Origin of the sequence: Ancylobacter aquaticus (assembly GCF_004339465.1) — a bacterium.
In the GTDB taxonomy this organism is placed as follows: Bacteria; Pseudomonadota; Alphaproteobacteria; order Rhizobiales; family Xanthobacteraceae; genus Ancylobacter; species Ancylobacter aquaticus.
In genome coordinates, this window is record NZ_SMFY01000001.1 from 388,441 (window position 1) to 445,476 (window position 57,036).

At 68.1% G+C, this 57,036-nt stretch carries 49 protein-coding genes (1 of these 49 only partly in view); 21 read left to right on the forward strand and 28 right to left on the reverse strand.

All coding sequences use genetic code 11. The annotated features are described in order from the left end of the window. Positions 1-16 precede the first annotated feature (16 nt). Both EV667_RS01875 and EV667_RS01880 read right to left on the reverse strand, forming a co-directional pair. Positions 17-631, reverse strand: a complete 615-nt coding sequence (locus EV667_RS01875) for an ANTAR domain-containing response regulator (RefSeq protein WP_091439286.1) — start codon at positions 629-631, stop codon at positions 17-19. A 33-nt stretch (positions 632-664) separates the two neighbouring features. Continuing rightward, complete coding sequence (locus EV667_RS01880) at positions 665-1,822, reverse strand: transporter substrate-binding domain-containing protein (protein WP_131833641.1); 1,158 nt, start codon at positions 1,820-1,822, stop codon at positions 665-667. 411 nt (positions 1,823-2,233) lie between these two features. On the opposite strand from EV667_RS01880, the gene EV667_RS01885 reads away from it, so the two are divergent. From EV667_RS01885 to EV667_RS01900, 4 genes are read left to right on the forward strand one after another with little or no spacing between them, the layout of a single operon-like run. Further along, positions 2,234-3,256: an ABC transporter substrate-binding protein gene (locus EV667_RS01885; RefSeq protein WP_131833642.1), complete on the forward strand. Its 1,023-nt coding sequence runs from the start codon at positions 2,234-2,236 to the stop codon at positions 3,254-3,256. After that, positions 3,253-4,080 (forward strand): ABC transporter ATP-binding protein, encoded by an 828-nt coding sequence (locus EV667_RS01890; protein WP_131833643.1) that lies wholly within the window; start codon positions 3,253-3,255, stop codon positions 4,078-4,080. The genes EV667_RS01885 and EV667_RS01890 overlap by 4 nt, the downstream gene beginning before the upstream one ends. Before the next feature lie 10 nt (positions 4,081-4,090). After that, entirely contained in the window at positions 4,091-4,969 is an 879-nt protein-coding gene (locus tag EV667_RS01895; RefSeq protein ID WP_131833644.1) for an ABC transporter permease, read from the forward strand. Between the two features lie 42 nt (positions 4,970-5,011). Then, entirely contained in the window at positions 5,012-5,935 is a 924-nt protein-coding gene (locus tag EV667_RS01900; protein ID WP_131833645.1) for an acetamidase/formamidase family protein, read from the forward strand. Positions 5,936-6,050: 115 nt separating this feature from the next. On the opposite strand, the gene EV667_RS01905 is transcribed toward EV667_RS01900, so the two are convergent. The 9 genes from EV667_RS01905 to EV667_RS01945 all read right to left on the reverse strand — a co-directional run bounded on the left by EV667_RS01905 (position 6,051) and on the right by EV667_RS01945 (position 20,747). Next, positions 6,051-7,922 carry a response regulator gene (locus tag EV667_RS01905; protein WP_131833646.1) on the reverse strand — a complete coding sequence of 624 codons (1,872 nt, stop codon included), beginning with the start codon at positions 7,920-7,922 and terminating at the stop codon, positions 6,051-6,053. Continuing rightward, positions 7,909-8,775: a CheR family methyltransferase gene (locus tag EV667_RS01910; protein WP_131833647.1), complete on the reverse strand. Its 867-nt coding sequence runs from the start codon at positions 8,773-8,775 to the stop codon at positions 7,909-7,911. Before EV667_RS01910 ends, EV667_RS01905 begins: the two co-directional genes overlap by 14 nt. Further along, entirely contained in the window at positions 8,772-11,870 is a 3,099-nt protein-coding gene (locus EV667_RS01915) for a response regulator (protein WP_245515936.1), read from the reverse strand. Before EV667_RS01915 ends, EV667_RS01910 begins: the two co-directional genes overlap by 4 nt. Positions 11,871-12,068: 198 nt before the next feature. Then, a complete protein-coding gene (locus tag EV667_RS01920) occupies positions 12,069-13,808 on the reverse strand; it encodes an ABC transporter ATP-binding protein (protein WP_131833648.1) in 1,740 nt (579 codons plus the stop codon). Between the two features lie 21 nt (positions 13,809-13,829). Next, on the reverse strand, positions 13,830-14,906 hold the full coding sequence (locus EV667_RS01925; RefSeq protein ID WP_131833649.1) for a siderophore-interacting protein: 1,077 nt from the start codon (positions 14,904-14,906) through the stop codon (positions 13,830-13,832). Then, entirely contained in the window at positions 14,899-16,887 is a 1,989-nt protein-coding gene (gene fhuB / locus EV667_RS01930) for a Fe(3+)-hydroxamate ABC transporter permease FhuB (protein WP_131833650.1), read from the reverse strand. The genes EV667_RS01925 and fhuB overlap by 8 nt, the downstream gene beginning before the upstream one ends. Further along, on the reverse strand, positions 16,880-17,788 hold the full coding sequence (locus EV667_RS01935; RefSeq protein WP_131833651.1) for an ABC transporter substrate-binding protein: 909 nt from the start codon (positions 17,786-17,788) through the stop codon (positions 16,880-16,882). Before EV667_RS01935 ends, fhuB begins: the two co-directional genes overlap by 8 nt. Further along, the gene (locus EV667_RS01940) at positions 17,785-18,612 is read right to left on the reverse strand and encodes an ATP-binding cassette domain-containing protein (RefSeq protein ID WP_131833652.1); all 828 of its coding nucleotides are present in this window, start codon (positions 18,610-18,612) and stop codon (positions 17,785-17,787) included. The genes EV667_RS01935 and EV667_RS01940 overlap by 4 nt, the downstream gene beginning before the upstream one ends. Beyond that, on the reverse strand, positions 18,606-20,747 hold the full coding sequence (locus EV667_RS01945) for a TonB-dependent siderophore receptor (protein WP_131833653.1): 2,142 nt from the start codon (positions 20,745-20,747) through the stop codon (positions 18,606-18,608). Before EV667_RS01945 ends, EV667_RS01940 begins: the two co-directional genes overlap by 7 nt. 241 nt (positions 20,748-20,988) lie before the next feature. On the opposite strand from EV667_RS01945, the gene EV667_RS01950 reads away from it, so the two are divergent. The 6 genes from EV667_RS01950 to EV667_RS01975 all read left to right on the forward strand — a co-directional run bounded on the left by EV667_RS01950 (position 20,989) and on the right by EV667_RS01975 (position 27,110). Continuing rightward, on the forward strand, positions 20,989-21,879 hold the full coding sequence (locus EV667_RS01950; RefSeq protein WP_207907656.1) for a helix-turn-helix transcriptional regulator: 891 nt from the start codon (positions 20,989-20,991) through the stop codon (positions 21,877-21,879). A gap of 91 nt (positions 21,880-21,970) precedes the next feature. Beyond that, positions 21,971-23,203, forward strand: coding sequence for a lactonase family protein (locus EV667_RS01955; protein ID WP_131833654.1), 1,233 nt, complete (start codon positions 21,971-21,973; stop codon positions 23,201-23,203). 117 nt (positions 23,204-23,320) lie between these two features. Next, entirely contained in the window at positions 23,321-24,307 is a 987-nt protein-coding gene (locus tag EV667_RS01960; protein ID WP_131833655.1) for a tripartite tricarboxylate transporter substrate binding protein, read from the forward strand. A 10-nt stretch (positions 24,308-24,317) separates the two neighbouring features. Continuing rightward, positions 24,318-24,770 (forward strand): tripartite tricarboxylate transporter TctB family protein, encoded by a 453-nt coding sequence (locus EV667_RS01965; RefSeq protein ID WP_131833656.1) that lies wholly within the window; start codon positions 24,318-24,320, stop codon positions 24,768-24,770. Position 24,771: 1 nt separating this feature from the next. Beyond that, a complete protein-coding gene (locus EV667_RS01970; protein WP_245515937.1) occupies positions 24,772-26,277 on the forward strand; it encodes a tripartite tricarboxylate transporter permease in 1,506 nt (501 codons plus the stop codon). Continuing rightward, positions 26,274-27,110, forward strand: a complete 837-nt coding sequence (locus EV667_RS01975) for a sugar phosphate isomerase/epimerase family protein (RefSeq protein ID WP_131833657.1) — start codon at positions 26,274-26,276, stop codon at positions 27,108-27,110. The genes EV667_RS01970 and EV667_RS01975 overlap by 4 nt, the downstream gene beginning before the upstream one ends. A gap of 46 nt (positions 27,111-27,156) precedes the next feature. Here EV667_RS01975 and EV667_RS01980 read toward each other — a convergent pair whose 3' ends face one another. From EV667_RS01980 to EV667_RS02000, 5 genes are all read right to left on the reverse strand, one after another. Further along, positions 27,157-27,834, reverse strand: a complete 678-nt coding sequence (locus tag EV667_RS01980; RefSeq protein ID WP_131833658.1) for a TetR/AcrR family transcriptional regulator — start codon at positions 27,832-27,834, stop codon at positions 27,157-27,159. Further along, positions 27,831-29,066, reverse strand: a complete 1,236-nt coding sequence (locus EV667_RS01985; RefSeq protein ID WP_131833659.1) for an amidase — start codon at positions 29,064-29,066, stop codon at positions 27,831-27,833. Before EV667_RS01985 ends, EV667_RS01980 begins: the two co-directional genes overlap by 4 nt. A 9-nt stretch (positions 29,067-29,075) precedes the next feature. Continuing rightward, positions 29,076-30,308: an amidohydrolase family protein gene (locus EV667_RS01990; RefSeq protein WP_131833660.1), complete on the reverse strand. Its 1,233-nt coding sequence runs from the start codon at positions 30,306-30,308 to the stop codon at positions 29,076-29,078. A gap of 301 nt (positions 30,309-30,609) precedes the next feature. Next, complete coding sequence (locus EV667_RS01995) at positions 30,610-31,275, reverse strand: GntR family transcriptional regulator (RefSeq protein WP_131833661.1); 666 nt, start codon at positions 31,273-31,275, stop codon at positions 30,610-30,612. A 5-nt stretch (positions 31,276-31,280) separates the two neighbouring features. Beyond that, on the reverse strand, positions 31,281-32,054 hold the full coding sequence (locus tag EV667_RS02000; RefSeq protein ID WP_131833662.1) for a maleate cis-trans isomerase family protein: 774 nt from the start codon (positions 32,052-32,054) through the stop codon (positions 31,281-31,283). Positions 32,055-32,346: 292 nt separating this feature from the next. Here EV667_RS02000 and EV667_RS02005 point away from each other — a divergent pair, with 292 nt between their 5' ends. The 7 genes from EV667_RS02005 to EV667_RS02035 are packed head-to-tail and all read left to right on the forward strand — an operon-like array spanning position 32,347 to position 40,015. Further along, complete coding sequence (locus EV667_RS02005; protein ID WP_131833663.1) at positions 32,347-33,948, forward strand: ABC transporter substrate-binding protein; 1,602 nt, start codon at positions 32,347-32,349, stop codon at positions 33,946-33,948. Positions 33,949-33,972: 24 nt separating this feature from the next. Further along, complete coding sequence (locus EV667_RS02010) at positions 33,973-34,956, forward strand: ABC transporter permease (RefSeq protein ID WP_131833664.1); 984 nt, start codon at positions 33,973-33,975, stop codon at positions 34,954-34,956. Next, a complete protein-coding gene (locus tag EV667_RS02015) occupies positions 34,953-35,885 on the forward strand; it encodes an ABC transporter permease (RefSeq protein WP_131833665.1) in 933 nt (310 codons plus the stop codon). Before EV667_RS02010 ends, EV667_RS02015 begins: the two co-directional genes overlap by 4 nt. After that, positions 35,882-36,862, forward strand: coding sequence for an ABC transporter ATP-binding protein (locus EV667_RS02020; RefSeq protein ID WP_131833666.1), 981 nt, complete (start codon positions 35,882-35,884; stop codon positions 36,860-36,862). The genes EV667_RS02015 and EV667_RS02020 overlap by 4 nt, the downstream gene beginning before the upstream one ends. Then, the gene (locus tag EV667_RS02025; RefSeq protein ID WP_131833667.1) at positions 36,859-37,917 is read left to right on the forward strand and encodes an ABC transporter ATP-binding protein; all 1,059 of its coding nucleotides are present in this window, start codon (positions 36,859-36,861) and stop codon (positions 37,915-37,917) included. The genes EV667_RS02020 and EV667_RS02025 overlap by 4 nt, the downstream gene beginning before the upstream one ends. Next, positions 37,914-39,416: an amidohydrolase family protein gene (locus EV667_RS02030; RefSeq protein ID WP_131833668.1), complete on the forward strand. Its 1,503-nt coding sequence runs from the start codon at positions 37,914-37,916 to the stop codon at positions 39,414-39,416. The genes EV667_RS02025 and EV667_RS02030 overlap by 4 nt, the downstream gene beginning before the upstream one ends. Before the next feature lie 8 nt (positions 39,417-39,424). After that, entirely contained in the window at positions 39,425-40,015 is a 591-nt protein-coding gene (locus tag EV667_RS02035) for a GAF domain-containing protein (RefSeq protein WP_131833669.1), read from the forward strand. 41 nt (positions 40,016-40,056) lie between these two features. Here EV667_RS02035 and EV667_RS02040 read toward each other — a convergent pair whose 3' ends face one another. From EV667_RS02040 to EV667_RS02095, 12 genes are all read right to left on the reverse strand, one after another. Further along, positions 40,057-41,661 (reverse strand): gamma-glutamyltransferase family protein, encoded by a 1,605-nt coding sequence (locus EV667_RS02040; protein ID WP_131833670.1) that lies wholly within the window; start codon positions 41,659-41,661, stop codon positions 40,057-40,059. Next, complete coding sequence (locus EV667_RS02045; protein WP_245515938.1) at positions 41,658-42,530, reverse strand: amidohydrolase family protein; 873 nt, start codon at positions 42,528-42,530, stop codon at positions 41,658-41,660. Before EV667_RS02045 ends, EV667_RS02040 begins: the two co-directional genes overlap by 4 nt. An 8-nt stretch (positions 42,531-42,538) precedes the next feature. Beyond that, a complete protein-coding gene (locus EV667_RS02050) occupies positions 42,539-43,537 on the reverse strand; it encodes an NAD(P)-dependent oxidoreductase (RefSeq protein ID WP_131833672.1) in 999 nt (332 codons plus the stop codon). After that, on the reverse strand, positions 43,534-44,691 hold the full coding sequence (locus EV667_RS02055) for an aromatic ring-hydroxylating oxygenase subunit alpha (protein WP_131833673.1): 1,158 nt from the start codon (positions 44,689-44,691) through the stop codon (positions 43,534-43,536). Before EV667_RS02055 ends, EV667_RS02050 begins: the two co-directional genes overlap by 4 nt. A 12-nt stretch (positions 44,692-44,703) precedes the next feature. Then, positions 44,704-45,654, reverse strand: a complete 951-nt coding sequence (locus EV667_RS02060) for an arginase family protein (RefSeq protein WP_245515939.1) — start codon at positions 45,652-45,654, stop codon at positions 44,704-44,706. Further along, the gene (locus EV667_RS02065; protein WP_207907701.1) at positions 45,651-46,358 is read right to left on the reverse strand and encodes an ABC transporter ATP-binding protein; all 708 of its coding nucleotides are present in this window, start codon (positions 46,356-46,358) and stop codon (positions 45,651-45,653) included. Before EV667_RS02065 ends, EV667_RS02060 begins: the two co-directional genes overlap by 4 nt. Positions 46,359-46,408: 50 nt before the next feature. Further along, complete coding sequence (locus tag EV667_RS02070; RefSeq protein WP_131833674.1) at positions 46,409-47,191, reverse strand: ABC transporter ATP-binding protein; 783 nt, start codon at positions 47,189-47,191, stop codon at positions 46,409-46,411. After that, on the reverse strand, positions 47,188-49,245 hold the full coding sequence (locus tag EV667_RS02075) for an ABC transporter permease (RefSeq protein ID WP_131833675.1): 2,058 nt from the start codon (positions 49,243-49,245) through the stop codon (positions 47,188-47,190). Before EV667_RS02075 ends, EV667_RS02070 begins: the two co-directional genes overlap by 4 nt. 143 nt (positions 49,246-49,388) lie before the next feature. After that, a complete protein-coding gene (locus EV667_RS02080) occupies positions 49,389-50,510 on the reverse strand; it encodes an ABC transporter substrate-binding protein (RefSeq protein ID WP_131833676.1) in 1,122 nt (373 codons plus the stop codon). A gap of 92 nt (positions 50,511-50,602) precedes the next feature. Then, positions 50,603-51,097 carry a RidA family protein gene (locus tag EV667_RS02085; protein ID WP_131833677.1) on the reverse strand — a complete coding sequence of 165 codons (495 nt, stop codon included), beginning with the start codon at positions 51,095-51,097 and terminating at the stop codon, positions 50,603-50,605. A 166-nt stretch (positions 51,098-51,263) separates the two neighbouring features. Beyond that, a complete protein-coding gene (locus tag EV667_RS02090; RefSeq protein WP_131833678.1) occupies positions 51,264-52,160 on the reverse strand; it encodes a LysR family transcriptional regulator in 897 nt (298 codons plus the stop codon). Positions 52,161-52,256: 96 nt separating this feature from the next. After that, complete coding sequence (locus tag EV667_RS02095; protein ID WP_131833679.1) at positions 52,257-53,324, reverse strand: GlxA family transcriptional regulator; 1,068 nt, start codon at positions 53,322-53,324, stop codon at positions 52,257-52,259. Between the two features lie 87 nt (positions 53,325-53,411). Here EV667_RS02095 and EV667_RS02100 point away from each other — a divergent pair, with 87 nt between their 5' ends. From EV667_RS02100 to EV667_RS02115, 4 genes are all read left to right on the forward strand, one after another. Further along, positions 53,412-54,452 carry an ABC transporter substrate-binding protein gene (locus EV667_RS02100; protein ID WP_131833680.1) on the forward strand — a complete coding sequence of 347 codons (1,041 nt, stop codon included), beginning with the start codon at positions 53,412-53,414 and terminating at the stop codon, positions 54,450-54,452. Between the two features lie 202 nt (positions 54,453-54,654). After that, positions 54,655-55,698 (forward strand): ABC transporter ATP-binding protein, encoded by a 1,044-nt coding sequence (locus EV667_RS02105; RefSeq protein ID WP_131833681.1) that lies wholly within the window; start codon positions 54,655-54,657, stop codon positions 55,696-55,698. Positions 55,699-55,703: 5 nt separating this feature from the next. After that, a complete protein-coding gene (locus tag EV667_RS02110) occupies positions 55,704-56,543 on the forward strand; it encodes an ABC transporter permease (protein WP_165901535.1) in 840 nt (279 codons plus the stop codon). Further along, a protein-coding gene (locus tag EV667_RS02115) for an ABC transporter permease (protein ID WP_131833683.1) crosses the window boundary here: on the forward strand, positions 56,540-57,036 show its 5' portion. 298 nt of this gene lie beyond the right edge of the window; only the first 497 of its 795 coding nucleotides appear in the window; it begins with the start codon at positions 56,540-56,542; its stop codon lies beyond the right edge, outside the window. The genes EV667_RS02110 and EV667_RS02115 overlap by 4 nt, the downstream gene beginning before the upstream one ends.

Genomic DNA, 57,036 nt, shown 5'->3' on the forward strand with positions numbered 1-57,036 from the left:
ACTTAGGCAACAGGCCTTACTTGTCCGGCTCGCCGTCGCGGTCGAGTTCCGCCAGCATGGCGTGGGCGTTGATGATCGAGCCGGCGATGGTGCCGATCGGCACCCGCTTGGCGGTCGCCTGCTTGCGCAGGAACTGATAGGCGTCGTCCTCGGAGAGGTTGCGCAGGCCCATCAAGAGCCGCGTCGCCTTCTCGACATCGCGGCGGGTGCGCAGCGTGTCTTCCAGCTTGCCGATCTTGGCCAGCAGCCGCCCCTCATAACCGCGCTGCGACAGCGCCAGCACGAGGCTGGAGAGCACGCCGGAGGCACGGATCGGGCGCACCAGCACGCCATGCGCGCTGGAATCCAGCAGCGCCTTCAGCACGGTCGGGTTCTCATAGTCGACGATGGCGATATGGGCGATGGCAAGGTCCGCCATCCGCCATGGCATCGAACTGCGTGTGTCGCGGTCGAGCAGGAAGAACACCGCGTCGAGCGGCAGCGGCAGCTGCGAGGGCGGAGGCCAGACCACCTGCACCTGGCAGCCGATGCGCTGGAGCTGGCGCACCAGATCGTCGCCATCCTGGTCGCGCGGATGCACCACGGCGACGCGCGTGTTGCGCAGGTTCTGGATGAGCTGCGAGGCGCTCATGCCGGCCGCCCGCCGGCGTTCTCCGGCGCGTCCTCACGCATGGTCGTAGATGTGGTCGACGAGGTAGGGGTCGGGCTTCACCGGCGCCTTGGCCTCCCACACCACGTCAAAATCGCCATGCTCGTTCACCATGCCGATGCGCGGCAGCAGATAGGTGTGGTTGTTGTCGGGGTCGATGCGGATGCGGCCCTGCGGCGCGTCGTACTCGGTGCCGAGCGCGGCGTCGACCAGGCGCTGGGTGTCGAGCGACTTCGCCCGGGCCAGCGCATCGGCAAAGAGATGGATCTGGAAATAGGCCGCCTCCGCATACATCGTCACCGCCGCGTCGCGGCCGAAGCGGGCCCGGTAGGCGGCGACGAAGCGGCGATTGGCCGGGGTGTCGACGGTGGAGAAATAGGGCGCCGAGGTGATGTGGCCAACGCACAGTTCCGGCCCGATGGCGCGGATCTCGCCTTCCGCCATGGTGAGGCTGGCGATGGGCATGGTGCGCGGGTCGAGCCCTGCCTCGCGGAAGATGCGGTAGAGCAGGTGCGCGCCCTGGCCGACAACGGTGGAGAACACGACGGAGGGCGCGCGGCGGCGGATATCCTCCACCACGCGGCGGATCTGGTCTTCGTGCGGCTGCTCCGGCACATAGGCTTCCGCCACCACCTCGCCGCCCTCGCGCGAGACGAGGTCGCGCATGATGCGGTTGGATTCGCGAGGGTAGATGTAGTCCGAGCCGACAAGGTAGAAGCGCGGCCCGAAGCGGGACAGCAGATGCCGCGCGAGCTGCAGGCTGTTCTGGTTCGGCGCCGCCCCGGTGTAGATCACGTTCGGCGAGTACTCGAAGCCCTCATAGAGCGAGGGGTACCAGAGTAGAGCGTTGCGGCGCTCCACCGTGGCGAGGATCGCCTTGCGGCAGGAGGAGGTGCAGCAGCCGAAGATGGTGCTGATGCCGTCCTCGGTCAGCAGCCGCTCGGCGGAGCGGCGATAAAGCTCGGGGCTCGATTCCGGGTCGTAGCACACCGGCTCGATCGGCCGGCCGAGAACGCCGCCAGCGAGGTTGATCTCCTCGATGGCGAGGGCCGTGCCGCGAAAATGCTCGGTCTCCGGCTCGCGCATGTGCCCCTTGCGGGAGAACAGCACGCCGACCCGCCAGGGCGTGCCCGAGGCACCGGAACCGTTCTCTGCGCTGCCGAATGTCGTCACCGGCCTGCCCTTGCCCTGTTGCCGCCCGCGCGTCCCGCACCCGGCGCCCGGTCCGGGATTTCCGCGACGCCGGGCCGGCCCGTTTTGGCGCGCGGGCACGCGGCAGGTCAAGTGCGCGCGTCCGGCAAGGCCCATCGGGGAGGCAGGATGCTGATTTATCGGGCGGCCATTCTGGCAAAAATGACATTAAGCCGGAAGCTGAGCCAAGAACATCATCGTCACGCGGCTGATGTGGGCACGGCAACGGCAAGAAGTGATCAGATGACGTGTCAAAAGCGTCATTATAAGCGTTGCGTTCGCCCCGCCGCATGGGCAGGCTGTAAACCTGCGCCCTATTTCGCCTTGTCTCGCAGCACGGGGCAATTTCTCATGGCGCCAATATCTCGAATATTCGGGAACCGGAGAGCGCACATGCCCACATTCTTCCGCAACGGCGTCGATCGTCGCAACTTCCTCAAGACCACGGCGGTGGCGGCCGGCGGCCTTGTCGCCATGCCCTATGTCGCCACCCGCGCCATTGCGGCGCCGCTGAAGACGGTGAATTTCAGCGAGGCAGTGCACAATCTCGGTTACATCAACCTTTATGTCGGCATGCATGACGGCATCTTCGAGAAGCACGGGCTCGACATGAAGGTTTCCGCCGCCGGCGGCGACACCCAGACCTTTGCCGCCGTGCTCGGCGGTTCGGCCGATTTCGCCATCGGCGACGCCACCATGGCGCAGATTTCGCGCGAGAATGGCGGGCCCGGCGTCGTCGTCGGCACGGTGGTGCAGCGCGCGCATTATTTCGGCGTGTCGAAGACCATGGAGCCCTTCACCGATCCGAAGGACCTGAAGGGCAAGAAGGTCGTCACCTCGCCTGAGCCCAACACCAATTATTCCGTGACCAAGCGCATGGTCGAGCAGGCCGGCCTCAAGCTCGGCACCGATGTCACCATCGTCCCGGTCAGCCCCGGCACCGAGATCGGCGCCATGCTGGCGGGCCAGGCCGACATGGCGGTCGCCTACCAGCCGAGCGTCGCCGCCGCCGAGGCGCAGGGCTCCAAGGTGGTGTTCGACTTCTCGAACTATATCGGCCCGTTCTGCAATACCGGCATCATGGTGCTGCCCACCACCATCGCCAAGGACCCGGAAATGGTGCAGGCGCTGGTCACGGCGTTCGAGGAAGCCTCGCGCAAGACCTATGCCGACCCGGCCTTCGCCAAGAAAGTGGCGCGGCTCGAATTCCCCGACCTGCCGGGTGAGGTCGTCGACAAGGCGATCGACGCCCAGCTGAAATATCTCATCCCGGCGCAGTCGGTCGTCACCAAGCCTGACCAGTGGAAGAACCTGATGGACATGCAGATCTACCTCGGCAACATCAAGGGCACGGTAAGCTTCGACCAGATCATCGACAATTCCTTCGCCGACAAGGCCGTCAAGCAGCTCGGGTGAGCACGGTGGCCTCTCCCGCCCTCGCGGCGAAGGCGGGTGCGCCGGCGGCAGCCGGCGTCCCCCCGCTCAAGGTCGAGCACGTGGCCAAGAGCTTCGATGCCGACGGGCGGGTCGTCCCTGTTATCGGCGACCTGTCCCTGACGCTGAACGAGGGCGAGATCGTCGCTATCGTCGGCCCCTCCGGCTGCGGCAAGACCACGCTGCTCAACACGCTGTGCGGCCTCATCGCCCCCGATTCCGGCCGGGTGAGCTGGTTCGGCGAGGCGATGTCCGGCCAGCCCGCCGGCGTCGGCTACATGTTGCAGAAGGACCTGCTGCTGCCCTGGCGGACGGCGCTGCGCAACGTGATGCTCGGGCTGGAGATACGCGGCGTGCCGGCCTCCGAAGCCGAGGAGCGCAGCCATGTGATGCTCGACAAGCTCGGCCTGCATGGTTTCGCCGACCATTACCCCACCACGCTGTCGGGCGGCATGCGCCAGCGCGTGGCGCTGGCCCGCACGCTGGTGAACGAGCCCGACGTGCTGCTGCTCGACGAGCCTTTCGCCGCGCTCGACTTCCAGACCAAGCTGCTGATCGAGAGCGACACTGCCAAGCTGGTGCGCGAGAGCCGGCGCTCGGTGCTGCTCATCACCCATGACATCGAGGAGGCGGTCTCCATCGCCGACCGGGTGATCGTGCTGAGCAAGCGCCCGACGCGGGTGAAGGCGGTCTACGACATCGCACTCGGCACCGAGCGCACCGACATGATCGCCGCCCGCGAGAGCGCGGGCTTCGTGGATTATGTCCGGCGCATCTGGTCCGATCTCGACGTGACGCGGAACTAGGAGGAACGCCATGAACGGTTCCCCCCCTCCGCCGCGCGCCGGCGCCCCTGCTGGTGTCGACGCCGCGGCGCACGCCGCCGCCGAAGACGCTGCCAGCATGCGCCTGGCGGCGCACCGGCGCTCGCGCCTGCGCGCCAGCCTGCTGGTGCTGGCGAGCCAGATTGCGCTGCTGGCGGCCTTCATCGCCTTCTGGGAATACATGACCGCCTTCGACAAGCAGGCGGCCTTCATGTTCGGCTCGCCCTCCGCCATCGGCGGCTTTCTGCTGACCATGGCGCGCGACGGCAGCCTGTGGCGCGACACCTATGTGACCGGGGTGGAGACGCTGCTCGGCTTTCTGGTGGGGAACGTCATCGGCACGCTGGTCGGGCTGTCGCTGTGGTATTCGCGCTTCGTCTCGCGGGTCATCGAGCCCTTCGTCATCGCGCTCGGCTCGATCCCGATCATCGCGCTGGCGCCGATCATCATCATCTGGTTCGGCACCGGGCTGACCTCCAAGATCGCCATGTCGACGCTCTCCGTGGTCATCGTGGCGCTGGTGACGTCCTACAAGGGCGCGGTCGGGGTCGATGACGACCAGATCAACCTGATGCGGACGCTCGGCGCCTCGAAGTTCCAGATCTTCCGCAAGCTGGTGGTGCCGGCCTCGTTGAGCGATATCTTCGCCGGCTTCCGGCTCACCGTCGGCTTCGCCCTCATCGGCGCCATCGTCGGCGAGTTCATGTCGTCCTCGGAAGGGCTCGGCCACGCCATCTTCAAGGCCGGCTCGCTCTACATCATCCCCAAGGTGTTCGCCGCGCTGGTCGCCACCATCGCGCTCGCGCTTGTCCTAACCTTCATCGTCGGAAAGGTCGAAAAGCTGCTCATGCCCTGGCGCCGCCTGGGCTGAGAGGTGTTTCGACCGTCCGCGTCAGTGCCCAGAGGAGTGACCATGAACCAGCGTGTCAGCAAGGCCGGCAACATCAAATACGCCCTGTCGGCGAACGATGCCTTTGTCGCGGCTGTCTCGCCCGGCGAGACCTTCGTCGTCGAATGCGCCATCAACGCCAATGACGGCACCATCCGCCATCTCGGCCAGCAGCTCACCGAAGCGGATGTCGACCTGCCCTTCGTCAACGGCGCCACCGGGCCGATCGAGGTGAAGGGTGCCAAGCGCGGCGACATGCTGAAGCTGGAGATCATCGGCATGGAGCTCGACACGCTCGGCTTCACCGCGTTGTGGCCGGGCATCGGCATGTTCCCGGACTGGGTGCGGCAGAAGGAGTTCGGCCATCTCACCCGCGTCGTCGAGGTGAAGGACGGGATCGTCCACTGGAGCGACAAGGTGAAGCTGCCGGTGCGCCCGATGATCGGCGTCGCCGGTGTCGCGCCTGTCCATGGCGGCGTGCTCACCGTCGACAACGGCACCCATGGCGGAAATCTCGACGTGCAGGAGATCACCCCCGGCAACAGTGTGATGTTCCGCGTCAACCATGACGGTGCCCATCTCTTCCTCGGCGATTGCCACGCGCTGCAGGGCGATGGCGAGGCCAATGGCATGGGCGCCATCGAGATCGGCGCCACGCTCACCGTGCGGGTGATGCTGGAGGAGGCGCCGAAGCGGCTCAATCACCCCCGCATCGAAACCCCGACGCATATCTGCACGCTCGGCTGCGCCCGCCCGCTTGAGGACGCCATGCGGATCGCCTTCCAGGAGATGATCTACTGGCTGGAGGACGACTACGGCATCCCGGCGGCGGAAGGCTACATGCTGCTCGGCCAGATCGCCGAGGCCCGCTGCACGCAGGTGGTGAATCCCAAATACACCTATATCTGCAAGGTCGACAAAAGCGTGCTCGCCCAGTTCGCCGGCTAGCGTGCGATCCGATCAGATCGGATCAATCTGATCGGTCAGTCGCCCTCTAACTCCATGATAGAGAACGCGTTATCCGCTCAACTTGCGTTGCAAGCTGATCGGCGCGTGCTCCAGGTCAGCGCGGGGAGGCGGCGGCGGGGAAGGCGACCACGTTTTCCTCCCGCCGCGCCAGCTCGCCGGCGATCTCCACCAGCTGGTGCGGGGTGAAGGGCTTGCCGATGACAGGGGCGTGGCCGAAGGCGGCGGGCAGGCTCTCGCGGCCATAGCCGCTGACGAAGGCGAAGCGAATGCCGCGCCGGGTCAGCGCGGCGGCCAGCGCATCCACCGGCTTGCCGTGGAGATTGCCATCGAGCAGGGCGGCGTGGAAGTTCTCGCCCTCGATCATCGCCAGCGCCTCCTCGACCGTGCGCGCCGGGCCGCACACCGTGGCGCCGGCATCTTCGAGAACCGCGATGAGTTCGAGTGCCACGAGTGCCTCGTCCTCGACCACCAGAATGCGGCAGCCATCGAGCGCCTGCGCCCCGCGCGACGGGACGGCCCCGCCGGTGGCCGGCGCCCGTGCCGTCCGCTCCGCGCTCGGGGTGGCAGGGCCGTCGAGCTTCATCGCGAGGTCCCAGACCACGCCGTCGCTGCGGAAGGAGACCGACGAGGTGCCGCCGTCCGATTTCATGCTGCTGTCGATGAGGGTCGAACCGAAGCCGCGCTTGAGCGGCGCCTGCACCGGCGGGCCGCCGCTTTCCTGCCAGCGCAGCTGAAGCTGCTCGCCCTCCACAGACCATTCCAGCACGACCCGGCCGGTGGGCCGGGAGAAGGCGCCGTATTTGAGCGCATTGGTCGCCAGCTCGTGCAGGATCAGCGCCAGCCGCAGCGCCGGCTGCGGCAGCAGCTGCACCCGGGGGCCGCTGGCGTGGAGCCGCGCGGGATCGACCGCGCCGAGACGAAGCTGGTCATGGACGAGGTCCATGAGGTCGGCCCCCTGCCAGGTGCGGTCGCTCAGCATGCCATGGGCGCGCGCCAGCGCCTGGATGCGGCCGGAGAAGGTGTCGGAGAACTGGTCGGGATTGCGGGTATGGCGCAGGGTCTGGGTCGCGATGGCCTGCACGCTGGCCAGCGTGTTCTTCACCCGGTGGTTCAGTTCCCCAATGAGCAGAAGCTGGGTCTCTTCGGCGCGGCGGCGGTCGGTGATGTCGAGAATCTGCACGCTCAGCGAGACCGGCGTGCCGTCCGGGCGGCGCAGCACCGAGCTGTACCATTCGCAGTCGAGCATGCTGCCGTCGCGGGCGCGGCAGCGCACCGTGTCGTGCCCGCGCTGGTGCGAGGTGTCCGCCATCGAGGCGGAGAACAGCGTGACCAGATCGGCGATGCAGCTGTCCGGCATCCAGCCGAGTTCGGCGAGCGGATGGCCGATCATCTCCGGCGCGGTCCAGCCGAACATGCGCTCGGCGCCCTTGGACCAGCCGAGCAGCCGCATGTCCGGGTCGAACTCGACAATGGCGAGCGGCGAATTGTCGGTGTGCGCCTGAAGCCGGTCGAGCGCGCCCTTCAGCTCCGCCGCGGCGGTGGCCAGCGCGTTCTTTTGCAAGGCCAGCTGCTCATGCTGGCGGGCAATGGAGAAGAACACATCGGCCTTGCTCTTGAGGATCAGCGGGTCGATCGGCTTGTAGATGAAATCGACCGCACCGGCCTCGTAGCCCTTGAAGCGGCGGCCCTCATCGGTAGCGGCGGCGGTGACGAAGATGATCGGCACGCGCCGCGTGCGCCCGGTGCCGCGCATCATCTCGGCCAGCTCGAAGCCGTCCATGTCCGGCATCTGCACGTCGAGCAAGGCGAGGGCGAAATCGTGCTCCAGCAGAAGCTCCAGCGCCTCGATCCCGGAGCGAGCCTTGTAGAGGGCCAGCCCGTCGCGCTTGAGCAGAGCCTCCAGCGCGCGCAGATTTTCCGGGATATCGTCGACAAGGAGGAATTTAACCGGCTCAGGCGACGCCATGGCGGGCCTCCATCGGCGCCACCATCGCCAGCCGGCGATAGATGCGCTCATCGGGTGCGAAGAACGCGAAGGCGTCGGCATGCTCGGAGAAGCGCAGGCTCTCATTCATGCCGAGCCCCAGGAAACCGCCGCGCGTGAGCGACTCCCTGAACAGCCCCAGGGCCCTGTCCTGCAGGCTTGAGTCGAAATAGATGAGCACGTTGCGGCAGGAGATCAGGTGCATCTCGGAAAACACCTGATCGGAGGCGAGGCTGTGCTCGGCGAACACGGTGCGCGCGCGCAGCGACTTGTCGAACACCGCCCCGCCATAGGCAGCGGTGTAATAGTCCGACAGCGAGGAGCGCCCGCCGGCCTTGCGGTGGTTCTCGGTGAAGAGGGGGATGCGGTCGAGTTCGTAGATGCCCAGTTCGGCCCGGGCCAGCGCCACCGGGTTGATCTCGGTGGCGTAGAACATGGTGCGCGCTTCCAGCCCCTCCTCGCGGAAGAGGATCGCCAGCGAGTAGAGTTCCTCCCCGGCGCTGCACCCCGCTACCCAGACCTTGAGCGAGGGGAAGGTGCGCAGATGCGGGATCACCTCCTCGCGCAGGGTGCGGAAATAGGTCGGGTCGCGGAACATCTCGCTCACCTGCACGGTGAGGCAGTCGATCATGATCGGCAGCAGCTCGGGTTCGCGCAGCAGCCGCGCCTGCACATGAGAAAGCGTGTCGCAGTGCAGCCGCTGGCGCAGTAATTCGGCCCGCCGGCTCAGCGAGGAGCGCGAATAGGAGCGGAAATCATAGTGGTAGCGGCGATGGATCGCCTCGACCAGCAGGTCGAGCTCGATCTTCTCGCTCACGCTGGAGAGGCCGGTCATCGCGACATCCACACCCGGGCGAGGGACAGCAGCTTGTCCACGTCCAGCGGCTTGGCGAGGTAGTCGTTGGCGCCGGCCGCCAGGCACTGCTCCTGGTCGTCCGCCATCGCCTTGGCGGTGAGCATGATGACCGGCAGTGTCTCCCAGCCCGGCCGCCGACGGATCTCGCGTGTGGCGGTGAGGCCGTCCATCTCCGGCATCATCACGTCCATCAGCACGAGGTCGATCGGCTCGCCTCCCTCTGCCTTCTCCAAAAGTTCGAGTGCTTCCCGGCCATTGCGGGCGATCTGCACCCGGGCGCCGTGCGGTTCGAAAATGCTGGTCAGGGCGAAGACGTTGCGCACATCGTCCTCCACCACGAGGATGTGGCGGCCTTCGAGGCGGGCGTCGCGGTTGAGCGAGGTGGCGAGCAGCTTCTGCTGCTGCACCGGCAGGTCGGACACCACCTGATGCAGGAACAGCGTCACTTCGTCGATCAGCCGCTCCGGCGATTTCGCGCCCTTGATGATGATCGACTTGGAGTAGCGGCGCAGCCGAAGCTCCTCGGCATCGGTAAGTTCGCGCGCGGTGTAGACGATGACCGGCGGGAACGCCGCCGCCTCGTTGTCGGCGAGCCGGCTCAGCAGATCGAAGCCGGTGGCGTCCGGCAGCGTCATGTCGAGCACCATGCAATCGAAGGTCTCGCTTTCCAGCCGGGCCAGCGCTTCGGCGGCGGTGGCGGCGCCAAGCGTCTCGACCTCCTTGGCGGAGAGAAGCTCGCTCAGGCCCCGCAGCTGGGCGGGGTCGTCCTCGACGATCAGGATGCGGCGCAGCTGGCGCGCCATGCGGAATTCGAGGCGCTCCAGCGCCTGCACCAACTCGTCGCGCTTGACCGGCTTCATCATGTAGCTGACCGCGCCATAGGCCATGGCGGTCTGCTCGTAGTCGCTGGCGGAGACCACATGCACCGCGATGTGGCGGGTGCGGGCGTCGTGCTTCAGCCGGTCGAGAACCGTGAGGCCGGAATGGTCGGGCAGCCCCATGTCGAGCACCACCGCGTGCGGCAGATATTGCCGCGCGGCGATCACCCCGTCATCGGCGGTCGCGGTGACGATGCACTGGAAGCCGAGCTCATGGGCGAGATCGAGCAGGATACGGGCGAAGGCGAGGTCGTCCTCCACCACCAGGATGAGCCGCGAGCCGGCGGTCAGGCGCGTCCGGTCGTCGTCGATGCCGGCCGGCGGCCGGGCGGAGAGGCCGGTCGTCTCGTCGGTCGGCGCCGGCTGTGGCGCCTCACGGCGGACGGCAGGGCTGCGGCGGCCCGAGCGGGCGGGGGGCGCCGGGCTGGCGCTGTCGACGACGATACCGCGGAAGCGGGTCGGCACCACCAGGCTGAAGGTGCTGCCTTCGCCCAGCCGGCTTTCCAGCTGGATTTCGCCGCCGAGCAGAATGGTGAGCTCGCGGGAAATGGACAGGCCGAGCCCGGTGCCGCCATAGCGGCGATCAATGGTCCCGTCGGCCTGCTGGAAGGCCTCGAAGATCGCCTCCTGCTGTTCCTCGGCGATGCCGATGCCGGAATCGCGGACCGAGAAGACGAGGAGGTCGCCGGGCGCCGCCTGAACGGAAAGAACCACCTCGCCCTGCGCGGTGAACTTGACCGCGTTGGAAAGGAAGTTCTTGAGTACCTGTTCGAGGCGCTGGGGGTCGCTTTCCAGCAACTGCGGCACCTGCGGCCCGATCTCGGCCCGCAGGGCGACGCTCTTCTGCGCCGCCTGCGGCTCGAAGCTGCGGATGAGCTTCTCGGCGAGGCCCGCGATCTCCACCTGCTGGGGCCTCAGCTCCAGCTTGCCGGCTTCGATCTTCGACAGGTCGAGAATGTCGTTGATGAGGGTGAGAAGGTCATTGCCCGAGGTTTCGATCATCTGGGCGAAGCCCACCTGATCCTCGGTCAGATTGCCGTGCCGGTTCTCGCCCAGCAACCGCGCCATGATGAGCAGCGCGTTCAGCGGCGTGCGCAGCTCATGCGACATGTTGGCGAGGAATTCGGACTTGTAGCGGCTGGCGGTGGCGAGGTCGTTCGCCCGCTCCTTCAGCGCGCCCTGGGTGCGGGCGAGATCGTCGCGCTGGGCTTCCAGCAGCTGGGTCTGCTCCTCCAGCTGGGCGTTGGATTCCTCCAGCTCCGCCTGCTGCCGCTCCAGCCGGCGCTGCGAATCCTGCAGGGCCTGGCTCTGCTCGTTCAGTTCCTCGTTCGCGGCGGTCAGCTCCTCGCCATGGGCGCGCAGCTCTTCCGCCTGCCGACGGGTTTCCTCCAGCAGTTCCTCCAGCCGGGTGCGGTACTGCGCCGAGCGCAGCGCGACGCCGACCACGCCGGCGGTGCGCTCCAGAAACTCCAGCGCCTCGATGCCCGGCTTGCGGCGGAAGCCGAGTTCGAGCACGCCATTGACCTCGTCATCCTCGCGGGTCGGGGTTAGCAGCAGCCAGTCCGGCTTGGCCTTGCCCAGCGACGAGCCGAAATAGAGATAGCCCTCGGGCACGGTATCAACGGTGAAGCTGCGCTTGTCGGCGATGACCTGGCCGACAAGGCCGTCGCCCCGGCGAATGCGGGCCGGAACGGGCGCTTCGGCCGGCACGCCATAGCTCGCGGCACGGGCGAAGGCGTCGCTGTCGCGGATATAAAAGAGAGCGGCCTGCGCGCCCAGGCGCTCGGCGAGGAAAGTGAGGACGCGCTCCCCCAGCTCCCGGCTGGACAGGTCGCCCATCATCCGGCGCGAGAGATCGACCTGCGCCGTGCGGATCCATTCCTCGCGGCGAACGGCGAGCTTGTTGCGGATGAAGAAAAAGCCCGTCGCCGCCAGTATCCACACCGTGGTGATGCCCATGGAGCGGTTGAGAAGGGCGATGCTGGGGTCGATGCCGGCTCTGTCGACCAGAAAGCCCGTTACGATGACGCCGGTGACGGCGGCGGCGGTGACGAGCGGCACAAAGGTGCGCAAGGCGAGATAGGCCAACACCACCGGAATGAAGTAGATGACCCACACGGCCACGCCGAGCGGAAACGAAAGATCCGCCAGAAACACCAGCGCGGTGAGCGCCGCGAGAATGGCATAGAGAAGCATCGGCTTCTCCCCGAGCGCCCTGAACTGCACGCCGCCATCACTCCCCTGAAAAGACGACACGAAGCGGGCCACGCCATCGCTGGCGCCACGGTTGCCACGCGCCGGCGCATTCGCCCGGCGCCCATAAACTGCCCTGCGCCCCAAAGGTTCCGGGCGTGGCAAAACTTTTTTGCTGGCCGGGAATGCGGCCGGCGCCGCTTACGCCGGAATGCGGTCGGCTTCGGTGAACTGGGTCCGTACCATGCGTGCGTAGAGCCCACCCCGGTCCAGCAATTCGGCATGCTTGCCCTGCTCGGCGACGCCCTCGCGGGTGACGACGACGATGCGGTCGGCGGTGCGGATGGTCGACAGGCGGTGGGCGATGATCAGCGTGGTGCGGCCCACCGAGAGCGCCGCCAGCGCGCGCTGGATTTCCCACTCGGTTTCGCTGTCGAGCGCCGAGGTCGCCTCGTCCAGGATGAGGATGGGCGGGTCCTTGAGGAACATGCGGGCGATGGCGAGCCGCTGCTTCTGCCCGCCCGAGAGCTTAACCCCGCGTTCGCCGATCACCGTGTCGAGACCGAGCGGCAGCTCGGCGAGCAGGCCGTCGAGCTGCGCCCGGCGCGCCGCCTCGCGGATCGCGGCTTCGCTGGCGTCCAGCCGGCCATAGGCTATGTTCTCGCGGATCGTGCCGCCGAACAGGAACACGTCCTGCTGGACGATGCCGATGTTCCGCCGCAGCGAATCGAGGCTCACATCGCGTATGTCGTTGCCGTCTATGGTGATGCGGCCGCCGGTGACGTCGTAGAAGCGGGGCAGCAACGAGCACAGCGTGGTCTTGCCGGCGCCGGAGGGGCCGACGAAGGCGACGCTCTCGCCGGCGCGGATGTCGAGGTCGATCCCCTTCAGCACCGGCGCCGCCGGGCCATAGGCAAAGCGCACGCCCTCATAGCGGATGGCGCCCTTCACATTGGCCAGCCCGACCGCGCCGGGACGGTCGGCCACATCAGGCCGTGTGGCGAGGAAGTCGAGATAGGAGCGCAGCCCGGCAATGCCCTTGGGGTACACCTCCATGACGGCGGCGATCTTCTCCAGCGGCCGGAAGAACACCCCGACCAGCAGGAGAAAACCGACGAAGCCGCCATTCGTCAGCTCGCCGCGCAGCACGAACCAGGTGCCGGCCAGCATGATGACGACCTGGGTCAGCCGCATGCCGAGATAGGAGAGCGAGGCATTGGCCGCCAGCAGCCGGTAGGCCTCCAGCTTGGTGCTGCGGTAGCTGGCGTTCTCCACCGCGAACAGCCGGCTCTCATGTTCCTCGTTGGCGAAGGACTGCACCACGCGGATGCCGCCGATATTCTCCTCGATCCGGGCATTGAAGGCGCCGACGCGGCCGAACAAGGCGCGGAAATTCTCCGTCATCCGTCGCCCGTAGCGGGTGGTGATCAGCGCGCTGGCGGGAACGATGATGGCGGTGAGAATGGCAAGCTCGACATTGACGCTCAGCATCACCGCGAAGGCGCCGATGAAGGTCATCACCGCGATGAACACGTCCTCGGGGCCGTGATGGGCGACCTCGCCGATCTCTTCGAGGTCCTTGGTGAGCTTGGCCACGAGATGCCCGGTCTTGTGGTTGTCGAAGAAGGAGAAGGACAGCTTCTGCACATGGTCGAAGGCGCGGCGGCGCATCTCGGTCTCGATGTTGATGCCGAGCATGTGTCCCCAATAGGTGACGATGGCCATCAGCGCCGCATTGAGCAAATAGATCACCAGCAGGCCCACCGCCGCCCACACAATGAGGTGCCAGTCCTGCCCCGGTAGCAGGTGGTCGATGAACAGCTTCACCGCCAGCGGGAAGCCGAGCTCCATCAGGCCGGACACCACCGCGCAGGAAAAATCGAGCATGAACAGCCCCTTATAGGGGGCGTAATAGGTCAGGAAAGGCCGGATGAGCTGCATGATGGATCGCTTATAGCGGCCTCAGTCGGCCAGATCGATACCCGGATGGCCAAGCCGCCAATAGGCGGCGATGGCGCACCGGCGCTTGGCGAGGCCGCGCTCGCCGGTGACAAGGCGTCGAAGCGCCCGCGCTGTCTTCTGCTCGCAGCCCGCCCATACGTGCACCTCGTCCCCGTCTGGCGGAAAGCGGACGGCACGCACCGCCTGTTCCAGCCGATCGCCGGTGCCGGGGGCGGCACCGTCGCGGTGCAGCCATTGCACGTCGAGCCGGGCGGGGGAAGGCAACGGCTGGTGCTCGCGCGCATCCGCCACTTCCAGCCGGATCACCGCCTCGGCATCGGCGGGAAGGGCGGCCGCCATGCGGGCAATGGCCGGCAGCGCGGTCTCATCGCCGGCCAGCAGGTACCAGCGGGCAGGCGGCAGGCCGGCGCCGCCGGGGCCGAGCAGGCCGACCCGGTCGCCGGCATGGACCCGGCGGGCCCAGTCCGCCCCCGGCGTGGCAAGGCCGGGATGCTGCATCACGTCGAGCGCGATTTCGCCGCGCGCGTTGTCGACCTCCCGCACCGTGTAGACGCGCGGTGTCAGCGCGTCCGCGTCGGTAGGCCAGATCGTGCGCCCGTCCGGCGCCGTGTGCGGCCAGACCGGATCGCGGCCGGCAGGGGGAATGAGCACCCGCACATGCAGCCCGCCGGCGGCGAAATGCGCGGCGTCGCCTTCCAGCACCACGCGACGCATCAGGGGCGTCAACTGCCGGGTCGAGGCGACGCGCATCTCGCGGAAATAGGGCAGGGACGGGTTGCCCGCGCCATGGCCTTCCCAGGCGAAGGCGGCAACGGTGCCGGCCGCCGCCGCATGGATGTGCTCGGCCAGCTGCATCTTGAGCACCGCCAGCCGGTCCTCGCTGGCGCTGCGGGCGCGCAGGCCGAGACGGCCGGCCTCGATGGCGAGATCGACCTCGCCGCACCAGTTCTCCAGCCGGGCGGTGCCGGGCGCGCGGTGTCGGGTCGCCTCCGGTTCGAGCCGGTCGCACAGAAGGGCAAGCAGGTCGGCCGGCGCCGTGCAGGGTATGTGGGCATAAGCGGTGAAACGGTCAGCCATGCCGGCGTCCTCCTCTTTGCAGCAGCCAGATCAGGTAGGGGCCGCCGACCAGCGCCGCGAGCAGGCCGGTGGGCAGCTGATAGGGAAAGGCCAGCATGCGGGCCAGCCAGTCGGCAAGAAGCAGCACTCCCGCGCCGATCAGTGCCGAGGCGAAGACGAAGGCGCGGCCGGAGACAAATCCGGAGAGGCGGGCCAGATGCGGGCCGATCAAGCCGACGAGGCTCAGCGGGCCGACGAAGAACGCGGCCACCCCGGTCATCAGCGCCGCCAGCAAAGTGAGAATGAGCTGGCTGGCGCCGACCGGCACGCCGAGCGAGGCGCTGACCCCCGCGCCGAGCGGCAGGATGTCCAGCCAGCGGCCGAGAACGGCGACCGGCAACAGCAGCACCAGCGCGCAGGCCGCGAGCATCCAGGCCTCATTGGCCCCGACCTTGTCGGTGGAACCGGACATCCAGGCCAGCAGCCGGAAGCTGCCGGGCCCGCCGGCGGCAAAGACGGCGGAGAGGATGGCGAGCCCGGTGCAGCCCAGCGCGATGCCGCACAGAAGCAGCCTTTCCGCCGCGAATCCGGTCCACGCCGCCATCAGCAGCACCAGCGCGAGTGCCCCGAGCGCCCCGCCGGCGCTGGCGGCGAGCAGCAGGGCGGCGCTCGGCGCGGGCGAGAGGGTGAGCGCTATGGCGAGCCCGACACCGGCGCCGGCGCTCACCCCCAGCACTTCCGGGCCGGCCAGCGGGTTGCCGGTCAGCCGCTGCATAATCGCGCCTGCCGCCCCGAGCAGCCCGCCCGCCGCCGCCGCCGCGACGATGCGGGGAATGCGGAAGGCCGCCAGCTCCGCCAGCAGCGGGCCGGTGGCGAGCGCCCAGCCCTCGAGATCGCGCCCGGCCAGCAGCGCGAGGGCGGCCATCAGCAGTGCCCCGGCCGCCAGCAGGACCAGGGCGCGCCCGGGTCGGCGAAGGCGGCGGGTGTGGCCCGTGGCCATGGGCTGGCGCGGCGCGGAGACCGGCAGGCGCGGCAGCAGCCAAAGCAGAAGCGGCCCGCCGAGCAGGCCAACCGCCGCGCCGGTGGGGATCAGGTCGCCACCGTCGCTGGCCGTCAGCTGCACGAGGCTGTCGGTGATCCACAGCATCAGCGCGCCGATCAGCGGCGAGGCGAGCAGCAGGGCGCCCGGTCGCCGCGCGCCGCCGAGGCGGGCGAAGGCGGGGGCGGCGAGGCCGACAAAGCCGATCACGCCCACCTGCGAGACGACGCTTGCCGCCAGCCAGACGGCCAGCGCGATGATGCCGAGCCGCATCCCCTGCACCGCCGCGCCGAGGCTGCGGGCGGCGGCATCGTCCAGCGTCATCAGGTCGAGCGGGCGCAGCAGCAGCAGGGCGGCCGCGGCGCCGAGCGCCAGCCTTGTACCGACCAGCAGCGCCGGCTGCCAGTTCTGCTGGTGCAGCGCACCGGCGCCCCAGATGAAGAGCGAGAATACATAGTCGCCGCGCGCCAGGATCAGCGCCGCGCTCATCGCCCCCGCCATCAGCGACAGCGTCATGCCGGCGACGACGACCGTGACCGGCTCGAAGCCGCGCCGCCAGCTCATCGCCAGGACCAGCGCCACGGCGACGATGCCGCCCGCAAACGCGGTGCCTTCGCGGGAGAAGGCGAGCAGCGCCGGCGCGAAGGCCATGGCGAGCGTCAGCGCCAGCTGGGCGCCGGCGGCGATGCCCAGTGTCGAGGGATCGGCGATCGGGTTGCGCAGCACACGCTGGAGCAGCGCGCCGGAAAGCCCCAGAGCCGCCCCCGCCAGCAGCGCCGTCGCCGCACGCGGCAGCAGGCTGTGCCAGAGCAGCAGTTGCTGCAGCGCTGGTGCGTCCGGGCCGGCCAGCGTCGGCTGGCGGGCCAGCACCAGCGCGAACAGCAGCGTACCGAGCAGGCCGAGCGCCAGCCCGATATGGAGCGGGCGCCGTCTGGCGGGTCGGGGAAGCGTCAGCTCAGCCAAGATCGCCCCCTCGGCCCGCCGCGTCGCCCTCGGCTCGCAGCGCTGCGCTCAGCAGCCGGGCGAAGCGGGCCGCCGCCGGCAGCCCGCCGAACGGGTCGACGCTGTCGAGAACGGCGAGGCGCCGGTCGCGGATATTGGGAAGGGCGTTCCACAGCACGCTCTGCCCGAGCACCCGCGCGGCGTCCGGCGGCACCGGGCGCAGGACGATGAGGAACGCTTCGGGAAAGCGCGCCAGCGCTTCCAGCCCGATGGGGGCGGAGGCGGCATAGGAGGTGCGCTCGCCCCAGGCATTGGCGAGGCCGAGACGCCCCAGCACTTCGCCGAACAGGCTGTCGGCGCCGAAGACGCGGAAATGGCGGGCATCGCCGAGATTGAGCACCAGCACGGGCCGGCCGGCGTGTCCGGCGAGGTTCGCGCGGTCCCGGACGAGCTGAGCGGTGACGTCGGCGATCAGCGCGCGGGCGGCATCCTCCCGCCCTGTCACTGCCCCGATCCGCACCGCTGCCGCCTCGGCACGCGCGAAAGGAGGATCGCCGGTACGGTAGATGGAAATGGTCTCCACCGGCGCGACAAGGCGCAGCTTCGGCTCCATCTCGGCGTAGTAGTTCGAGCTGAAGATGAGGCTGGGGCGGGCGAGCCTCAAAGCCTCGAAATTCGGCGCGCCGCGCAGGCCGATGTCGATCACGGAAGGCGGAACCGGCGGCTCCACCGCCACCGTGCGGAACAGCACCAGCTCGGCCGCGGCCACCGGCGTGATCCCCATGCCGAGCAGCGTCTCCAGCAGCGCCCAGTCGATTGTGGCCACCCGCAGCGCCGCTCCCTGCGCGCGGGCGCCCGGCGCCGCGAGCGTTGCTGCGGCCGCGAGCAGGGCGCGGCGGCTGAGCCCCGGCCCGGATCTCACAGCACGTAGCTCATCGGCGTGCCGCTGACGGGGTGCGCCATGACGCCCATGTCGAGCCCGTAGATCGCGCGCAGCCGTTCCGGCTCCATGATCTCATCACAGGGCCCATGGGCAAGGAGCCGGCCGCCGCGCAGCGCCAGCAGCGCGTCGCAGGTGCGGGCGGCGAGGTTGATGTCGTGCAGGATGACGATGACGGTCATGGCGCCGGCCTGCCCCGGCCCGCCGGCGGCCTCGCCGCCCAGCTCGCGCAATATGGCGAGCACCTCCATCTGGTGGGCGATGTCGAGCGCCGAGGTCGGCTCGTCGAGCAACAGGCAGCGCGCTCCTTGCGCCAGCATCAGCGCCAGCCAGGCGCGCTGGCGCTCGCCGCCGGACAGGCTGTCTACCGCGCGCTCGCGAAACGGGGCGAGCCCCGCCCGCTGGATCGCCGCTTCCACCCGCGCCTCGTCCTCGGGGCTGAAGCGGCCGAGCGCGCCGTGCCAGGGGTAGCGGCCGAGGCTGACCAGCTCGCGCACATTCATGCCGTCGGACGCGGGCATGAACTGCGGCATGTAGGCGACTTCGCGGGCGAAGGCGCGCCCGGACCACGCACCGAGCGGCCGATCGTCGAAGCGCAGTTCCCCGCTGCTGGGGGCGAGCTGGCGCGCCATCATCTTCAAAAGCGTGCTCTTGCCGGAGCCGTTCGGGCCGATCAGCCCGTAGACGCGCCCGGCCGGAAGGTCGAGCGTCAGGGGGCTGAGGATCGCCCGCTCGCCGAGCGTGAAGGCCACCTCGCACAGGGACCAGAGCGCGCCGGCCGGCGCTGGGCGGGCAGGGTCTACCATTTGTAGGAGAGAGTCCCGACCACGGTGCGGCCATCACCATAGTAGCAGCCGAAGAAGCCGCAACTGGCGACATAGGTCTCGTCGGCGATGTTGTTCACGTTGAGCTGGGCCTTGAAGGGGCCCTTCTCATAGTGGATGGCGGCATCGAACAGGGTATTGGAGCTGAGGAAGATGCTGTTGTCGTCCAGCGCGTAGCGATCCCCCACGAAGCGCACGCCGCCGCCGAAGCCGAAGCCGGCGAGCGTGCCCGAGGGAATGGTGTAGTCGAGCCAGACATTGGCCATGTTCTCCGGGACATTGGCCGGGCGGTTGCCGGCATACTGGCCCTCGGTGATCTCGGCGTTCATGTAGGTGTAATTGGCGATCAGGTTGAGCCCGTCCGCCAGTCCCGCCACGGCGGTGAACTCGAAGCCCCTGACGCTGACCTCGCCAAGCTGGGTCTCATAGCTGACGCCGTCGATCAGCTCCGTGGACACCACGTTGGACTGGGTGATGTCATAGCCGGCAATCGTGAAGAAGCCATTCCAGCCCACCGGCTGGTACTTCACGCCGGCCTCGAACTGCTCGCCCTGCATCGGCTGGAACGCGGCGCCGCCGAGCTGGGTCGGCATGTTGCCGATGACCGGCTCGAAGGAGGTGGAGTAGTTGAAATAGGGGGCGATGCCGTTGTCGAACAGATAGGTCAGGCCGACGCGGCCGGTGAAGGCGCTGTCGTCCTGGTTCTGCGCGGTGTCGCCGAAATTGGTCAGGCTGGTGGAATCGGTGGTCGCCCAGTCATGGCGCAGGCCGAGGGTGAGCAGCCAGTTCTGCAGCCGGATCTGGTCCTGCGCATAGATGCCGGTCTGGGAAATGGTGCCGTCCACATCGGCCGTGTACCAGGGCGCGGCCGAGCCGACCGGCTGGTTGTAGATCGGGAACAGGATGTTGATCGGCGACGCCGTGCCGAAATCGGTGGAGTTGGATTCGCTGTAGCGGCGATAGTCGACGCCGATCAGCACCCGATGGCTCAGCGCGCCGGTCTCGAACTTGCCGTGAAGCTGGCTGTCGAGATTGAAGGTCTGCTGGTCTTCGGAGTTGTCCGAGGAGCCACGGTCCGCCACGAAGGGGTTCGTGGTGCTCAGCGCGCTGTAATAGAGGCTATTATAGTCCCAATCGAGCACCGCATAACGGGCGTTCTGGCGGAACTCCCAGGTCTCGTTGAAGCGGTGCTTGAACTCGTAGCCGACGCTGCCGAAGGTGCGGTTGGAGTTGTCGTAGTCGGGATCGCCGAGGAAGAGGTTGCGCGGCAGCCGCAGGCCGCCATCGGCATCCACCGTGTACTGCACCGGCAGCCCGACCGGCGTGCCAGACTGGTCGTACTGGATGTTGGCCAGCACGGTGAGCGAGGTGTCGGTGGAGGGCTGCCAGGTCAGCGCCGGGGCGAAGAACAGGCGGTTATCGTCGACATGATCGGTCTGGGTGCCGCCGTCCCGCGCGAGGCCGGTGAAACGGTAGGCGAAATCGGAATGGTCCGGGATCACGCCGCCAATGTCGAAGCGGCCGGTGTAGCGGTCGAAGCTGCCTATTTCCGCCTGCACCTCGCCGAAATTGGTGAAGGTCGGGCGCTTGGAGATGAAGTCGATCAGGCCGCCGGGATTGCCCTGGCCGTAGAGCACGGAGGCGGGGCCGCGCAGCACGTCGATCCGCTCCATGCCGTAGGGGTCGATGGCCGTGGTCCCGGCCTCGCGCATCAGCTTCAGCCCGTTGAGATACATGCTGTTATCGGCGGCGAAGCCGCGGATGATCGGGTAGTCGAAGCGCGGGTCGGTGCCGAAGGGCTGGGAGACGACGCCCGCCGTGTAGTCGAGCGCTTGCCCGACATTCTGCACGGCGCGGGCGTCCATCTGGTCGCGCGTCACCACGGAGATCGACTGCGGAACCTCGATGAGCGGCGTGTCGGTCTTGGTGCCGGCGGTGCTGGTGCGGGCGACATAGCCGTCGACATCGGCGTTGGCCCGTTGACCTTCGATGTCCACCTGTTCGAGTTCGATCGCCACCGCGCCGTCCTGCGCCCGCGCCATGCTGGCCGGAACAAAAACCGCCGCGCTGCCCATCAGCAGCGACACCATCGAGAGGCCCAGCCGTTCGCGCATCATGGTACCCGCCTTAAAACAGTTGAGATGAATTATAAGAAGCGTTTCCCTCCGGCCTCAGGAAACACCGCTTCATATCAATGAACATCCAGCCGTTCTTGTCGCATCCTCTTGTATTTTGGACGATCGTGTTTTCTATTGCGCTTTGATCGAATGGATTTGGCGCCAGAATAAGGCGATTTGCTAGTTCATATCGATTCTAATCTATTAACCCCCGTATTGATCTTGGGGAATGGCGCGCAGGATGACATTCCAACCCCGCATGACCTCGTCGGTGGAAGGCATAACCCTTCTCGATGACCTGCACTGGCGGCGCTGGAACGGGATCATCGCCGATGTCTGGCATGTCGCCTGCGCGGCGGGGGCGCGCGGCCATTATGTCTCGCGCGACGCCCGGCTTTTCGTGGTGCTGGAGCGCGAGGGGGCGCGCTCGGATGTGCAGCTTTCCGCCGATGGCAGCACCCGCACGGTGCAGCGCGCCCCGCACCGGATGAGCTTCGTTCCCGCCGACATGCCGGTCTGGTCGCATATCGACGAGCCAGTGCGGGTGCGCCATCTCGACCTGCACTTCCATGCGCCCACGCTCAGCGAGCGGCTGGGCGAGGATCTCGCCGATGACCGGCTGACGACGCCGCGCCTCGACTTCATCGATCCCCGCCTCTTCTCCCTGGCGCAGCTCATCGCCGATGAATGCACCGGCCCGGACCGCCATCACGACCTCTATGGCGACGGCCTGACGCTGGCGCTGTTCATCGACCTGCTGCGGCTCGGCCGCGCCGCGCCGGGCGCGCAGGTTGCGCGTGCAACCTTGTCGCCGCGCCAGCTCCGGCGGGTGACCGATTTCATCGAGGCCAATTGCTCGCGCAACATCCGGCTGCATGAGCTGGCGGAACTGACCGGCCTGTCGCAATCCTATTTCAGCCACGCCTTCAAGGCGGCGACCGGGGTGCCGCCCTATCAGTGGCACATGAAGGCGAGGCTGCGGAACGTGCAGGCCTTGCTCGCCGATTCCGACCTGCCGATCACCGAGATCGCCTCGACCTCCGGGTTCACCGATCAGGCGCACCTGACCCGCAGCTTCCGCCGCCTGACCGGCGCCACCCCCGCCGCCTGGCGGCGCGCCCATGGCCGCTGACGCGACCTCGACCTAGCCACACCCGGTTGCCCGCCCGTGGGGGAGGCGGCATGGTGCGCGCCGGCGCTGGGGCCGCAGGACGGGTGTGACCATGGATGTGCGCGCGCGACGCTTCGCCCTCGTGAGCGGCCGCTGGGATGCGAGCGTCGCCGTGGTCGACATCGACACGGCGCTCGACCTCGCCCATCACGACAGCGACCGGGCCGTGGTCTCGCGGCCCCGCGTCACCCCCGATCTGGTGGGGGAGGACGGCGCGCGCTTTGCCGCCGTCGGCCTGCCGGTGAGCCTTTCGGCGGTGCCGGCGCTGAACAGGCTTCTCGTCGTCAATCATGCCGGGGCCACCGCGCCGCAGGCGATGCAGGGCTGCCCGCACGGCCATGCCGGCGCGGTGGCGCTGTTCGACCTGCGGGCGGCACTGGCGGGACAGGCCAGCGCGCCCGACATCCTGCTGCCGACGCGCACCTTCGGCCCGGTGGGCTGCGTCGTCACCCCGGATGGGCGCCATGTGCTGGTGGCGGCCGGCGAGGGCGAGGGGCTTGAGGATGGCGGCTTCGAGGTCAGCGTGATCGACATGGCCGCCCCGGCTGTGCTGCACAATTTCGTTCTGCCGCATGCGGGCCGGCCCTGCCCGCGCCCCTCGCCGGATGAAGGCTTCGGCGGCTTCCCCAACCCCGCCGGCATCGCCATTGCGCGCGGCGTGCCGGATCTGGTGCTGACCGCCGATGGCGGCAGCGGGACGGTGAGCGTCTTCGCTCTCGCCGATGTGCTCTCGGGCGGGCCGCATCCTCCGCTGGTGCGCTTCTCCCTGCCGACCGGCCCGTTCGGCATCGCCGCCAGCCCCGACGGCACGCAGGCGGTTGTGGCCAACCGGGAATGCCCGCGCACCGGGGAGGAGGGCAACAGCGTCAGCTTCCTCGACCTCGCCGCGCTGCGGCGCGGGGAGGGCGCAGCGCCGGTCGCGGTCGTAATCGGCAGCGATGACGGGCGGCCGAGCCGGCCCATGGGCGTAGCCTTCGCGCCCGACGGACGGAGCGCTTTTGCCGCCTGCTTCCGCACCGGCACGCTTTCGCGGCTGGAGCGCGGCGCGGACGGCCAGTGGCGCGAGGCGCGGCGGACCACGCTGGAGGGGCCGGCCGGCTCGCCTTCCTGTCCGCGCGGCGTCGCGGTGACGGCGGACGGCGCCCTCGTGCTCGTGGCCGGAGGCCCGCGCGGCGCGCCCGCCAGCAGCGTTCTCTGGCTTGTCGACGCGCAGAGCCTGACTCCCCTCAGTCGCGTGACAGGGGTCGGAAACGAGTCCTATTTCCTTGAAATAGTTGAGCTTTAGCCCTCCCGGCGATGTTGGAGAATTCAGTTGCTTTCCCCCGGGAAAGTGCCAAACTGAATTCATAATTCAAATGCGTCCAAAGCGACGCAACGCCAAAACCATCCCTGGGAGGGGACCATGACGCTTTCACGCCGGGACTTTGCGCTCGGGGCTGCCGCTTCGGCAGGCCTCATGACGGGCGGTGCGGGATTTCTCACCTCGGCTTTCGCCCAGAGCGGCTGGGTGCCGACCCGCGACGTCGAGCTGGTGATTCCGTTTGCCGCCGGCGGCGGCTCGGACCTGCTAGCCCGCATCGTGGGCAAGATCATCGTCGAGGAAAAACTGATCCCGCAGCCGCTGGTGCTCAACAACCGTCCCGGCGGCGGCGGTGCTGTCGGCATCGGCTATGTCGCGGCGAGCCGGCGCAAGGACCCGAACACCATCATCCTGATCAACGGCACGACGCAGATCACGCCGATCCTCAACCCGGCGGCGCGCACGCTGACGGAGGTTCAGCCGATCATGAACTTCATGCTCGACGACTTCCTGCTCTTCGTCAGCGGCGATTCCAAATACAAGACCGCCCAGGAACTGATCGACGACATCAAGGCCAAGCCGACCAAGACCTTCAATTTCTCCACCGGCGGCACCACCGACATCATGGCGATCACGGTTTTCTCCCGTGCGCTGGGCAAGGACATCAACCCGGTCAACTTCAATAGCGGCGGTGAATCGATGACCGCGCTGCTGGGCGGCCATGTCGACGGCACCATCGGCAACCCGCTGGAGTTCATGGGCCAGCTCGCCTCCGGCAAGGTGCGCGCGCTCGGCGTGTTCCGCGACACGCGCTTTTCCGCCATGCCCGATGTACCGACGCTGAAGGAGATCGGGCTCGACGTGCCGAACTTCCAGATGTGGCGCGGCATCGCGGTGCCCAAGGACGTCGACCCCGCCGCGCAGCTCTACTGGCAGGGGGTGATGGAGAAGGTTTCGGCCTCGCCGACGATGAAGAAATACATCGCCGACAATGTCGCCACCGAGGCCCCCATCGTTGGTGCCGAATTCGTTGCCTTCCTCGCGGCGCAGGAAAAGCTCTATCGCGGTCTGCTGGCCAAGCCGGCCTGAGGAGCGGGCCATGAAGGATAAAGTCCTCACCGGCGACATGGGCTTCGCCGTGGGCTGGGCGTTGCTCGGCCTGTATTGGATGGTCGGCGCGTTCGACTATCCCCTGTGGTCCGGCTTCGCGCCGGACTCAGGTTTTCTGCCACTGGTCTACGGCACGCTGCTCTTCCTGCTGTCGGCGGCGGTGGCGCTCTCTCTCGTGTTCGGCGAGGCCGAGCCGGAAGAGCGCGAGCCGTTGACCAAATCGCTGCTGGTCCTCGGCGCGCTGGTCGTGGTGGTGGCGAGCCTCGGCTTCATCGGCTTCCTGCTGCCGGTCTTCGGCCTGATGATGTTCATCTATCTCTATGTCGAGCGGCTTCCGCTCCTGCGCTCGGCCGTGGTGGCGGGGCTGGTGACGGCCAGCCTGGCGCTGATCTTCGTGCACTGGCTCAGCATTCCCCTTCCGCTCGTGACCTGGGATTTCTGACATGGAAGCCTTGATGGATCTCGGCGGCGGGTTCAGCACCGCGCTGACCCCGAACAACCTGATGATGTGCTTCATCGGCGTGTTCCTCGGCCAATTGGTTGGGGTGCTGCCGGGCATCGGCCCCTCGGCGGCGATCGCGCTTCTTCTGCCGCTGACCTTCGGCAGCGACCCGACGGCGTCGCTGATCATGTTCGCCGGCATCTATTACGGCGCGCAATATGGTGGCACCATCACTTCGGTGCTGATCAGCGTTCCCGGCGAATCCTCGACGGTGATGACCAGCATTGACGGCTACCAGATGGCCATCAAGGGCCGGGCCGGCGCCGCGCTCGGCATTGCCGCCATCGGCTCGTTCATCGCCGGCACCATCTCGACGCTGGGCCTCACCTTGCTGGCACCGCCGCTGGCGCAGGCAGCGCTCGCCTTCGGCCCGCCGGAATATTTCGCCCTCGTGGTCCTTGGCCTCGTCGCGCTGGCAGCGGTCAGCGGCCGCTCGGTGCTCAAGGGGGTGGCGGCGGGCGTCGCCGGGCTGTTGCTGGCGACCATCGGCATCGATCCGCAGAGTGGCGTCTCGCGCTTCGATTTCGGCATGATCTGGCTGCTCGACGGCATCGAGTTCATCGTCCTCACCGTCGCCCTGTTCGGCGTCGGCGAGGTGCTGGCGAGTTGCACCACCGCCTCCGCCCGTCCGGTGGCGGAGGTGAAGAACGTGCTGCCGACGCGGGAGGACTGGCGGCGCAGCCGCATGCCGATCCTGCGCGGTTCCTTCGTCGGCTTTCTGGTCGGCGTGCTGCCGGGCACCGGGGCGACCATTGCCAGCTTCATCGCCTACATCATGGAGAAGAAGCTCTCCCGCCATCCCGAGGAATTCGGCAAGGGCGCCATCGAGGGCGTGGCCGGGCCCGAATCCTCCAACAACGCTGCGGCCGCCGGCGCGCTGGTGCCGATGCTGGCGCTCGGCGTTCCCGGCTCCGGCACCACGGCGATCATTCTCGGGGCGCTGATCATGTTCGGGCTGCGGCCGGGGCCGGAGCTGTTCACCCAGAACTCCGACCTGGTCTGGGCGGTGATCGCCAGCATGTATATCGGCAATCTCCTGCTGCTGATCATGAACCTGCCGCTCGCCGGCTTCTTCGCCAAGCTGTTGAAAGTGCCGTATAAATGGCTCTACCCGCCGATCCTCGCGATTTGCTTGGTCGGCGTGTTCTCGCAGGCCAACAGCCTGGAGGATTGCTGGCTGGTGGTGGGCTTCGGCGCCATTGGCTGGGCCATGAAGCGGTTCGACTGGCCGGCGGCGCCCATGGTCCTCGGCCTCGTGCTCGGCCCGATGTTCGAGAGCTCGCTGCGCCAGTCCCTGACCATGTCGCACGGCACCGCCTTGATCTTCATCGACCGGCCGATCGCGGCGGCGCTCATGCTCGCGGCGGTCCTGTTCATCGCCATCCCGGTTATCGCCGGGATGCTCACGTCCCGTCCGCGCCCGGCGAGCGCAGGAGAATCCCCATGAACAACGATTTCCGCTCCCGCATCGGCATCGATCTCAACCGGCGGATCGGGCTGGAGCCCGGCCTCGACTGGGCGATCGCCAATGGCGTGCGCTTCCTCAATATCTGCCTCGACCCCGACCCTGCCCTGCTCGACCCCGCCAATCCCCGCCTCGCCCGCGCCCGGGAGAGGATCGCGGAAGCCGGCATCACGCTCGGCCTGCACACGCTGTCGGCGGTGAATGTGGCGGAGGATTCGCCCTTTCTCAGCGAGGCAACGGATGCCTATCTGACGGCCTATCTGCGCGCCGCCAAGGCCATCGGCGCCGGCTGGGTCATCATGCATGGCGGCTATCACTTCACCGCCGACAAGCGCGAGCGGATGGACATCGCCGTCGCCCGCCTCGCCCGCATGAGCACCATTGCCGAAGACGAGGGCATGACGATCCTGCTGGAGAACATGAACCCCGAGCCGGCCGGCGCCGAGGTGAAATATCTCGTCCACGACCCGGAGGAGGCGCTGTATTATTTCGAGCGGCTGACCTCGCCGGCGCTGCGCTGGGCCTTCACCACCAACCACGCCCACATGCTGGAATGCGGCATTGGCGGCTTTCTCGACGTGATGGATCTCAGCCGCTGCGGCGAGGTTCGGCTGGCCGATAATCGCGGCGAGATCGAGGAGCATCTCTATCCCGGCACCGGCAATGTGGACTTTGCCGACATCTTCCGCGAGCTGGAGCGGCGCGGCTATCGCGGCCACTACATGCAGGACTATCTCGGCATCGAAGACATGCTGCGCGGGCGCGAGATCATCGCCGATATTGCGGAAAAGGCCGTGCTGCGCGACGCCGTGTGACGGGCGGAGGGGGCCCGCAGCCGGCTTGGCGGTTCTCTTCTCGTCGTCACTTGGCCGGCGTGGCGACGATGGAGCGCGTGACCACGTCCACCACGATCGCCTTGCGCCGGGCCAGCCAGTCCGGTTCGGCGAAATCATGCTGGAACATGCTGCCGAGCGTGTAGCGGTTCGATACGTGGACGAAGCACAGGCCGAGGATCGAGATATAGAGATTCTCGGCGTCCATCTCCCGGTGGAAGATCTTCTCCTTCTGGCCCCGCGCCAGAAGCGTGCGCAACTGCTCCAGCAGCGGGCGTGTCATGTGCGGGATGGTGGCGGAGCGGCCGGCGGTGCGGCCCATCATCAGGTTCTCGTTCATGATCAGCCGCACGAAATGCGGATCGGTGGCGAGGAAATCGAAGGTCAGCTCGATCAGGGCCCGCAGCGCCTGGCGGGGATCGCAATGCGCGATGTCGAGCGTCTGCTCGCGGTCGCGGATGATCTTGTAGGAGGCCTCCAGCGCCGCGAGGTAGAGATCATCCTTGTTGCCGAAATAATGGTAGATCATGCCGACATTAGCGCTGGCGCCGGCGGCGATGCGCTCGATGCGGCTGCCGCTGAAACCGTGCGCGGAAAATTCCGCCATCGCCACGTCGAGAATGCGCTGGCGGGTCGCGGCAGCGTTGCGCTTGCCCGGGGTGCGGACGGGGGCCGGCGCGGCATCCTGGGGCGGTACGGAACTCATCTTTTCTCCGGCGGGGTGGGCAGATCGGCGAACGCCTGCGCTGCAACCTCCAGCAATGCCATGTCCCGACCGCGTCGCGCCAGGATCGACAACCCTACCGGCGCGCCATCCACTGTTCCCACCGGCAGGGTGATCTGCGGCAGGCCGCCGAGCCCGGCCGGGCACAGCAACTGCATGGCGCGCGTTCGGTAGGCGTTCTCGATCTCGGCCGAGGCGGTGGCGCGAAACGGGGGCAGGCCCGGCGTCGTCGGCAGGCAGATGAGCGCGTCACCGATGGTCGCCTCTAACTCCTCGGCGATGGCGTCCGCCTGCTGCCGGGCGGCCTCCGCCTCCGGCCGGCCGACCTTGGCGGCTGCGGCAAGGCGCTGGCCGACACCCTCGCCAAAGCCCGGACGCTCGCGCTCGATCCAGCCGCCAAGCGACTGCCAGATTTCCCACGCCTGCACGGTGCGGAAAATGTCGAGCCAGCGGTCGAGGCCGGGCGGGCTGAGGGGCGCCTCGCTGCGGGCGGGCAGGACCCGGACGAGCCGCTGCACACCTTCATCGAGCACGGCGCGGACATTGGCGTCGCACCGCTCGAACGCATCGGTGGCGACCACGAGCCGGGAGAAGCCGGGGCCTGGCGTGCCCCCGAGCAGCACGTCTCCCAGGCGTCCCAGCAGGGCGGCGTCGCGGGCGAACCAGCCGACCGTGTCGAAGCGCGGCGCGAAGGGCGCGACGCCCGACAGCGCGATGGCGCCATGGGTCGGCCGCATGCCGAACAGCCCGCAATAGGCCGCCGGCACGCGCACCGAGCCACCGCAATCCGTGCCGATGGCGAAATCGACCAGCCCGGCCGCCACCGCCACCGCCGAACCGCTGGACGAGCCGCCGGGCAGCCGGTCGCGGGCGGCGGGGTTGATCGGCATGCCGTAATGGAAATTCTCGCCCGAGATCGAGTAGCACAGCTCGTCGCTCACCGTGCGCGCGCGCAGCCCGGCGCCGGCGGCAAGCAGGCGCGTCACCGCCTCCGCTGTCTCGGTCGCGGGCGGATGGCTGGCGAGCCATGCGGGATGGCCGAAGCCGGTTCGGCTGCCGGCGACGTCGAACACGTCCTTCAGCCCGAACCCAAGCCCGGAAAGGGGCCCGTCGCCCGTGGCGGGGCAGGCCACGTGGTTCTCCTGGCAGAACGCACCGAAGGGCTCATCCGGCGGGCGGCCGTCGGTGCGGTGATGGGGGTCGGCAGGCGGCATGCGTTTCACTCAACTGGCCGGCGGGCGATGCAGCAGTGCTGCGGGCCGCGTCAGGGTGCGCCGGCCGCGCTTGTAAGCGAACAGGACGGGGGCGAGCTCGGCCACCGCTTCTTCGGTCCGCTCGCAGTCCAGCACGACGAAATCGGCCGATTTGCCGGGCGCGAGGCCGTAGTCGCGGGCGTTGATCAGCCGGGCGGAGCGCGCGGTGATCATGTTGAAGCACTCGCGAATGTCGGCGGCGGCGCCGATATGGCAGATATTGGCGTTGAGGTTCGCCATGCGCACCAGCGAGCAGTCGCCGAACGGCGTGAACGGGTTCAGCACATTGTTGGTGGACAGCGAGCAGTTCACGCCATGCTGGATCAGCTTGTGGGTGTGGGTGACGCCGCGCGGCTGGTTGCAGTCGCAATCGCGGCCCATGAGGAACAGGTCGGTGGACGGCAGCACGGTCAACGCCACCCCGGCGTCGCGCATCCGCCGCGCCGCCGCGTCGAAGCGGGTCGGGCTCGCCCCTGCCAGCTTGGTGACATGGCCGATGGCGGTGCGCCCGCCCCAGCGGTAGCGGTCCGCCAGCGTGCAGACATAATCGAGGTCGAGCGTCTCGGCGCTCGGGCCGAAGTCGAGATGCATGTCGATATCGGCGTCGAATTCGCGTGCCAGCTCGAACACGCGGTCGATCTGGCCGTGCGGGTCACTGTCGGTGTAGGGCGCGGCGCCGACAACGCGGGCGCCCTTGTTCAGCGCCGCCACCATCAGCTCATCCGTGCCCGGATTGTTGAGCAGCCCCTCCTGCGGGAAGACGCAGATCTCGATGTCGATGGCCCAGCGATATTCCTCGATCAGCGGCAGCACCCCCTCCAGCCCGCGCAGGCCGATGCCGGGATCGACCTCCAATTGGGTCCGCATATGGGTGGTGCCCTGCATCAGGCATTTTTCCAATGTGCGCTTGCCCCGCGCATAGACATCCTCCGGCGTGAAGCCGGCCTTGGCTTTCGCGACTTCGTCGATCGCCTCGGGCAGGTCGCCGCGCACCGACTGGCAGCGGTCGAGGATGCAGGATTTGTCGAGATGGATATGGCTCTCGACGAAGCCCGGCGAGACGAGCCGCCCGCCGACATCCAGTTCCTCGCCCTCGGCGGCAAGGCCAGCCTCGATCACCACGATGCGCCCGGCCTCGACGCCGATATCGACGGTGCGGTCGGGAGCATCGGGAAGGCGGGCATTCCTTACGATCAGGTCCATCGACGGGCCTCCTCCGGTGGCGTTGCGGGCGGCTTGCGATTCACGTTGCCCTCGGGGGGAGCCGTCGGCGACGCATTTGTCGCCGCGCTTGGGGGCGTGGGGGGTGGACAGGGCAGGGGCGAGACGCAATTAAGTGTTTACTTAGTTTGCAGCGGGCCGGTCGCGCCGTAAAGCCGATTGATTGGCCAGGGCCTGCCCACTCAACACGCTGTTCCCGAACGAACTTCCGGGACTTCGACACGCCCCTGCGCGCCGGGCGGGCAGGGAGTGCCTCGAATCCGCCCCGGGTGCGGCCGCGGGCTCAGGCGCCCTCGCCCTTGAGCGCCCGCCTTACCGCCTCGCCGGTGAGCCGGTTGTGCTCTTCCAGCCGCTCGGCGAGATCGAGACGCGCACGGGCGCGGAAGGCGACCATGATGCCCTCATGCTCGCCGAAGGACTGGGCAACGCGGGTCGGGTTCTCGTTCACGACAAAGCGCAGCCGCAGCACCCGTTTTTGCAGATTGTCATAGGTCTGCACCAGCACGGGATTGTGCGTGGCCACTGCCAGCGCGCGGTGGAAGTCCTGGTTGAGCGCCGTATAGACGGCCGGGTCGGGATGGCCGCCGAGCTCGGCATGGGCGCGCTCGATCCGGGCGGCATCCACGTCCGTCGCCCGCACAGCGGCGAGCCGGCCGATCATATGCTCCACCGAGCCCTTCATCTCGAACAGATGGCCCACCTCGACTGGGTCGATGGGCGCGACGATGGAGCCGCGATTGGGCCGCAGCTCGATGAAGCCCTCGGCGGCGAGCACCTTCAGCGCTTCGCGCAGCGGCGTGCGGGAAATGCCGAAGCGCAGGCACAGCTGCGCCTCGGGAATACGCGCGCCATCGGCCAACTCGCCATTGAGCAGCACGGCGCGCAGCTTGGCAACGATCTGCTCGTGCAGCGTACCGGTTTCCGTCTCTTCCGGCGCCGGCGCGGCCATCGCCCTCACTCCCCGGCCATCGCCAGCCCGGCCCCGGAAGGCGTGGCGAAAAGCGCGCCGAACGGGGCGAGCGGGGCGGTGGGGATGCCCATTGCCCGCAGGCACCCCCACAGGGTGGTGCTGACGGAATCGAAAACCGGAATGCCGAGGGCGCGCTCCACCTGCGCACCCACCAGTGCGCCGCGCATATTGGTGCAGACGATGGCGATGGCGTCCGGCGCCGCGCCGGCGACCTCGGCGCACATCTGCCCGATGCGCTCCTCGCCGATTTCCGCGAAGGAGAAATTGTCGGACATGCCGCAATGGGCGCCGGCTACCACCTCGACGCCGATGGAGGCATAGTTGGCGACGATGCGCGCCCCGACATCGTCGGTATAGGGCGTGACAAGGCCGAGCCGCTTCACGCCGCGCGCCGTGATCAGCCGGTTGAGGCTGAGGATGGCGCTGGTGGCCTTCACGCCGGTACGGGCGTGAATTTCCGCGCAGAGCCGCTCGTCGGTATCGAAGCCGAGCCAGCTTGCCGACGTGCCGTTCCAGGCGATGACATCGGTGCGCGCATCCGCCAGCAGTTCGGCGGCGGCGAGAATGGGCTCCTGTCGGAACTGGTCCGAGGCGCTGTCGTCAAGGGCGATGCGCGTGACCCGGAACCGGCCGAAATGCGCGGAGACGTCCGGGAACAGCGGCTCCAGCATCCGCGCCGTGTAGGGCTCCAGCACGGTGTTGGAGGAGGGCGTGAGCATGCCGATCAGATGCCGGGGGTGAGCGACGATATTTTGCATTCAAAAATGACCCGACAGAAGCCACGTTGATGACCGGTCGCCGCGTTCAACAGCGTGATCGCCGCGCCGTCCGTCCTTCGTCTTGCCCTGAGTGCCGACATTCGTCAATCTGGTCGAATGGCTCGCAACCAATGAATCTGCATAGTTCTCGTGCAGAACATGGCGCGCCGCGCGGCATCGCCTTGGCCACGCTTCCGGCGCGGTGCCTACTATTTGGTATTTAAGTGACCACTTAGTTGTTGCAGAGTTGAAGGACGATAATGAATTCAAAAATCCTTCCAGGAGCCGTGTCATGCGCTTGCCCCTTCTGCTGACGACCGCGCTTTCCGCTGCCTTCCTCGCCGCGTCGCCGGTGCTCTTTCCGGCCCCGGCGCTGGCGCAGGAGGGCAAGACCTTCCGCTACGCCTACCGGGTCGATCCGGCCTCGCTCGATCCCCACGCGCTGGCCGAGACCTTCACGCTGTCCTGGTTGGGTCAGGTCTACGAGCCGCTGGTCGGGCGCGGCAAGCAGCTCGAACTGGTGCCGGCGCTCGCCACCAAATGGGAGCAGCCGGAGCCGAATGTGTGGCGCTTCCATCTGCGCGAGGGCGTGAAGTTCGCCGATGGCACCCCGCTCACCGCCGATGACGTGATCTTCTCGCTGCAGCGGGTGAAGAAGGACGGATCGGACATGGCCTACACCGTCGCCTCCGTGACCGACATCAAGAAGGTGGACGATCTCACCGTCGATCTCGTCATGGCCAAGCCGAACCCCATCCTGCCGGTGCAGATCACCTCCACCTACATCATGAGCAAGGCCTGGGCGGAGAAGAACGGCGCTACCGCGCCGGCGAGCGTGAAGGCCAAGGTGGAGAACTTCGCCTCGACCAACGCCAACGGCACCGGCCCGTTCATGATCGCGTCGCGGCAGGCCGGCGTGAAGACCGAGCTGGTGCCCAACCCGAACTGGTGGGGTGAGAAGACGTCCAACGTCGCCAAGGTCGTGTTCACCCCGATCCAGTCCGATGCCACCCGCGTCGCCGCCCTGCTCTCGGGCGAGGTCGACATGGTCTACCCGGTGCCGCAGCAGGACGTCGCGCGCATCGAGGGCAATGATGGCACCGCGGTGATCAAGGGTTCCGAGCTGCGCACCATGATGCTCGCCATGGACCAGCACCGCGACGAGCTGCAGAACTCCGACGCCAAGGGCAAGAACCCCCTCAAGGACAAGCGCGTCCGCCAGGCGATCTATCAGGCGATCGACATGAACGCGATCCGTGACCGCATCATGGGCGGCACCTCGCACATCGCCGGCACCATGATCGCGCCGGGCATCAATGGCTACGATCCCAAGCTCGACGCGCGCGCCGCCCCCTATGACCCGGAGGCGTCGAAGAAGCTGCTGGCGGAGGCGGGCTATCCCGACGGCTTCACTTTCACCATGGATTGCTCGAACGACCGCTACGTGAACGACGAGCGCATCTGCCAGGCCATTGTCGGCATGCTTGGCCGGGTTGGGCTGAAGGTGACGCTGAACGCCCAGACCCGCTCGAAGTTCTTCGAGAAGGTGCTGGCCCGCGACACCTCCTTCGCCATGATCGGCTGGCAGCCGCTGAGCTACGACGCCCACTCCACCCTGCAGGACACCATGAACACGCCGGTGGAGAAGGTCGGCACCTACAATGTCGGCAACTACTCCAACCCCAAGGTCGATGAGCTGACGCAGAAAATCGAGGTTGAGGTCGATCCGGCCAAGCGCAACGCGATGATCTTCGAGGCGATGATGCTGGACAAGGAAGACTATGGCCACATCCCCGTGCATCAGGCCGGCCTCGCCTGGGGCGTGCGCAAGGGGGTGAACGTGGTGCAGCGCTCGGATGACAGCCTTGAGCTGAAATGGGTCAGCGTCGACTGACGCCCTGACAAGGGAGGCCGCGACATGAGTTTCGTTCTCGGACGGCTCGGGCAGACCGTGCTCGTGCTCCTCGTCGCGGCCTTCGTCAGCTTTTCGCTGTTCCGCTATGTCGGCGATCCCGTCAACAACATGGTGGGACAGAGCGCCAGCCTCGCCGAGCGCGAAGCGATGCGCACCGCGCTGGGCCTGGACGACGCCTTCGTGCTGCAGTTCGCCCGCTTCGTCGGCAATGCGCTGACCGGCGATTTCGGCATGTCCTACCGCTTCGGCCAGCCGGTGGCGACGCTGATCGCCGAGCGCTTCCCGGCGACGCTGGAACTGGCGCTGATCTCCATGCTGATCGCCACCGGCGTCGGCGTTCCGCTGGGGGTGTGGACCGCGCTCCACCGCGACCACTGGCTCTCGCAGGCGCTGATGGCCGCCTCGCTGATCGGCGTCGCGCTGCCGACCTTCCTGATCGGCATCGCGCTGATCCTGTTCTTCTCGGTCTGGCTCGGCTGGCTCCCGTCCTTCGGGCGCGGCCAGGTGGTCGAAATCGGAGGCTGGAGCACCGGGCTGCTCACCACAAGCGGCCTGCGCGCGCTGGTGCTGCCCGCCGTCACGCTGGGCGTGTTCCAGCTGGCGCTGATCCTGCGGCTGGCGCGGGCGGAGATGCTGGAGGTGATGCGCGCCGACTTCATCCGCTTCGCGCGGGCACGGGGGCTGAAGCCGCGCGCGATCCAGTACCGGCACGCGCTGCGCAACACGCTGGTGCCTGTTGTGACCATGATCGGCCTGCAGTTCGGCAATGTGTTCGCCTTCTCCATTATCGTCGAGACGGTGTTCCAGTGGCCGGGCCTCGGGCTTCTGGTGATCCAGGCGATCCAGTTCGCCGACGTGCCGCTGCTGGCGGCCTATCTCGTGCTCATCGCCCTGTGCTTCGCCGTCATCAACCTCGCGGTGGACCTCGCCTATGTCGCCATCGACCCGCGCGTGCGGTCCGGTGGCGGCGTGAGGGGGACGGTATGAGCCTCATCGCATTGCGCCATGCGCTTGGTGGCTTCTGGGAGAGCGATCTCGCCTATCGCTTCCGCCGCTCGCCGGTGGCGATCCTGGCGGCGTTGGTCGGCCTCGCTCTGCTGGTGGCGGCGATGGGCGCCCCCGTGCTGGCGCCCTATGACGCCTTCGACCCCGCCGCCGCCAATGCCGCCGATGCCCGCCTGCCGCCCGCCAGCGAGGGTATGTTCGGCGACTATTACACGCTCGGCACCGACCCGCAGGGCCGCGACATGCTCTCGGCCATGCTGTACGGGCTGCGCACCTCGCTGGTCGTTGGCCTCGCCAGCGTGGCCGCCGCTGCCCTTGCCGGCGTATTGCTGGGGCTGATGGCCGGCTATTTCGGCGGGGTGCTCGACGCCTTCATCATGCGTGCGGCCGACGTACAACTGAGCTTTCCCGCCATCCTCATCGCCCTGCTGATCGACGGCGTGGCCCGCACCGCCATGCCGGCTGCGCTGCACGCCGAGCTGGCGGTGCCGATCCTCATCGCCGCCATCGCCGCCTCGTTCTGGGTGCAATATGCGCGCACCGTGCGCGGGCTGGTGCTGGTGGAGCGCGGGCGCGACTATGTGCTGGCGGCGAAAGTCACCGGGGTGAGCACGCCGCGCATCCTGCTCTCCCACATCCTGCCCAATGTGCTCGGCCCGGTGCTGGTGATCGCCACCATCAATCTGGCGCTGGCGATCCTCACCGAATCCACCCTGTCCTTCCTCGGCGTCGGCCTGCCTTCCACCCAGCCCTCGCTCGGCTCGCTGGTACGCATCGGCAACGAGTTCGTGTTCTCCGGCGACTGGTGGATCAGCGCCCTGCCAGGGTTGCTGCTGGTGCTGCTCTCACTGTCGGTGAACATTTTCGGCGACTGGCTGCGCGACGCGCTCAACCCGAAGCTCGCTTCATGAGCGCGCTGCTGAAGGTCGAGGGCCTCAGGGTCGAGATCGCCCGGCGCGGCCGGGTGATGACCGCCATCGACGACGTGTCGTTCGAGATCGCCGCCGGCGAAATCCTCGGCGTCGTCGGCGAATCCGGCGCGGGCAAATCGGTCACCGGCACCGCCGTCCTCGGCCTGCTGGAGCGTCCGGCCTTTCAGGCCGCCGGGCGCATCCTGTTCGACGGCAGGCGCATCGACACGCTGGATGAGGACGCGATGCGTGCCTTGCGCGGCAGGGAGATCGCCGCCGTCTTCCAGGACCCGCTGACCAGCCTCGACCCGCTGATGACCATCGGCGACCAGCTCACCGAGACCATCCGCACCCATCTCGACCTGACGCAGGCGGAGGCGGTGGAGCGCGCCGCGCGCCTGCTCGCCGAGGTCGGCATTCCCGCCCCGCGCGAGCGGCTGGCGAGCTATCCGCACGAGATGTCGGGCGGCATGCGCCAGCGCGTGGTGCTGGCGCTCGCCTTCAGCTGCGAGCCGCGCCTCATCATCGCCGACGAGCCGACCACGGCGCTTGATGTGTCGATCCAGGCGCAGATCCTCGATCTGCTGCGCGCCATGTGCCGTGAGCGCGGCACCGCCGTGATGCTGGTGACGCACGATATGGGGGTGATCGCCGAGGTCGCCGACCGGGTCGCCGTCATGTATGCCGGCCGGCTGGTCGAGGTAGGCCCGACGCAGAGCCTGCTCGCCGAGGCGGCCCATCCCTATACGCGCGGCCTGATGGGCTCGATCCCCGACATGCACCGGCGGGACGTGGAACTGGCGCAGATTCCCGGCTCGATGCCGCGCCCCGACGCGCCGGTGCCGGGCTGCGCCTTCCATCCGCGCTGCGGGCAGGCGCTGCCCCGCTGCGCGGTCGAGCGGCCGCTGACCTTCACCGCAGGCGCTTCCGAGGTCGCCTGCTGGCTGGCCGACCCGGCCGCGAGGAGCGCGGCATGAACGGCGTGAAGGATACGATTCTTTCGGTCGACCGCCTCACCGTGCGCTTCGACGCCTCGCCGCCTCTGCTCAAGCGGCTTGTCACCGGCGCCGGCCGGCGCACCGTGCATGCGGTGGAGGAGGTCGAGTTCGAGGTGGCGCGGGGCTCTACCTTCGCTCTGGTGGGCGAATCCGGCTGCGGCAAGTCCACCATCGCCCGCGCCATTGCCGGCATCCAGCGGCCGAGCGGGGGCAGCGTGTCCTTCATGGGCGTCGACATTGCGGGCTTTCGCACCCGCCACGCCGCCATGCCCTACCGCCGCAATCTGCAGATGATCTTTCAGGATCCCTATGCGAGCCTTAACCCCCGGTGGCGGGTCGGCCGGATCATTGCCGAGCCGATCCTCACCCATGGGCTGATGACGCGCGGGGCGGCGCTCACGGCGCGGGTGGCGGAGCTTCTGGAGACGGTCGGTCTGTCGCCGGGCGACACCGCCAAGTTTCCGCACCAGTTTTCCGGCGGCCAGCGCCAGCGCATCTCCATCGCCCGGGCGCTGGCGGCGAACCCCGCCTTCGTGGTCTGCGACGAACCGACTTCGGCGCTCGACGTGTCGGTGCAGGCGCAGATTCTCAACCTGATGAGACGCCTGCAGCGCGAGCGCGGGCTGACCTATCTTCTCATCTCGCACAATCTCGCCGTCGTCGCCCACATGGCCGACGACATGGGCGTGATGTATCTCGGCCGGCTGGTCGAGCAGGGCGATGCCGGCCAGATCCTCGGGCGGCCGCTGCACCCCTATACGCGGCTGCTGCTCGACACGGTGCCCGACCCGCGCGCGCCCAAGCGCGACCGCGCCCGCCTCGCCGGCGAGGTGCCGAGCCCGCTCGCCCCGCCGACCGGCTGCGCCTTCCACCCGCGCTGCCCGCTGGCCAATGCGCGCTGCGCCCGCGAGCGACCGCTGCCGATCCGCGTCGAGGCGGCGCTCGTCGCCTGCCATGCCGTCGAGGAGGGGCGCCTGCCGTCCCGCCCGCCTGCTGCCCAACAAAGCTTCGCCACATCGGGAGACGCCGCGTGAAGACCACCATTGTAAATTGCCATGCGCTGACCGGCGAGAACGCCACCCCGACGCCGGCGCCGGTCGACATCGAGATCGACGGCCGCCTCATCACCGACATCCGCCCGGCCGGCGCGCGCGAGCCGGCGCCGGGAACGGTGATCGACGGGCGCGAGCTCTTGATCGCGGCGGGCCTGATCAACGGCCACCATCACAGCCATGAGGGCTTCTACAAGGGCCGCAAGGACAATCTGCCGCTTGAGCTCTGGATGAACTATGTCCGCCCGCTCAAGCCCATCGAGCTGACACCGCGCGATGTCTATCTCCGCACCATGATCGGCGCCATCGAGGCGGTGCGCAGCGGCACCACCACGCTGTGCGACGACACAAACCAGAGCCCGCGCATCCGCCCCGACCATGTCGAGCAGGTGTTCCAGGCCTATGAGGACATCGGCATTCGCGCCAATGTCGGCATCACCCTGTTCGACAAGCCGTTCTTCCGCGCCGTGCCCTTCGTCGACGAGGAGTTCCCCAAGGAACTGCTGGCCGAGTTCGACGGCACCCGCATGTATAGCGGCGCCGAGCTGCTGGACTTCGTGCGCGGGCTCGCGCGCGACCATCACCCATCGACCCACCGCGTCGCCTATATGGCCGCCCCCTCGGCGCCGCAGCGTTGCACGCAGGAATTCCTGCTCGACGTGCGGCGGATGGCGGATGATTTCGACCTGCCGCTGATGATCCATGTCCAGGAGACGCGGATGCAGGTGGTAACGGGGCAGCTGTTCTACGGCTCGACCATGATCGAATATCTCCACCGCATCGGCTTCATGAAGCCGAAGACCGCCTTCATCCACGGCATCTGGCTGAACCCGCGCGAAATCGACCTGCTCGCCCGCACCGGCGTGTCGATCCAGCACAACCCGCCCTCCAATCTGAAGGTCGGCTCGGGCCTCGCGCCGGTGCGCGAACTGCTCAAGGCGGGGGTGAATGTCAGCCTCGGCACGGATGGCTGCGGCTCGATCGAGGGCACCGACATGCAGAACGCGCTGTATCTGGCCGCGCTGCTGCAGAAGCTGCGCGGCGACCACACCGACTGGGTGGGGGCCGAGGAAGCGTTCTACGCCGCCACCATGGGCGGCGCGCGGGCGCTCGGCCGCGACAAGGAGCTGGGCGCCGTCGAGCAAGGGCGTGTCGCCGACATCGTCGGCTACCGGCTGGACCGCATCCCCTTCGCCCCGCTCAACAATGCGGTGAACCAGCTGGTCTATGCGGCGAGCCGGGCCGAGGTCGACCTCGTCATGGTCGATGGCGAGGTGATCGAGCGCGACGGCAAGCTGACGCGGATCGACGAGGCGGCGATCATCGGCGAGATCCGCGAGGCGCACAGCCGCATCGAACCTCAGCTCTCCGCGTCCGAGATCGATGTGGAGCGCATCTCCCCCCATTACGAGCGCATCTATCGCCGCTGCCAATGCATGGAGATCGCGCCCGACACCTATCCCGCCCGCCTCAGCCACTGAGTGACATCATGACCCGTACCGCCGATTTCCACGCCCGCGCCATCGAGGTGCTGCACGACGCCAACGAGGCGGCGTGGCGCGAGAGCGACCCCGAGGAAGGGGTGCGCCACTTCACCAATGCCACGCGCGGGTTGCTCGGCGACCCGGACGCGGTGAACCAGCCCGGTGCGCTGAAGCCGGGCGAGACGCAGTTCGTCGTCTCGGCCTGCTTCTTCATCGCCCCGAGCCGCGACCACATGATCGTCTTCGCCGACAATTTCGGCCTCGGCCGTGCCCGCATCTCCGTCACCGACAGCCGGCCCGGCCATGCCGTGCAGACGAAGCTGGCGGCCGTGGTGCCCAATACCGATGTCGACCCGATCTTCCGCCAGATCATCAAGACCGGCCGGGTCGGCTGCTCGGTCTATGTGCCTGTCATGTGGAAGGGCGAGGTGATCGGCATGTTCAACACCGCCTCGCAGGCCCGCTACATCTATGACGAGACCGACATGCGGGTGCAGAAACTGTTCGCCGCCTGCGCCGCCGCCGTATGGATGGGGCTCGGCGGCCCGCAGCGTGTCGCCGAGGTCGCCGAAAGCCTCGGGCCGTGGAGTGCCTGAGGCGAGGCCGGCGCCCTGAACAGGCGCCGACCTTTGCCGGCTCAGAAGCCCATCGCGCAGCCATCCTTGCGCGGGTCCGAGCCCGCCATCAGGAAGCCGCTGGTGGGATCGCGCAGGATGATCTGCGCCCCGCCGAAGGGCTCGATGGCGAACGTTACCTTGTGGCCGCGCGCTTCCAGCTCGGCGGGCAGGCTTTCGGGATAGGTGCTCTCGATCTCCACGACGCCGTCATGGGCGAAGGAACGGGGCGCATCGACCGCGCTCTGCAGGTCGAGGCCCCGGTCGAACAGCCCGGAGAGCAGCGCCGCCTGGCCGGAGGCCTGGTACTGCCCGCCCATCACGCCGAACGTGCCCACCGCCTCGCCATCTTTGCGCAGCAGGCCGGGAATGATGGTGTGCATCGGCCGCTTGCCGGGGGCGATGGCGTTGGGGTGCCCCTCGATCAGCCGGAACGAGGCGCCGCGCGAATGCAGCAGCACGCCGGTCGCCGGGTCGATGCGGGTCGAGCCATAGCCGTGGAACAGCGAGTTGATGAACGACACCATGTTGCCGTCGCGGTCGACGACGCTGATGTAAACGGTATCCTTGTGCTCGGGCTCGTCCCATAGCGCCGGCGGCAGGGCGCGGCTCTTGTCGATGCGGGCGGCGAGGCGGCGGGCGGTTTCGACGGAGAGCAGCGTCTCCACCGGCACGGTCATTGCCGCCGGGTCGGCGAGCAGCGCGTCGCGGTTGTAATAGGCGAGCTTGCCGGCCTCGGCGTGGAGATGCACCCGGTCGGCGAGCGACATGCCCTCGCCGAGGTCGAACTCCCGCAGGATGTTGAGGATCATCAGCGCCGCGAGGCCCTGCCCGTTGGGCGGGCATTCTTCCACCGTGTAGCCGCGATAGTCGCTGGAGATCGGCGTCGTGTAGAACGCGCCGTCGGTCATCGCCGCGAAATCCTCCACCGTGTGCAGCCCGCCAAGGCTGTTGAGGTAGCGCACCACGGATTGCGCGGTCTCGCCCTCGTAGAAGGCGCGCGCGCCCCGGGCCGCGATATCGCGCAGGCGCTGGCCGAGCAGCGGCTGGGCGTGGCGGTCGCCGGCCACCAGCGGCTTTCCGTCCTTGAGGAAGAAGGCGGTGGCGTTTTCGTCCTGCACCAGGAGGGGAAAGTCGTCGGCCCAGTCGAAGGCGACGCGCTGGGTGACGGGGTAGCCGTTCTCGGCATAGTCGATGGCGCGGGCGAACAGCCGGTCCATCGGCAGGCTGCCATAGTCCGCGTGCAGCCGCGTCCAGGCGGAAATCGCGCCCGGCACGGTGACGGAATGAGGGCTGGTGCGGGGGATCTCGGTGGTGAGCCCCGCCGCCTTCAGAGCTTCGACGGTGGCGGCCATCGGCGCGCGGCCGCTGCCGTTGAGCGCGACGGTGGGTTTTCCCGCAGGGGCGTAAAGCACGAAACAGTCGCCGCCGATCCCGGTCATCGCCGGCTCGACCACGCATTGCGTCGCCACCGCCGCCAGCGCGGCATCCATCGCATTGCCGCCGGCCTGCAGCACCTCAAGCCCGGCCGCCGTGGCGAGGGGATGCGAGGTGGCGATGGCGGCGTCGCGGGCGAACAGGGTGGGTCGGGCCGGGCCGAAGAAGTCGGTGCGTTGGGTCGTGATCACGGGAGGCGTTCCTGCTCGGGCTGGGGTGGCGCAAAGCCATACAGCTCCGCCGCATTGTCTGTCATGATTTTCGCTGCAAGAGCATCGCTGCCGCACCAGTCGCGAAACAGGTCGACCAGAGCCGTATCGTCCGGCGGGTTGCCGGGCTTGGAGGGGTGCGGCCAGTTGGTGGCGAACAGGCAGCGCTCGGGAGCAAAGGCGATCAGCGCGCGGGCGAGCGCCGCCACATCGCTGTAGTCGGGGGCGCCGTGGCGCGAAGTCTCGTAGACGGCTGAGGTCTTCACATAGGTGCGCCCGCCATCCAGCAGGCGTTGCAGGGCCGTGAAGCCGGGATGGTCGAGGCCGACAGGTTCGAGAAATTTTCCGTTGTGGTCGATCACCAACCGGCCCGGCAGGCGGGCGAGGCGGTCCGCCTGCTCGTGCAGAAGCCGCCCGTCCATCTGCATCTGCACATGCCAGCCAAAGGCGGCGGTCTTGGCGGCGAGGGTCTCTAGATCCTCCCAGCCGAGCGCGCCGCCGCCGATCATGAAGAAACGGATGCCGCGTATGCCGAGTCGGGTGAGCCGTTCCAGCTCCTCCTCGCTCACATCGGGCGGGACCACGGCGACGCCGCGCGCCTCGTCCCCGAGGATCGCCATCGCGTCGAGCGTCGCCCGGTTGTCGAAACCGTAGACCGAGGGCTGCACCACCACGGCGCGGGTGAGGCCGAGCACCTCGCGCACCTTGAGATAGGCCGCGATGTCGCCGCCGGCGACCGGGGGAAAGGGCGAGCTCGGGGCCGGCGGATACACCTGCGCCGGGCCATAGATGTGCATGTGGCAGTCGCACGCCCCGGGGGGAGGCGTGAAGACCGGCGCGCGCGCGGGCATGAGGCCGCTCATCGCGACAGCCAATTGGGCAGGCGGTGCGGGTTCTTGGCGTGGATCGGCAGGCGCCCCTCCAGCATCGCCTTCACCTGCTCCACCGTTTCCATCGCCTGAAACTCGGACGGCTCGATCATCAAGGCGGCCGAATGGGGGGTAGCGACGACGTTGGGCAGGCGGGCGAGGCGTAGCGACGGCTGCTGGTCCGGGCCGTCACCGACATCGAGCCCGGCGCCGGCGATGGTGCCGGAGGTCAGTGCCTGCTCCAGCGCGTCCTCGTCCACCAGAATGCCGCGCGCGACGTTGATGAAGAACGCATCCCGGCGCATGCGAGAGAAGGCGCCAGCGTTCATCATCCGCTCGGTCTCCGGCGTCGCATAGGCGGCGCAGACGACGAAATCGGGCTTGGAGAGCACCTCGTCCAGTCCCACAGGGATCACCGCGCCATTGTCGATCCGGGCATAGGGATCATACACCGTGACCTTCATCTTGAAGGCCAGCGCCAGCTCGACGATGCGCCGGCCTATCGAGCCATAGCCGATCACCCCGACATGGGCGCCGGCCATCTGCCGGCCGAACACCATGGCGTGGGAGGCCTCCCCGGCATGGTAGCGCTCGGCGTCGCGGGTGATGTTGCGGGCAAGGTCGAGCATGAGGGCGAGCGCGTGTTCGGCCACCGCGTCGGCATAGCCCGAGGAGCAGTTGCAGACGAGGATGCCGGCATCGGAGGCGGCATCGACGTCGATATTGCGCATGTCGACGGCGCAGCGGGTGAACAGCCGGACATCCTTCAGCCGCTCCAGCACGTCGCGCGGGCCGGCTGCGAGGCGGTCTGAGATGACCACCTCGCAGCCCTCCGCCGCCTTCACGAGGGTGTCTCCCGACAGGGGCTCATTACTGTCGTTCATCACCAGCTCGATCGGCAGTGCCTTCAGGGCGTCGACCGCCCTGTATCCGTAGAAATGCTTGAGCAGGTCGCGGTTGTGGGTGAGCAGCACGCGCATGGGGGTCATCCGTTTCCGTCGCTCATGCCGGCGACGATCTCGGCCGGGAGCTGCGCCATCACCCAGCGGTTCATCGCCAGCACCATGTCGTCGCGCCAGGACAACGGACCGGGACGCGCGAGGCGGGAGGACAGGCCGATCTGCTGCTTCTGCAGGATGTCGACATCCTCCAGCGCCACCGCCTCCCAGCGCTTGTAATAGGGCGCCGCGCGCTCCTCGAAATCGGGCAACTCGGTGCAGGCTTTGGGGAAGCAGCCACCGACCGAGAGCACCGAGCGATCGACCGCGATGGGCCGCACGGCCAGCCACCACGCACAGTCCTGCGCGTAGACGAACTGCACGGTAGGCTCGATGACGGTGAAGAACGTGCCCTTGCGTGCCTGCTCGGAAAGGCCGTCTATCGGCGGGAAGGGCGGCTCCTGCCCGAGCACGGCGATGGAGCGGTTCGACTGCACCTGGATGACGTGCCAGTTGCCCTGGGTAGGGAAGCTCACCGAGCGCTGGGCGCCGACCGTGGCGGCGTGGACGATGCCGGTGTGGTAGGTCTCCATGGCGTTTTCGAGCAGCAGCTTCCAGTTGCACCGCGTCTCGATTTCCATGTGCCAGGTCTTGACCATCTCTCCCAGCCGGTGGCTGCCGACCAGCTCCGGCATGTTGCCGAGATGGGTCATCAGGTCGGGGGCGGCGTCGTCATAGTTAAGGAAGACCGAGCCCTCCCACACCTCCATGCGGATCGGCATGAGGCCGTGCGGCGGCTTCTCGAATTTCGGCACCTCTCGCATGCCCGGCGCCCCGGCCAGCGTGCCGTCCAGCCGGTAGTTCCAGGCATGGTAGGGGCAGGTGAGGTTCTTGGCGTTGCCGCAGCCCTCCATGATGATGGAAGCGCGGTGGCGGCAGACATTGGCGAAGGCGCGCAGCACATTGTCCTCGCCGCGCACCAGCAGCGCCGGCCCGCCGACACTGTCGAGCGCCTTGTAGTCCCCCGGGTTCGCCACCTCCTCCAGCCGGCCGGCGAAGAACCAGCTCTTCATGTGGATGTGTTCCACCTCGGCCTTGAACACCTCCGGGTCGGTGTAGAACCGCGTCGGCGCGCTCTTGGCGTCGCCCAGCGGCGGCTCGGACCAGACATAGGGTTCGGGAACCAGCGTCGTTTCGAGACTCATGATGGCCTCCGTTCAGCGATGCCCGGCATTCAGGCGGTGCTCCGCCTGGCCGAGCTGGACGAGATGAAGGGCGATGACGGCGACATGGCCGGCCAGCATGGCCGACATGCCCTGCACATCATGGGGCGGGCTCAGCGTGTTGAGGTCGACCCCCACAAGATCGAGCCCCTTGAGCCCGTGCAGCAGGTCGAACACTTCCGCCACCGGCGGCCCGCCCCAGGTGGGGGTGGCGACACCAGGCGCGGCGGAGGGGTCGAAATAATCCATGTCGAAGGAAAGGTGTACCGGCCGGTTGCCGACCACCTCGCGCACCTCGGCGGCGATGGCCTCGGGCCCGCGCCGGCGGACCTCCTCGCCGGGGATGAGCCGGTAGCCGAGCGCGCGCGTGTGCTCATAGGCGCCGGCCACCAGCATCGTGCCGCGCGCGCCGATGTGGAAGGAGCGCTTGGTGTCGATCAGCCCTTCCTGCGCCGCGCGGGTGAAGGTGGTGCCGGTGTTGATGTCCTCGCCGGGATAGGCGTCGGTATGCGCGTCGATATGGATGAGCACCAGCTCGGGAAAGCGCCGGGCCAGCGCCCGCAGCACCGGGAGCGTCACCGTGCCGTCGCCGCCGACGCACAGCGGCACCGCGTCGGCCTGCACCACATCGAAGATGGCGGCTTCCATCGCCGCCATGGAGGGCCCGAGATCGGAGGCGACCACGTCGACATCGCCGAGATCGACCACCCGGCCGCCCGCGCGCGGGTCGACATCGGCCAGCGGGGGGTAGAACGGGCGAACCTCGCTCGACATGGCACGGAACGCGGCCGGCCCCTGGCGCGAGCCGATGCGGGTGGCGTTGGTGCCGCAGTCGAAGGGCAGGCCGATGACGGCGATCTGCCCGGCGCTGGCCGAGGTGGCCTGGGGCACGCCGAGGAAGGTTCCCAGCCGCATACGTGGGGCCGTGGCCGCGTATTCCGTCATGCATCTGCTCCAAGATAGAAAGACTTCACGCGCTCCGGGTCGATGTTCGCGCCGCTGTCCTCGTGAACGATGCGGCCCAGGCGCATGATGTAGACGTGGTCGGAAAGGCGCATCGCCTCGACGGCGTTCTGCTCCACCAGCAAGACCGTCATGCCCTGCTTGCGGATCTCCAGCACCGTGTCGAGGATGAGGTCGATCATCTGCGGGGCGAGCCCCATGGTGGGCTCGTCCATGATCAGCAGCGAGGGGCGCGACATCAGCCCGCGCGCGATCGCCAGCATCTGCTGCTCGCCTCCCGAAAGCGTGCCGGCCAGTTGCGCCATGCGCTCGCCAAGCCTTGGGAACAGCGCCACCATCCGTTCGAGATCGCTGGCGATATCCACAGCATCGTCGCGCGAATAGGCGCCGAGCATCAGGTTCTCGCGTACGCTCATGCCGGCGAAGACGCGGCGCCGCTCCGGCACATGGGCGATGCCGCGCGCCACCCGCAGATCCGGCGCCAGCGTGGTGATGTCCTCGCCGGCGAAGGTGATGTGCCCTGCCGAGAGCGGCAGCAGGCCGGACAGAGCCATCAGCGTGGTTGTCTTGCCCGCCCCGTTGGAGCCGACCAGCGAGACGATGCGACCGGGCTCGACGGCGAGATCGACGCCGTCGACGGCGCGGATGCGGCCATAGGAAACGGCGAGGCCCGCGACCTTGAGCAGCGGTTCGACCGGCAGGGCATGGTCGGCATGCGAGGGGGCGCTCATCTCGATCACCTCGCCCTTCCGAGATAGGCGGCCTGCACCGCCGGATCAGCCAGCACCTCCTCCGGCGGTCCGTCGGCCAGCTTGCGGCCGTATTCCAGCACGGTGAGATGGTCGCAGAGGCTGCGCACCACCTGCATGTCGTGCTCGATCAGCAGCACGGCGATTCCCTGCGCCCGCACGTGTCGGACCAGATCGGCAATCTCGGCCTTCTCCACCGCGTTCATGCCGGCCAGCGGCTCGTCGAGCAGCAGGAGCTTGGGCGAGGCGATCAGCGCGCGGGCGATCTCGACCCGGCGCTGGTGGCCATAGGAAAGCGTGGTGGCGATCCGGTCCGCCACTTCCGCCCCCAGCCCGACAAAGTCGAGAAGCTCATAGGCCCGCGCGATCATCGCCCGCTCCGCTTCGCGCGCCGAGCGACTGGAAAAGACCAGCGACAGCGCGTTGGCGGAAAAGCGCTGATGGGCGCCGACCAGCACGCTTTCCAGCACGGTCATGGCGCCGAACAGGCGGATGTTCTGGAAGGTGCGGGCGAGGCCGCGTCGGGCAAGGCGGTTGACCCCGAGGCCGCCGATTTCCTCGCCGTCGAAGACCAGTTGGCCTTGCGTCGGGCGGATGAAGCCGGTGAGCACATTGAGCACCGTGGTCTTGCCGGCGCCGTTCGGTCCGATCAGCCCGTGAATGGCGTCGCGGGCGATGGCCATGTCGAGGCCGCCGACCGCTTCCAGCCCGCCAAAGCGCACGGTGAGGGTGCGAGCCTCCAGCAGCGGCGCGGGGGAGGGCGCTCTCATGCCGCCTCCTTCGCGCGTCCGGCGCGAGCTCCTGGTAGGGCTCCTGGCCGGGCTCCTGGCATCGTGAGGGCGACGCGGGCGCTGGCGGCCAGCCCCTGCGGGCGGAACACCATGAGCACGATGAGCACCACGCCGAGCAGGGCGAAGCGGGTTTCGGGGTAGGCCTGCACGAAAGGTAGATCGAGCGCCAGCTGCAGGAAAACGATCCAGATCAGCGCCCCGACGAACGGCCCGACAAAAGTGCCGAGCCCGCCGAGAACGACGAGCATCAGCAGAAGGATGTTCTCGAAAAGCGAGAAGTTCAGCGGGCTGATATATTGCTGGCTGTGGGCGTAGAACACGCCGACAAAGCCACCGACGAAGCCGCTGGCGGCATAGGCATAGAGCTTGTAGCGGGCGGTGGGCACGCCCATCGCCTCCGCCGCCTCCTCATCCTCGCGGATCGCCACCCAGGCGCGCCCGACATAGGAGCGCACCAGCCGGGCGATGGCGAACACGACAAGCACGGCCAGCGCCAGGGCAAAGAAGAACTGTGCCCGTGGCGAGCCGAGCGCGATGCCGAACAGGTTCGGCGCCGGAATGCCGCGAATGCCCATCGGGCCGTTGGTGAGGTCCATCCAGTTGATGGCGACCACGCGCACGATCTCGCCGAAGCCGAGCGTCATGATGGCGAGATAGTCGCCGCGCAGCCTCAAGGTCGGCGTGCCGAGGATCACGGCAAAGCCGGCGGCGAGCAGGCCGGCGAGCGGCAGATTGAGATAGAGCAGCCACCAGATATCGGCCGGGGCGACGCCGAACTGGTCCTTCAGCACCAGCACGAACAGGATCGAGGTGAGGTAGGAGCCGACCGCCCAGAAGGCGACGAAGCCGAGGTCGAGCAGGCCGGCAAAGCCGACGATGACATTCAGCCCGCTCGCCAGCATGCCGTAGATCACCACCATGGTGAGGATGCGCAGCCAGTAGTCGGACGGCACCAGCAGTCCTACGAGGACGGCAAGGGCCAGCAGGACGAGCGCCGCGCGCGGACCGGCGGCGGCGGATTTCGCCAGCAGGCCGTCGACCTTCGCAAAGCCCGCCCGCAGCCACGCGGCGCCGAATTCCGAGGCGCCGCCGAGCAGGCTGCCCCGCCCGGCGGAATTCAGCTCGGGCTTACCCAGCAGGCCCTGCGGGCGCAGATAGAGCAGGCCGACCAGCAGCACGAAGCTGATTGCGTCCTTCCAGGCGGTGCCATTGGGCAGATAGCCGGCGCCCAGCGCCTCGACCAACCCGAGAATGAGACCGCCCAGCGCAGCGCCGGGAATGGAGCCGATGCCGCCCAGCACGGCGGCGGTCAGCGCCTTCAGCCCGGGCAAAAATCCCATGTTGGAATGGGCGAAACCATAGGTCTGCGCGTAGAGCAGCCCGGCCAGCGCGGCAAAGCCCGAGCCGATGGCGAAGGCGGCGGCCACCACCCGGTTGACCGGGATGCCGACCAGCGTCGCCGCCATCTGGTCTTCCGCGCTCGCCCGCATCGCCCGGCCGAGCGAGGAGCGGGCGATGAAGGCCGACAGGCCAAGCATGGCGGCGAGCGCGGTCGCCATCACCACAAGGTCCATCACCGAGAGATAGATCGAATCGAACAGCACCACCGGGGGCAGGGTGGCGAGGTGGAATTCGGGAAAGCGCAGCTCTTCGGCGCCCCAGATGGTCTGGGCGAGGCTTTGCAGCACGACCGAGACGGCGATGGAGGTGATGAGCGGGGCAAGGCGCGGGGCATTGCGCAGCGGGCGGTAGGCGATGCGGTCGACCAGCACGCCCAGCGCGCCCGTGAGGACGATGGCGCCCAGCGCGGCCACCGGCAGCGAGAAGCCCGGCATCGGCACGATCATGCCAAGGAGCCGGACCTCGGGCAGCATCAGCGAGGCGGTGAGGAAGGCGCCGAGCATGAACAGTTCGCCAAAGGCAAAGTTCACCAGGCGCACGACGCCGTACACCAGGGTGAACGCCACGGCGGCGAGGGCATAGATCGCGCCGAGCACCAGTCCGTTTGCCAGCAACTGTCCCAGATAGTCCATTGCCTGCCTTGTTCGCCTGCCTGCGTTCCCGGTGGGGGTTTGCCGTTCGGGGCGTTCCGTTCAGGGCGATGCCCGCCCCGCCCGGTGCCCCTCGCCCTAGCCCTCTCCCCGACGGGGAGAGGGGGGATGCGTGAAGCGTCAGCTCAGGGCTGCTTGGGGGCGAGGCCGAATTTCCCGTCCTTCACTTCAAGAAAATACAGCGCGCCGGCGCGGTCGCCCGAGGCGTCGAAGGTGGTGGGGCCGGTGACGCCGGGCACGTCCTTGAGCTTGCCGAAGGCGGTGTTCAGGCTCTCGCGGGTGACGGGGCCGTCCTTGGCGGCGAGTTCCACCGCCGCGCCGAGCGCCATGCCGGCGTCATAGCCCAGTGCCGCCCAGGCGCTCGGGTCTTCCTTGAAGGTGGCCTTGTAAGTGGTGAGGAAGCTCTCCGTCGCCGGGGTCGCCACTGCGGGGTCGAACATGCCGTAGACGATCATGCCTTCCACGGCGCTGCGGCCGAGCTTCATCAGCTCGACATTTAGCGCGCCGTCGGTCGACAGGAACTGCGCCTTGATGCCGAGCGCGCGCGCCTGTTCGGCGATTTTCGCCGCTTCGGTGTAGAAGCCGCCGATGAAGATGGCGTCCGGCTTGGCGGCCCGCACCTTGGTCAGCAGGGTGCGGAAATCCTTCGAGCCGAGCAGGTAGGATTCGCTCCCGACGATCTTCGCGCCGTCCTTTTCCGCGGCCTCGGAGAACGCCTTGGCGACGCCGATGCCGTAATCATCCTGCTGGTTCAGCACATAGATCTGCTTCAGCCCCAGCGTCTTGGCGGCATAGTCGCCCATCATCGCGCCCTGCACCGCGTCGGTGAGCACGTTGCGGCGGAAATAGGGGCTGACATTGGAGAGCGCCGGGCTGGTGACGGCGGAGGCCAGAACGGGGAGCTTGCACTCGTTGAAGACCGGCACGGCGGCGAGCGCGATGGAAGAGAAGGAATAGCCCATCACCACGTCGACATTCTTGTCGGAGCAGAAGCGCTGGGCGATCAGCACGCCCTCGCGGGCCTCGCCGCGATCGTCCACCGCGTCGATCTTGTAGGTATTGCCACCCTTCTTGTTCAGCGCTTCCACGGCGAGGTCGAGCCCCTTGCGCATGTTGAGGCCGAAGGCGGCGAAATCGCCGGACAGAGCGGCGGTGAAGCCGATGGTGATCTCCTCCGCCCGCACCATTGTGGGGGAGGCGAGAAGGCCGATGCCGACCATGGCAGCGGCAATGCGAGTCATCGTCATGCGAGTTCTCCTCTGGAAGAGACCGTGCGTTCTGCACGCTGCGTAGGTTTCCGGCCTTTGGCCGGGTGTTCTTGTATCGGTCGTCTGCCGGGTCAGTGGAGTTCCACCGTCACCCAGGTCTCGAAGCAATAATCGTCGGCCAGCGACATCACGCCGATGGAGGCGCGCCCGCCGACGCCGATCTCGGGGCCGAACACCTGCTCGAACAGGTCGGAAAGCCCGCTCGCCACCAGATGCGGCTGGGTGAAGGAGGGGTCGCAGGCGATGAAGTTGAGCGAGCGCACCAGCCCCTTCACCCGGTCGAGATCGCCGACCGCATCCTTGATGCAACCGAGGCAGTTCAGCGCGGTGAGCCGCGCCGCCTCATAGCCCTGTTCGACGGTGAGGTCGCGGCCGAGACGGCCGGGGAAAAGCACCTTGCCGTCGCCGTCGACGCCTGCGGTCTGGCCGGAGAGGAAGAGCAGCTTGTCGCTGAGATAATGCGGCTTCATCTTGCCGTAGAGCGTGCCGTAATAGCCCTCGCCCCCGCTCGCGCTGGGCAGGACGAGGCCAAGTTCCGCCACGCGCCGCGTCGCCGAGTGGGTCATGCTGGCTCCCTCAAGCAGGCCGTTCTCACCCGCTGATCTCCGTTCTATTTGGCGCCAACGTCAATCGGGAAATAGTGGGGAATCCATAAAGCAAAGTTATGGCCTTCGTCCCGCCGGGGTGTCGCTGCCTCAGGATTGAGCGGGCGGGCGGGAAGTGCCGCCGCTTTCACCGTGTCGCGGCGAGGTCCGGCGCGACGATGCGGCGAAAGCGCTCCATGAAGGCGACCGAAATGCGCGAGGGCGGCCGGGTGCTGGGGCGGAACATGCCGAAGCGATACGGCACGAGCGGGCGGAAGGGGATCGCCACCAGTCCCATCGCCTGGAAGAACCGCGCGGTGGCGGGATCGACCAGCGTCACCGCGCCGAGCTGCTGCACCAGCACGCAGGCGGTGCCGAAGAACTCCACCTCCGCCACCACGTTCCAGTGGGCCTGCGCCTCGAAAAACGCCTCGGCGGCGGCGATATGGGTGATGTGCTCGGGAAACAGGGTGACGAAGGGCAGGGAATCGAGCTGCTCCGGCCCGACGCAGCGCTCCTGCGCGAGCGGATGGTCGGCCCGCATCACGCACATGCACGCCACCTCGAACAGTTCGAGCGAGGCGACATGGATGTCGATGGGGAGTTCAGCGAACCCCACGTCGAAGGCGCCGATGGTGCCGAGATCGCGCACCGCATAGGAGGAGCGGGTGATGAAGCGGGCGGTGGCCCCCGCATTCTCCCTCAGCACGTCGGCGATGATCGGCGGCAGCAGATAGGTGGCGAGGCCCGGCGGGCTGGCAATCAGCAGCGTCGCCGAGGACAGGCCCTTGAGGTTGCGGGAGATGGCGAGCGTGCGGTCCATCGCGTCGAGCGTGCGCACGATGGCGGCGAAGAAGGTCTCGGCCTCGGGCGTCGCCTCCAGCCGGCCATGGGCGCGGTGGAACAGCTTCAGCCCGATCTCGTCCTCCAGCCGGGCGATGAGGTTGCTGATCGCCGGCTGGGACTTGCCCAGCAGCACCGCGGCGGCGCTCATCGAGCCGTTCTCGTAGACGGCGCGGAAGGCTTCGAGATGGCGGGTGTCCATGGCGCGCCCTCCTGGGCCCCGAGAAACTGCCCTGCGACCGACAGGCTGGAGCATCTTCCCCGCGCGGGAGTCAACCGGCTTCGACGGAGAACGCCCTCAGGAGGTGGCAATGATCGTGGTCTTGCGCGCGGCCAGCCGCTCGCTCCGGTACTGCCGGGGCGAGAGGGCGAAGGCGTTGCGGAATTCGCGCGAGAAATGCGCCGCATCCGAGAAGCCGCAATCGAAGGCGATCTCGGTAATGGAGCGCGGGCTGTTCTCCAGCATCCAGCAGGCATAATGCGTGCGCAGCTGCCGCTGGAAGGCGGCGGGCGCGATGCCGAGCGTCGCGCCGAAAGCGCGCTCCAGCTGGCGGGAGGAGCAGCCGACATAGCGCGCCACCGCCTCCATGGACGGGGGATCGTCCAGCCGCTGTTCCATGAAATGCACCGCCTGATGCACCCGCGCATCGGTAACGCTGGCGAGATCGGCGAAGAAATGCGGCTGCGGCAGCGAGGGCGGGCGCATGCCCTGCAGCATCATGTGCCGCACCGCCTGGTTGGCCTTGGCCGCCCCGCAATGGCGGGTGACGAGATAGAGCCCGAGGTCGATCGCCGCCGTGGAACCGGCGCAGGAAAGCAGGTCGCCCTCATCGACGAACAGCTTGTCGGTCACGGCATTGAGCGTCGGGAACTGCGCCTGGAAAGCCTCCAGCACATTCCAGTGGATGCACACGGTGCGCCGTGCCGCGAGCCCCGCCTGGGCGATGGCGAAGGTGCCGGTGCAGACGCCGATCAGCCGCGCCCTCCCAGCGGCGGCGCGGCGCAGATAGTCCAGCAGCGCCGGCGGCTGGTGCTCGTTCAGATAGTCATTGCCGCCGCACACCGCGATATAGTCGAACTGTGCAGGGTCGAGCAGCGGCGCGCTGTCGGAGATCACCACGCCGCAACTGGCGCGGCGCGGGGTGCCGTCGAGGCTCATCACCGTCCATGAGGCGTGGATCTGCCGGCTGCGCCCGCCATGGTCGGCGGCGAGCCGCAGCGCGTCGATCAGCCCGCCAAAGGCGGCGAGGGTGAACTGGTCGAGCAGCACGAAGCCGACCCTGAGCGGCGAGAGCCGGCCCGCCACGGCAGGGGGGTCGTCGTCGTGTCGCGGAACGAGGGATGGCGGGGACGTCATGTCGCTCATATCAAAGTTTCTGGCCCGATCCTGCAAGCCAACGCTGCGTCAGGCGACGACACTGCCCGCTGCCTGCACATGAGGGGAGAAAACAACATGGCACGCTTACCCGGTCTTGTTACGGCATCGGCGCTCGCGCTGGCCGCCGCCATCGCGCCGGCATCGGCGCAGGATGCCCTTCACGTCGCCTGGTATGGCGGCAATTGGGGCGATGCGTTCAAAGCCTGCGTCGCCGATCCCTTCACCAAGGCGACGGGCGTCGCGGTGGTGCCGGAAGTCGGCACCTCCACCGTCACCCTCGCCAAGCTGCAGCAGCAGAAGGACGCCCCGACCATCGACGTCGCCTGGATGGATGGCGGCGTGAGCGAGCTGGCGGAAGCTGCCGGCGTGCTGGCGCCGATCACCGAGAAAGGCGTGCCGAACCTCAAGGATGCCCTGCCGCAGGCGGTCTACACCAACGCCAACGGCACCTACGCCGTCGGCACCGGCTATTATTCGCTCGGCCTGACCTACAACACCAAGGAAATTCCCGAGGCGCCGACCTCCTGGAATGACCTGTGGAAGCCGGAATATGCCGATGCGGTGACGATCCCCTCGCCGGCCAATTCCTCCGGCGTGCCGTTCCTGTTCTTCCTGCACAAGATCTGGAACGCCCCGGCCGGTGACTTCGCCCCGGTCTTCGCCAAGATCAAGGAGCTGAAGCCGGCGCTGTTCTTCGATTCCTCGGGCGCCGCCTCCAATGCCTTCCAGAGCAGCGAGGCGATCATCGGCGCGCATTTCAATGTCGGCGCCTTCGATCTCATCGCCAAGGGCCTGCCGATCGGCTTTACCGTGCCGAAAGAGGGCGTGTGGGCCACCGATGCCCGCCTGCACCTCGTCAAGAACGCGCCGCGCGCGGAGATGGCGCAGAAGTTCATCGACACCGCGCTGACCCCGGCCGCCTCGCAGTGCCTCGCCGAGAAGCTGTTCCTGGGCCCGTCGGTGAAGGGCGTGAGCGTCTCGCCCGAGACCGCCGCCAAGCTGCCCTGGGGCGCCAAGGGCTCGGTCGAGAACCTTTATCTGCTCGACTGGACCGAGGTGAACGCCAAGCGCGCCGAGCTGGTCGACACCTGGAACCGCGAGATCGCCCGCAAATAACGCGCGCGACACGAGACGCATGCCCGCCCGGGCGCGGCTTCCAAGGGAAGCTTCCGGGCGGGCCTTCCACCCCACCCGAGGCCGAGCCTTTTCGCGCAATGGTCCCTAACCCGCGCGCGCCGGCTCTGGCGTAGTCTGGCTTCGCCGACCTCGGACGGCCACCCTTTGCCGTGCCGTCCGCTCTCCCGCGAGGACATGATCCGTGCAGCCACTTCTGTCCATCGACGCCGTTTCCAAGCGCTTCGCCGCCCACCGGGCGCTGGCCGAGGTCGACCTTGTGGTCGAGCCCGGCGAGTTCATCGCCCTGCTGGGCCCGAGCGGCTGCGGCAAGACCACGCTGCTGCGCTGCATCGCCGGCTTCCTGACCCCCGATGAGGGCCGCATCCGAATTGAGGACGAGGACATCACCCGCGCGCCGCCCTATCGCCGGCCGCTGAACACGGTGTTCCAGAGCTACGCGCTGTTTCCCCATATGAGCGTCGCCGACAATGTCGCCTATGGCCCGCGCCGCGCCGGGGTGGGCCGCCGCGAGGCGCAGGCGAGGGCTGCCGAGGCATTGGCGCTGGTCGGGCTGGAGGAGATGGGCACGCGGCTGCCGCGCGCGCTTTCCGGCGGCCAGCAGCAGCGCGTGGCGCTGGCGCGCGCCATCGTCAACCGACCGAAGCTCCTGCTGCTCGACGAGCCGCTTTCCGCGCTCGATTTGAAGCTGCGCCGGCGGATGCAGATCGAGCTCAAGCACATCCAGGAAAAGCTCGGCATCGCCTTCATCTTCGTCACCCACGACCAGGAGGAGGCCATGGCGATGGCCGACCGCATCGTGGTGATGAATGCCGGGCGCATCGAGCAGACCGGCACGCCGGAGGCGATCTACCGCGCCCCGGCGACCCGCTTCGTCGCCGAGTTCGTCGGCGAGCCGAACCTCATCGCGCTGGAGCCGGCCGGACCCGGCCACGCGCGCCTCGCCATCGGCGGGGCGGAGCTTCCCGCCGCGTCCGGCATGCGCTTCGCCATGGCCCGGCCGGAGGACATCGTTCTCGTCAACGGCGACGTGCCGGACGATCTCGCGACCTTCCCAGGCGTCGTCGAGGAGGTGCTGGCCATCGGCCCTCTCACCACGCTGTTCGTGCGCTGCGGCGAGACTGTGCTGAAGGTGGCGCGGCTGGGCATGTCGGGCGTGGAGCTGCGGCCCGGCAGCCCTGTGACGCTCGGCCTGCGCCCCGCCGCGCTGCACCTGATCGCGGAGTGAAGGCGGTGGCCGCTTCCCGCACCACATTGGCCCTGCTGCTGTTCGCGCCGCTCGCCTTCTTCGCCGCCTTCTTCCTGGCGCCGATGGCGGTGGTGGCGCTGACCAGCCTCACGACAGACGACGGCGGCCTGACCTTCGCGCACTATGCCCGCATCCTGTTCGACCAGTATCATTGGGACGTGCTGTGGGTGACGTTCCGCATCGCGCTCGCCACCACGGCGCTGTGCCTGCTGATCGGCTTTCCGCTCGCCTGGTATCTCGTGCGGATCGTGCGCTGGCGTAGCTGGCGGCGGGCCTGCGTCATTCTCATCGTAGTGCCGCTGTTCACCTCGAACATCGTCCGCTCCTTCGGCTGGATGGTGCTGCTCGGGCGCACCGGCCTGGTCAATCAGGGGCTGATGGGGATGGGGATGACCGAGCGGCCGATCCGCTTCCTCGGCACCGAGACCGGCATCCTCATCGGCATGGTCTACATCCTCATGCCCTTCGTGGTGCTGTCGGTCGGCAATGCGCTGGCCAAGATCGACACCGCGCTGGAGGACGCCTCCGCCGATCTCGGCGTCGGGCCGGCGCGCACCTTCTGGTTCGTCACCCTGCCGCTGTGCCTGCCGGGCGCGGTCTCCGGTGCCATCATGGTGTTCGCGCTGGCGGTCAGCGCCTATGTGACGCCGGCGCTGCTGTCGGGCGGGCAGATCACCGTCTTCTCCATGCTGATCTTCCAGCAATATTCCTCGGTGTTCGATTTCCACTATGGCGGTGCGCTCAGCGTCACGCTGCTGGTGCTGACGCTGGTCCTCGTCACCCTCGCCGGGCGCATCGGCGAGCGCGGGCGGAGGGCGGCATGATCGCGCGGCTTCTCATCCGCATCATCGCGCTGGCCGCCATGGCCTATCTGGTGCTGCCGCTGGTGGTAATCATGGGCGCGTCGTTGACGCAGACCAGCTATCTCGCCTTTCCCCCACAGGGACTGACGCTGAAATGGTTCGGCGTGCTGTTCGACGACCCCTCCTATGTCTCGGCGTTCATCACCTCGACCCTGCTGGCGCTGGCGGCGACGGCGGTAGCGGTGCTGCTGGCGGTGCCGGCGAGCCTTGCCTTGGCGCGCTACGTCTTCGCCGGGCGGGCGGGCGTGTCCTCGCTGCTGATGTCGCCGCTGGTGCTGCCCTATGTGGTGCTGGGCGCCGCGTTGTTGCAGTTCGGCAATGATTTCGGGCTGGCCCGTTCGTTCGAAGCGCTGCTGGTCGGCCATGTCGTCATCGTCATGCCCTTCGTGCTGCGCTCGGTGCTGCCGCTGCTGACCCCGGAGCAGCGTGCGCTGGAAGAGGCCTCGATGGACCT

Excerpts from the sequence above, each read along its gene's own strand:
- EV667_RS01945 (WP_131833653.1), bottom strand. The coding sequence starts at position 20,747 with ATGATGCGCGAACGGCTGGGCCTCTCGATGGTGTCGCTGCTGATGGGC.
- EV667_RS02010 (WP_131833664.1), top strand. The coding sequence starts at position 33,973 with ATGAGTTTCGTTCTCGGACGGCTCGGGCAGACCGTGCTCGTGCTCCTC.
- EV667_RS02025 (WP_131833667.1), top strand. The coding sequence starts at position 36,859 with ATGAACGGCGTGAAGGATACGATTCTTTCGGTCGACCGCCTCACCGTG.
- EV667_RS01915 (WP_245515936.1), bottom strand. The coding sequence starts at position 11,870 with ATGCTTCTCTATGCCATTCTCGCGGCGCTCACCGCGCTGGTGTTTCTG.
- EV667_RS02095 (WP_131833679.1), bottom strand. The coding sequence starts at position 53,324 with ATGAGCGACATGACGTCCCCGCCATCCCTCGTTCCGCGACACGACGAC.
- EV667_RS01980 (WP_131833658.1), bottom strand. The coding sequence starts at position 27,834 with ATGAGTTCCGTACCGCCCCAGGATGCCGCGCCGGCCCCCGTCCGCACC.
- EV667_RS01920 (WP_131833648.1), bottom strand. The coding sequence starts at position 13,808 with ATGCAGCTCATCCGGCCTTTCCTGACCTATTACGCCCCCTATAAGGGG.
- EV667_RS01885 (WP_131833642.1), top strand. The coding sequence starts at position 2,234 with ATGCCCACATTCTTCCGCAACGGCGTCGATCGTCGCAACTTCCTCAAG.
- EV667_RS01925 (WP_131833649.1), bottom strand. The coding sequence starts at position 14,906 with ATGGCTGACCGTTTCACCGCTTATGCCCACATACCCTGCACGGCGCCG.
- EV667_RS02100 (WP_131833680.1), top strand. The coding sequence starts at position 53,412 with ATGGCACGCTTACCCGGTCTTGTTACGGCATCGGCGCTCGCGCTGGCC.
- EV667_RS01875 (WP_091439286.1), bottom strand. The coding sequence starts at position 631 with ATGAGCGCCTCGCAGCTCATCCAGAACCTGCGCAACACGCGCGTCGCC.
- EV667_RS02050 (WP_131833672.1), bottom strand. The coding sequence starts at position 43,537 with ATGACCCCCATGCGCGTGCTGCTCACCCACAACCGCGACCTGCTCAAG.
- EV667_RS02020 (WP_131833666.1), top strand. The coding sequence starts at position 35,882 with ATGAGCGCGCTGCTGAAGGTCGAGGGCCTCAGGGTCGAGATCGCCCGG.
- EV667_RS01895 (WP_131833644.1), top strand. The coding sequence starts at position 4,091 with ATGAACGGTTCCCCCCCTCCGCCGCGCGCCGGCGCCCCTGCTGGTGTC.
- EV667_RS01955 (WP_131833654.1), top strand. The coding sequence starts at position 21,971 with ATGGATGTGCGCGCGCGACGCTTCGCCCTCGTGAGCGGCCGCTGGGAT.
- EV667_RS02085 (WP_131833677.1), bottom strand. The coding sequence starts at position 51,097 with ATGACCCACTCGGCGACGCGGCGCGTGGCGGAACTTGGCCTCGTCCTG.
- EV667_RS01965 (WP_131833656.1), top strand. The coding sequence starts at position 24,318 with ATGAAGGATAAAGTCCTCACCGGCGACATGGGCTTCGCCGTGGGCTGG.
- EV667_RS01905 (WP_131833646.1), bottom strand. The coding sequence starts at position 7,922 with ATGGCGTCGCCTGAGCCGGTTAAATTCCTCCTTGTCGACGATATCCCG.
- EV667_RS01970 (WP_245515937.1), top strand. The coding sequence starts at position 24,772 with ATGGAAGCCTTGATGGATCTCGGCGGCGGGTTCAGCACCGCGCTGACC.
- EV667_RS02070 (WP_131833674.1), bottom strand. The coding sequence starts at position 47,191 with ATGAGAGCGCCCTCCCCCGCGCCGCTGCTGGAGGCTCGCACCCTCACC.
- EV667_RS01990 (WP_131833660.1), bottom strand. The coding sequence starts at position 30,308 with ATGGACCTGATCGTAAGGAATGCCCGCCTTCCCGATGCTCCCGACCGC.
- EV667_RS02000 (WP_131833662.1), bottom strand. The coding sequence starts at position 32,054 with ATGCAAAATATCGTCGCTCACCCCCGGCATCTGATCGGCATGCTCACG.
- EV667_RS02005 (WP_131833663.1), top strand. The coding sequence starts at position 32,347 with ATGCGCTTGCCCCTTCTGCTGACGACCGCGCTTTCCGCTGCCTTCCTC.
- EV667_RS01910 (WP_131833647.1), bottom strand. The coding sequence starts at position 8,775 with ATGACCGGCCTCTCCAGCGTGAGCGAGAAGATCGAGCTCGACCTGCTG.
- EV667_RS01940 (WP_131833652.1), bottom strand. The coding sequence starts at position 18,612 with ATGGTAGACCCTGCCCGCCCAGCGCCGGCCGGCGCGCTCTGGTCCCTG.
- EV667_RS02055 (WP_131833673.1), bottom strand. The coding sequence starts at position 44,691 with ATGAGTCTCGAAACGACGCTGGTTCCCGAACCCTATGTCTGGTCCGAG.
- EV667_RS01900 (WP_131833645.1), top strand. The coding sequence starts at position 5,012 with ATGAACCAGCGTGTCAGCAAGGCCGGCAACATCAAATACGCCCTGTCG.
- EV667_RS01950 (WP_207907656.1), top strand. The coding sequence starts at position 20,989 with ATGACATTCCAACCCCGCATGACCTCGTCGGTGGAAGGCATAACCCTT.
- EV667_RS01995 (WP_131833661.1), bottom strand. The coding sequence starts at position 31,275 with ATGGCCGCGCCGGCGCCGGAAGAGACGGAAACCGGTACGCTGCACGAG.
- EV667_RS01975 (WP_131833657.1), top strand. The coding sequence starts at position 26,274 with ATGAACAACGATTTCCGCTCCCGCATCGGCATCGATCTCAACCGGCGG.
- EV667_RS02045 (WP_245515938.1), bottom strand. The coding sequence starts at position 42,530 with ATGCCCGCGCGCGCGCCGGTCTTCACGCCTCCCCCCGGGGCGTGCGAC.
- EV667_RS02075 (WP_131833675.1), bottom strand. The coding sequence starts at position 49,245 with ATGGACTATCTGGGACAGTTGCTGGCAAACGGACTGGTGCTCGGCGCG.
- EV667_RS01960 (WP_131833655.1), top strand. The coding sequence starts at position 23,321 with ATGACGCTTTCACGCCGGGACTTTGCGCTCGGGGCTGCCGCTTCGGCA.
- EV667_RS02015 (WP_131833665.1), top strand. The coding sequence starts at position 34,953 with ATGAGCCTCATCGCATTGCGCCATGCGCTTGGTGGCTTCTGGGAGAGC.
- EV667_RS02080 (WP_131833676.1), bottom strand. The coding sequence starts at position 50,510 with ATGACGATGACTCGCATTGCCGCTGCCATGGTCGGCATCGGCCTTCTC.
- EV667_RS02060 (WP_245515939.1), bottom strand. The coding sequence starts at position 45,654 with ATGACGGAATACGCGGCCACGGCCCCACGTATGCGGCTGGGAACCTTC.
- EV667_RS01985 (WP_131833659.1), bottom strand. The coding sequence starts at position 29,066 with ATGCCGCCTGCCGACCCCCATCACCGCACCGACGGCCGCCCGCCGGAT.
- EV667_RS02035 (WP_131833669.1), top strand. The coding sequence starts at position 39,425 with ATGACCCGTACCGCCGATTTCCACGCCCGCGCCATCGAGGTGCTGCAC.
- EV667_RS02090 (WP_131833678.1), bottom strand. The coding sequence starts at position 52,160 with ATGGACACCCGCCATCTCGAAGCCTTCCGCGCCGTCTACGAGAACGGC.